We start from the raw sequence: 47,197 nt of genomic DNA on the forward strand, positions 1-47,197 counted from the left end.
GACAAGTCCTGGTCTGCCGAGCGTACTCACCGGCAATGAATTTGATCTGTTTATTGGTGAAACCCCGGTAAACATAACCGGCTCGCCGCGAACAGCCATGACTATCAATGGATCATTGCCAGGACCTTTGCTGCGTTGGCGCGAAGGAGAGACGGTCACTCTGCGTGTAAAAAACCGCCTGGACCAAGACACCTCAATCCATTGGCACGGGATCATCCTGCCGGCCAATATGGACGGTGTACCTGGCTTGAGTTTCCATGGCATTGCACCCGACGGCATGTACGAGTACAAGTTCAAGGTTCATCAGAATGGTACGTACTGGTACCACAGCCACTCGGGCTTACAGGAGCAGGCAGGGGTTTACGGACCAATCGTTATCGACTCGAAAGAGCCTGAACCTTTTCAATACAACCGCGACTATGTGGTGATGTTGACTGACTGGACCGATGAAGATCCTAGTCGTGTCATGGCCAAGCTTAAGAAACAGTCGGGCTACTACAACCACCATAAACGCACTGTTGGTGATTTCATCGACGATGTCAGTAAGCAAGGTTGGTCAGCAACAGTAGCTGACAGGAAGATGTGGGCTGAAATGAACATGAGCCCAACCGACCTTGGAGACGTCAGCGCAGATACTTACACCTATCTCATGAATGGCCAGGCGCCCAACGGTAACTGGACCGGTATTTTCAAGCCGGGTGAGAAGCTACGCCTACGCTTTATCAACGGCTCGGCGATGAGCTATTTCGACGTCCGCATTCCTGGTTTGAAAATGACCGTTGTGGCCGCCGACGGCCAACACGTGAACCCAGTGAGCGTTGACGAATTCCGCATCGCCGTAGCTGAAACGTATGACGTGATCGTAGAGCCTGCCAGTGAAGAGGCTTACACCATCTTCGCCCAGTCTATGGATCGGACGGGTTATGCACGCGGAACCCTCGCACTTCGTGAAGGGCTAGTTGCTCAGGTACCTGCTATAGATCCACGTCCAATCGTCACTATGGATGACATGGGGATGGGCGGTATGGCTGGTATGGACCATGGCAGCATGGCCGGTATGGGCGGCGCCGAGAAGAAGTCAGGTGAAATGTCGGGCATGGCTGGCATGGACCACAGCAAGATGACCGGTATGGACCAAAGCGACATGACCGGGATGACCGGCATGGACAGCGGTGACATGACTAACATGGCGGGTATGGATCACAGCAAGATGGCGGGCATGGACAAAGGCGACATGTCCAGCATGGCCGGGATGGACCACAGCAAGATGGCTGGAATGGGTAGTGGTGATATGTCAGGGATGGCTGGCATGGGCGGTATGGGTGGAGAAATGCAGACACACCCTGCCTCCGAAACCAACAACCCCCTGGTTGACATGCAAGCCATGAATCCAACGCCAAAACTAAACGATCCTGGAATAGGCTTGCGGAATAATGGTCGTCGAGTGCTCACTTACTCCGACTTGAAAAGCACTTTCCAAGACCCTGACGGCCGCGAGCCAAATCGTACCATCGAGCTTCATTTGACCGGTCACATGGAGAAGTTTTCGTGGTCGTTTAACGGCATAAAATTCTCTGACGCCGAGCCGCTTCGCCTGAAGTACGGTGAGCGGCTGCGCATCACCTTGGTGAACGACACCATGATGACCCACCCCATCCACCTTCACGGCATGTGGAGTGACCTCGAGGATGAGAACGGCAAGTTCATGGTGCGCAAGCACACGATCGATATGCCGCCAGGTACCAAACGCAGCTATCGAGTTACCGCTGATGCCTTAGGCCGTTGGGCCTATCACTGCCACCTGCTTTTCCATATGGAAATGGGCATGTTCCGTGAAGTACGGGTTGATGAGTAAAGGAGACGATCTGTGAGCACATACCTTAATCGTAATTCCCTGGTGGGTTGCCTCTTTGCCGTTGGCCTGCTGGGTGGACTCCCGCCCATGGTGCTGGCACAAGAAAATGGCAGCGATCATTCAACCAATGTTCCTGCTACAGCAACGGACAAGCCAGCAATGACGGCGAACGATTCGAAGCTAGATCACGGGGCAATGGACAATAGCAAGATGAGCCATGAGTCGATGGATCATGACCAAAAAACCAAAAAGGCAGATTGAGATCATGACCAGTAAATTTTTACGCCCAACGTTGATGGCACTTGCAGTCTCTACCAGTCCTGCATTTTTCTTCATGGCCCAAGCTGCTGAGGAGATGGATCCGTCGATGGCGATGCCATCAAGTGCGAACGCGAAGCCTTCAACTGCGCAGAAATCCAAACCAGCCAAAGCAAAAGATGGCGCAATGGATCACTCCAAGATGGACCACGGCTCAATGGGAACTATGGACCATAACAAGATGGGGGCCATGGATCACAGCAAGATGAGCATGGACGACGGGCAAATGGACGGTATGGAAAGCATGGCTGGAGGGGCTACGACCACAAGCCGAACCCCTGTCCCCGTACTTACCGACGCTGACCGTGCAGCCGCCTTTCCAGATGTGGCAGGTCATGGTGTACACGACAAAAAAATCAACTCGTTCATCCTTCTGGATAAGTTTGAGTACCAAGACGCTGACAACGGGAGTGCGTTGGCCTGGGATGCCAAAGGGTGGATCGGCGGTGACGTTGATCGCCTGTGGCTGCGTTCGGAAGGTGAACGTACCAATGGCGTGACGGAAAACGCCGAACTCCAAGCACTCTGGGGGCACGCCATCGGTCCATGGTGGGATGTCGTCACGGGCGTTCGGCAAGACTTCAAACCCGGGTCGCCTCAAACATGGGGAGCGCTCGGTATTCAGGGCATGGCCCTCTATAACTTTGAAGCTGAAGCGACTGCCTATATCGGTGAAAACGGTCAAACCGCTGCTCGATTTGAAGGCGATTACGACATCCTGCTGACAAATCGCCTGATCTTACAGCCGACAGTCGAAGTAAACATGTATGGAAAAAATGATCCCCAGCGCGGCATAGGATCTGGATTGGCCAACACCGAAGTAGGGTTCCGGTTGCGTTACGAGATTGTTCGCCAATTTGCCCCTTATGTCGGGGTTACCTGGAATCGCTCCTACGGCAAGACCGCCGACCTGGCCAGCGATGAAGGGGAAAAGACCAACGAGGCTCGATTTGTAGCCGGTATTCGGATGTGGTTCTGAGTGGTTTGAGCAAAAGCCCTACGATTTTTGAATAACAGGGGGGCGGCTCCCCGACTCAAATATAATACCTTCAACCAAACCTTTGCAGCGGCATTCATCTCGCCGCCGCCAAGGGAAAAGGAAATATCCATGACAGGTAGCTTCCGACTCTCAAGTCGATTTCTGCGTATCGCAACGTTCGCCGCACTGTTCATCGGTTCAACCGCTCAAGCAGCACAGGCGTTGGCCATCGATGTTCACCGAGATGCTAACTGCGGATGCTGTAAGAAGTGGATTCAGCATCTTGAGGCCAATGGCTTCACCGTCATAGATCATGTAGAGACCAACATGAGTGCTGTCAAACAAGATCTGGGGGTCGCTCCACGACTCTCGTCTTGCCACACTGCGATGATCAACGGAAAGTTTGTTGAAGGTCACGTGCCTGCCGAGCAAATAATTGCGATGAGCAAACGTGACGACCTTCTCGGAATCGCCGCCCCTGGTATGCCAGCAGGTTCTCCAGGAATGGAAGTCGACGGAGTGCATGAGGCTTACCAGATCATCGGCCGGAACAAAGCTGGCACAGATCAGGTCATTGCTGAATACCCCGAAAACTAACCCCCCCGATCCATCCCGTTACAGCATGGTCACCGTTCATGGCCATGCAGTGGGACTTGCTCTGTCGACATTATTCTCAAACAATTCGCCAAGGACGATCAGCAACAGTTGTACAGGCGCACTTAAACCACATCGGATAACCCCGCACCGCTGTCCTCAATAACAATTTTAGATGAGTTCAAGTAATTGGTGATGACGCCGTGACACGCACTGCGCAGCAGATTGCTGACCGCGATAGTGATCGGTTTGGAAATGGCGTTGCCCCTCAGCTTGCCCTCCCAAACCAGGACATCTGTCTCGGCTGAAAAAGTTGAAAATGTAAATGACGGTGGTTTAAGAGTTCTTTTTTTGCAGGCTTTTCAGGCGCAGGGTCGCCCGTTGTACAGAGGCCATTTTTTCTGGACGCTTCATTCGTTTCCATTTTTTGATGTCTTCCTTGGTGCGACCGCAGCTGACGCACAGTTCGCTGTTCAGCTGGCAAACAGAGATACAGGGATTTTCGATGTCCTTGGCCATTGTTCAATTTCTCGTCGAACTCTACGTGCTACGGGTTCATTGCGAAGCAAGCACGGCGAGCTGATCGGGTGAATCAGCGACCAACTTCGTGCGGTACTCAACTGTCAAATGAGTGATCTCATGAACCGTTGCAAGCCGTTCTCGTATGTTTTCCGCATTCACTGCTGGGCTGCCCAGAACACTCACAATCGCAGCGCGGGCTTGCGGCCCCACCTGCCAGACATGAAGATCAATGATCGAAGCATCTCCCGGTTGCTCAACCAGTTCACGAATCTCTTCAGCGACATGATCATCTGTCTGATCGAGCAATACACCCGCAGTCACCCGCATCAACGACCAAGCCCAGCGCGCAATGACAACTGCACCCACAATCCCCATTGCAGGATCGAGCCATACCCAGCCAAGGTATCGACCAGCAAGCAGTGCTGCGATGGCCAGAACCGAAGTCAGTGCATCTGCAATGACGTGAACGTAAGCAGAGCGCAAATTATTGTCGTGACCATGCGCATGGTGAGATTCATCGTGGCCGTGGTCATGCCCATGGTGATGATCATGACCACCAGACAGCAAAAGCGCGCTCACCACATTCACTGCTAATCCTACAATTGCGATAAAAGTCGCTGTTCCGAATTGCACTTGAGTCGGTTGAAAGAGACGAAATAGCGACTCTCCGGCAATTCCCAAGGAGACCAGTCCCAAAATCAGAGCAGAGGCGAAGCCACCCAGGTCTCCCACCTTGCCAGTTCCAAAACTGTAGCGCGCACTTGAGGCATGTCTTTTTGCGTAACCGTAAGCAGCTGCGGCTATGCCAAGTGCTCCGGCGTGCGTTGCCATGTGAAAACCATCTGCCAGCAATGCCATTGAGCCAGTGAGATAACCGGCAGTGATTTCAGCAACCATCATTACGACGGTCAGAGCCACTACCCACAAGGTTCGCTTTGCGTTTTCTTCATGTGATTTCCCAAGGAACATATGGTCGTGGGAAAAGTCGATGTACGCATTACTCATTTGGGTAAATCCTATTTGGAATAGCGGCGAATGGCTTCGAGAAGCTCATCGACGCCTTTCGCTCTTTCTTCGTTGCTGAGTGTGGGATTCGCGACGTGTTCACGAGCGTGATCTTCGATGATTTCATCCATCAGCCCATTAATAGCGCCACGGGTCGAAGCGACCAAAAGCAAGGTTTTGGAGCAGTCATCATCAGAGTCGAGTGCTCGCTCAATCGCCTGGATCTGCCCAGCGATGCGCTTCACGCGTTTAAGAAGATTGTCTTTGCTTGATCTCAAATGACCCATACCATACCCCCCCTGCCTATATTGAGTGCATCATCACATGCTCCAACGAACCATACAAGCGTGCCGTGGAAGCCTTCCGACCGGCAGCGTTGCTGCAATAAAATCTGCAATCGAAACAATATCGTTTTGCTGGGCAAAACCAATAAAGTCGAGGAGCAGATACGCCCCTCAGTCACGCTTAGATGGCGGGTGTCTGTAGGATTATCTGAATGCCCTAGCCTTGGATCGCGCAGAACCCCGTACAACTCAGGGATAGGCTATGAGGCCTCTCAAGCAAGACGTCATCTTCCGCAAAAGCGACTCAGTACAGTAGTTGGCCCCATAGTGCGAACACTGGAACGACGGCTAAGACAAATAAACTGTAACGACAGTCCACAAAAAAAGGCGCCACTAGGGCGCCTAAGCCGTCTCCAAAACCAAAGGAGAAACAAAGAGACGGGGTGTATCTGGTAATCGGACACCTGATGCCGAGGGCTAGCGCCCGTTAAAGGAGTTGCAGTGGATATTCGACAATCAGTCGGACCTCGTCCAAATCAGATTCGAAATCGGTGGCTCGTGTCGTTGCCTGGCGAACACGCAAAGACATATCCTTCAGAGAACCTGACTGGATGACGTACTTAGCCTCAATGTCTCGCTCCCAACGCTTTTGGTCCTGTAATGGGGCACCATCCGCTCCGCGACGCATGTACACGCTGTTCGCGTTGGAATAGTCCGCGTCCCAACCCTTCGCGTAACGAGTCATGAAGCTAAGACCGGGGATGCCGAAAGCCTGCATATCTAGATCATAGCGTAGCTGCAAAGATTGCTCTTTCGGGGAGTTGAAGTCGCTGTACTGAATAGAGTTATCCAAGAAAATCGAATCTGATTGACGTAGGTAGTCAAAGTCGTCGTTGCCATTGTTACGCTGATACCCGACGGTCACCGTATGAGCTCCGAATTTGACCCCGGTCTTGCCGCTCCAGATGTTGTTATCGAAGCTCCCCAGAAGTTTTTTTCCCTCATCAACGGCTCGGTAATAATTAAAGCCACCGATCAGCGATACGCTGTCTGAGAGTGGATAGCTCAATGTGGTGCCCGCGTAATACTGGTTCCAAACATCCTTGAATTGGCTGGTGTAAAGACTTACACCTACGTGCTCATTGACGGTGTAATCGCCCCCTAGATAAGCAATCCACGGAGCATCAACCGCCCCGGCGTAGAAAGTCGAAAAGCCATCACGCATGCCACTGGAGTTGGGTTGGCTCATCGCATGCAGCCGACCACCCTGAAGGGTCAGGTCTTTGATGCTGGTGTTGGTAAACGTTGCACCACGGAAACTTTCCGGGAGGAGTCGGGAATCCCCATACGCCACGACAGGAGTCGACGGAAAGACATCCCCTACCTTGACGACTGTATCCAGGAAACGGACCTTTGCGGCGCCGCCTACTTTTGAATAGGAGTCTTCAGGTTGGCCTTTACTGTTGTGCGGCAAGACATCGACTGAACTTCGAGCTCCCGAGCGACCATCGCCTGAGTCAAGCTTGAGGCCTTCCATTGCAAACGCATCGATGCCGAACCCGACGGCGCCTTGTGTAAAACCAGACTCAAAACGACCGATAATGCCATGAGCCCACTCTGCTGAGTAGCCATTGCCCGTAGGACTTGACTGGCCTTTTCGATAATCTCGATTGAAATAAAGATTTCGATTGAGAATACTAAAGGTGCTCCCCTCAATGAACCCTTCAGGCTTTTGTTCAACGCCCACTGCAACTTGCCCCATGCTCATGCCAAGGGCAATGAGAGAAAGACTGTAAAAGCTTTTATTGTTCATTTAACACTCCAGGCTTTAGCTTGGCAGAGTTTCTTTGTGAAATATTTTTATCATTATAAAAGCCACCGGCACGTGAGGGTTTCCTCTACGCGCCGGCAGACATAATTTCATACAATAGATAACTCCAGCGTGACCTGAAAATTACTTCTATGTCAGCGAACAGTAAGCATGCCTAAAAATATATCGAGTAGTCTGGTGCAGACATCGCTTATCTCTACTAGCTTCCGTGCGGGCAGTTTGTGCCCATGACCATGTACTCCAAGGTGTTGATCTTGCCCGCCGAATCTTCATAAGTCATGCGCGAAGGGGCTACGCCGCAGGTTTTATTGGCCTGAGTGGTACTGATTACCTTCTGGACATCAAGGTTCATTCCATATTCATAATGAACAACTTCAGGTATCGCCTTTCCGTTTTCTAAGGCGTACTGCTCCATTGCCTGTTGGTTCTCTTGCATCATCCGACCATACACACGGTCACCGCCTCCTTCAGCCATGGCTAATGAAGATAAGGTCAAAATCGAAGCGGCGCAAAACGCTTTCATTGCTGTCATTGCTTTCATGATTTTCTCCTAAAGCTCAATTTTCTGAGTTAAAGAGTAACAAGTGAAAGCTTTCAGAAAGCTGCCGCGAAGGTTACTAATGTGAAAGGTGGACCCTACTCCGCGTTTACGCTTTCAAGCCAGATGGCATTTTTGTTATCACCAAAGGTTGGCAGAAGCTAACGGAACACAGATGCCCTCAAAAGCTTATTGAAACCGGTGGTCCCTCCCAATCCCTTGATACGCCGGTAGATCTGAGCAAGGCCTCTGCGTCGACCCCTGTTCTGGCCAGGCTTTCCAGATCCCACTCGAAGAAACTGGAAAAAACCAGGAAAACCTTGCTTGATACCGCTGAGGTCAATCTTACCGTCGAGTAATTCACGGGGAGCTTCATCCTGATGAGTTCAGAGACAGTCCACACCAAAGTTCTTAGACGGAAATGCCATACTGACTCCTGATGAATCTTGATCTGTTGATAAGTAAGGGGGAACCTCTGCTTGCGTAGATCCAGCTCATGAGGTAACGAACCTGGGAGTAGCGATTGCAAATTCCGAATGTTCACTCTCTTCGGATCTTTCGTAACTTTATACAGCTCATCTACGCCCGCTTCGATAAGGGCTGCATAGGCGCCGTCTCTTGAGTCGACGGACTTTTCGACCGTAACTGTAGGTTTTTTAGGTGCATGGAGTTTTGCCATTAACCATGCGTTATCATTTTCTAGAATCCATTGCGTAGGTTTGTACGCCTTCTTCCAGAGGTACTCGACATCGGCGTCGGTACGCAGCGCTAAAAGCAACTCAATTTTTTGGCGATATCTAGTTTTTTGGTTAGGAAGCGATTGTTCGCCTTTGGGAACTCGCGTAGAAACAGAGGCACTCAGCAGGATAGACTCATTCTTCAGAGCCTCTTCAAAGTTATCTGCACTGGAAAACAAATGAAGAGCAATGATCAAATGCCGCGCGAGCGGCATATTTAGCTGACCTTTATCTGATTTGAGCCGGATCCATTGCTCATGCTTTCCGTTGTTGTAGGCTGGATCAATCTGCGCCAAAAGTTCATCGCCGTAAGCGCTTTGGATGCTGTCGAATAGTTTCGCAATGCCCGCATTTTTTCCGAAAATGAATCCGCGCTTCTTGCATTGGCGGACGTAGCACGAACTCAATACCGTGCTGCCTATCGGAGGAATATTGCGTTGCAAGATATCGTGTGCGAACAGAGCGACTTTCTGTTCCATCTTTGAACCCTTGTGTATTGCTGCGCTGTTTAACGGGCTCCAGCCGCATGCGCATGGCTCAGTCAGATTGGGAAGCAGTTTCAATTTACGGTAGAACGGGCGAGAGCACTCGGGGCAGGCATGGATCAATGCGTCGCCATGACGCCAACAGACGGCAACACCGGGTATCTGGTGAGATCGATGCCAGTAGGCAGAACCCCGCTCAATCAAATCTTCCTGAACGCAGGTAGGACAAAGCTTAGCCTTGCCATGGGTGGACTCTTCTCTGCGGGGCACCCGTACCACCCCGTCATAACCCAGCGGTCCTTCGTTGTTCTCCGGCCCCTGCTTAACCCCAAGAAACGGCCGGTAAGCAGGAAAAGTAGTATTGCTACTGATCAGCTCTGCGAGATTGCTCTCCGATTGCCCCGGCAGCCTGTGCGCGAGCCTCTCGATCTGCTTGGGTACGATGCCACCAATGCAAAAGGGTTTCGATGCGAACAAATCGCGGTAGGTTTCTGCCGCGGTTCTATTGCCTGACAGATAGTGATAGCGGGTGACACGAGAGTGCAGCATTTCATCCGGCATCGACACGGGAAAAAATAATAGATCAGACATCATTTACCAATTAAAGGTAGGGGTCGAAGAGAACGTGCATCCGGGGGCAGTATATATGCAACCCGTAAAATTCTGTATCCGGTCTGGATTTGGAAATTACACAGCCGCTCAACTTTGAATCGTAGTAAATTCATCTAAACCCCGCCGCGCCCGTACTGCTTGAAATACAGAACACGTATCGATAACCCGTGTAGGTCAGCCAATGGCGATTGCAAAACTATTTCGGGTGATCGCGGGTTAATACGTTTTAGATGATGATTGTGATTGTAGGTTCACAGAAAAGCTGCACGCTTTCACAAATAGATGACCGGCCGGGCTTCAACCATGGCCCCTGTCGGTCACCATCAAGCCCGCCTTCGCGGGCTTTTTTTTGCCTGGAATTCCTGCCGGGGCGCCCTACTCCGCTCATTGGAAAATGATGCAGATGGGGGGATTTGAGGAAGTGATTTGATGGGGCGCTGGAAGTGCTGAGAGGGTCGGCGGGCGGATCTGAGCAGCAGAGAGATTGAGAGGACTTTAAAACTAATATTTGAACACCTTAATAGTTAATTAAGCGTACGTGTTAAGTATTAATTTGAACAATTTAGTATGGAAATGGAATTTGGTGGAAGTTGCCATTTTGGATTTTTTGTAGATTTCGAAGGGATGTTGGAATAAGATCTATGACCAACTTTTCCGCTTTGCACTGAAGATTTTCAGCCAAATCAGCTGTTTGAAGCGAGAGCTTCAGACCTGATCCAAATTGCTCCAGCGATCACGAAGTGGCCGTTTAGAAATAAAGAGAGCAAGCCGATTGCTTTAGATTCTGATCAGTCATGAGAGTCATGACCAATGAGAGAAAAGGAGACCTGAAAATGTAGAAAAACGCGATCAATCCCGAGAGGACTGACCGCGCTTAGCGAAGCAGACTTGCGTCCTCAGAACCCGCAATGTCTGCTTTTTCGAAGCGACTGTCAATCCTCTCCCATTTTTTCGACCTTAGCGAGGTTACTCGACGGCACAGTGTTGCCTGTCGAAAGGCCTCACTTCGCCCGCCCTGCGCCTTGATTTTTTGGCGCAGCGTCGGCGCTCGTTTCGAGATTTTCGGAGGTGTTTCATGACAGTACGAAAGGTGGTCACGCGGCGGTCCAACCATTACCGCGGCTACTTCCCATCGCTCAAAAATAAAAAGCCTGTGCCCTGGGAGTCCCAGCTCGAAGGCGCTCTTTTTCGGCTTCTTGAGCTGTCTCCTGCGGTCATCGGCTACGTCCCGCAGCCCAGTGAGGAACGTGTTCCATCGCTCCAGGGCTACTTCAAATATTACCCAGACGTACAGGTTTTCCTCGCGGATGGGCGCGAGTGGTGGTTTGAAGTGAAGCCTCACGACCGACTGAAGATTGCCAGCGTCAGGCAGCGACTGGATGCCGCTGAGCGCTACTTCAACGCCACTGCCCGTAACTTTTCGGTGATCACTGAAAAGTTAATTGAAGCTGAACCCCTGGCTACCAATCTTAGAAGGCTGATGTATCACCGGCGCGGTCCAGAGCTTTCGCATCAGGCGTTGGAGGAGGTAATGGCGACCTTCAACGAATGGCCGCCTATGACCGTTGCAGATCTGCTCTACGTGGTTGGTGAGGGGAAAGCCTGGCGCTTGTTAGGCCTTGGGGTGGTGGGCATTGACCTTGATAGGTCAATTGACACTGACTCCCCGGTCTTCCTGCAAGGGGGGCACCGTCATGCAAACCTTTTCCCTTAGGGTGAAATTGGTCGTCATCGTTCGTGGCGTACTGATGGTGCTTGAGAAGAGGCTTATTGACCGGAAGCTGCTCTTTTTCGATGAGCTTGGTGAGCCCACGAAGCTATCCGAGAAGGAGTTCTATGAGGCCTACGAGAAGCGCGAGATCGAGATCTCCGCTGATCAGCCATACCTTGGGAAGGTTCCGTATGTGCGGAACGTCCCTCCAGATATTTCATGCTTCCCCAAAAAACATGGAGATGAGGCATTGCGTCGACGCAAGTATCTGGACGACCTAACTAAGCGCGGTAAATACAAGCTACCGGGTGACGAAGACATGATCAAGAAACTTAGAGATATCGCCAAAAAGATTGGGGATGCGTGCGCACCCTCGGTTTCCACTATTCGACGTTGGGCAGCCAAATACATTGGCCAGAACGTAGTAAAGCTTATCCCTCAGCATGCCAAAAAGGGTCGGGCTGCCGCGATACAGGGAGAGCTCGAAGTTATTCTTGAAGGGGTGATTAATAAAACCTACCTGCAGGATACGATTCCAGCGGTCAGCGTGGTCGTTTCAGAATTCGAAGATCAGATAAAAGAGAGGAACAAAAGTCGTTTGCCTTCGGATCAGCTCAAGATCCCAAGCGGAATGACTGTCCGAAGGTACATCGCCAAGCTGGATCCGTACCTTGTGGATAAGGAGAGGCTCGGAAAACACGCAGCAGACAAGAAGCACCGTGTTGCGGCGGGTGTCCTACGTGTCCATGAGATTTTGGAACGTTGGGAAATTGATCACACCTTGTTGGACGTCCAGCTTGTGGATGAAACCTCGGGGCTGTGCATTGGGCGCCCCTATCTGACGATCGTCCTCGACCGCTTCTCTCGAATGGTGATGGGATATTTGCTCCACCTGTCGGCGCCAAATACGGAAACCGTGCTTCGTGTGATCGAACGCTCAATCCGTCCAAAAGCCGAATTGCTGAAGCGCTTTCCGAAAGTGAGAAATGAATGGTGGGCACGTGGGCTGCCGGCTCGAATAGTCCCAGACAACGCAGCGGAATTTCACGCGGGCGATCTCATCATGGGATTCAACGAGTTGGGTATCGAGATCATGTATCCCGCTTCAAGGGCCCCTCAAAGGAAAGGTGCCGTCGAACGCTTTTTCAGCACACAGAACCTGGGGCTTATCCACAACCTCCCGGGTACCACCTTCTCGAATATCCAGCAGCGTGGCGATTACGACTCGGAGAAGAATGCATGTTTCACGCTCCCTCAATTGGAGGCGGTGGTAGTGAAATGGATCGTCGATGGTTACCACCAGACTCCTCATCGGGGGCTGGACAACAGAACACCGGCTCAAGTCTGGGGGACTAGCGAGGCGAACCATGTCATCAGCCTTCCCGTCGACCTGGACTCGTTGGAGTGCATTCTGGCCAAGCGGGCCTCGGTGAAGGTTCACCATTACGGCATCGAGGTTGCCAAAGTGGGCTACCACTCTACGGAACTTGCTGAGCTCCGTATGCGTTTGGCAGACGGAGAAAAGGTAAACGTCCGCTATCGAGACGAAGCCGGGCACGTTTGGGTTCACGACCGCTTCAGAAACTTGTTCTTCAAAGTGCCCGCCAAAGATGAGCGAATGGCCGGTAAGAGCAGGGAGGTGTGGAAGGCTGCCGAGAAAGCGCTGCGAGAAAAATATAATGAGCAGCCTAGCTTCGAGGCTACGCACAGGTGCTACCAGGAAATTATGGAAGATGCAGACGAGGCCCGCCGTTCGCAGACGCTCAGAAAACGACGCGCAGCTGCCATAGCGAAAATCGACAAGGAGGGTCGAGTGACCGAAAGCACGCCTCCACCCAAGGTACTCGCTGAAGTGGAATGGACCGGTGACTCTATTCCTAACATTCCGCCAGCAGCCTTCAAGGTCTCGGTTCGTCGCCCTGCTGGGAGTTCTAAGCCATGAACGCCATCAATCTGTACGAATGCTACGAGCATGGTGAATACAGCTTTACGCTCCGCGATCGTTTTATTCACAGCCCTCAAGTCGAGCGAGCGTTGACGCGACTAGGCGATATCCACGGCGATAGTCGGCGTACCAGAGCAAGTAAAGGGTTGCTGATCCAAGGTCCAAGCGGAGTGGGCAAGAGCACATTGGTCAAGGAGTACATTCGGTCATTGGAGGAATTGGAGAGCCATGACCCACAGAAGCGGACAGTTCTGTTCGTCGAGATGCCTTCGTCTCCAACCAAAAAGAACCTGGCAGCAGCCATTTTGGCAGAGCTGAAGGATCCCTTCGCAGAGGCACGAGGACATTCGGCAGAGGTTAAATTTGCGCGAGTAGTCCTGCTGCTGAAGAACCTTGGCGTGGAGATGTTGGTCCTCGATGAGGCGCAGCACCTGGTCGATTATCGTCGTAATGGTGCGTATGAGGCAGCAGACTGGATCAAGAGTCTGATGAATGAAACCAGTATCGCGTTTGTTCTGATTGGGCTGAAGCGCACCGAAAATCTCCTGCTAGCAAACGAGCAACTGCGACGCAGGTTTTCGGCCACGGTGGCATACGATCGCTTCACCTTCTCCGCTAATACGTCTCTTCATTTCGTGATGTTGTTGCAGGCAATCGAGGGCGAACTGCCTGTTCAAACCATCAGTTTTGTAGAGCCAGCGATGATTAAACGCTTCTACCTGGCTTCCTATGGATTGATCGACTACCTCATCAAGATTGTGGACAGGGCTGTTTGGCTGGTTCAAGTCCAGGACCTTGTCGGGATTGAACTTCCTGTGCTGGCCCAGGCTTTTGAAGACGAGGTTTGGAGCTACGCCACCGAGGATCGAAACCCCTTCAGTGCGAGCTTCAATTTCCAGCCTCTGTTCGGGAAGCGGGAGCCGTTTGAGACGTTCGAAGAGAGCAGTACCTGACGGCCAAGGGCCGGGCTTATCGGCCCGGCTCTACTCCCCTGATTTTTATGTCTTCGATTTCATGGATGTGTAGGAATGTTTGGTCTTTTAATCAACCCACGACCACACCAAGACGAAAGTCTTTTGGGGTACCTGCAGCGCCTGGCGAAAGCCAACGGATTACCCAGAAAGGAACTGCTCACCGCCTTTGCACGAGCCGACGAGACCGATGTTGCGGACTGGCTGCAGATGATGGAAGGACCACTGAGCTGGCCTGCGGTATCTGCTGAGTTTCGTGATCCAAGGCCCAAGGGGGTCAAGTTATGGACGACTCATCACGCTCGTTACTGTCCGATCTGTTTGGGCGAAGCCGGTTATTGGAGAGAAAGCTGGGGCTTGACCCTGGTTACGACGTGTTCTGTCCACGGCACTGAACTCCACGGGCGGTGCCCCAACTGTCTGAAGGAAACCGATCCAAGCGCAATGAGTGCGAATAGTTGCCAAGCGTGTGGCACCTCATTGAGTGGGACCAATTTTGAGATCGCGCCGGCGAGTGATACGGCCGCCTGGCTCACCTCTGGCTTTGAAGATAGGTTTTACGCCGACTCGTTGCCAGCTGACGCGGGATTGGCGGCCCTCACCTACGAACAGTTTCACGAGTTGTCATCGCGTCTCGCTGTCAGAAGTTTGCCTACGGAAAGAACCCAGCCGCTGAAGGTTGCTGATTCGGGTTCGCTAGAGATATCGCGGCTTATGGCAAACGCGGCGGGCGTGGTTCTCATGAACTGGCCTCTCGCATTCAGAGAACTGCTGAGTGGCCTCAAGGCAGTCCATTCCGATAACGAACATTGGACGCTCAGCAGATCGTTCGGCCCGATATACCACGACATCCACCGTGATCTGGATGACTCTTGTTTTGACTTTCTTCGTCGAGAGTTCGAATCATTTCTGCAGCATGCGTGGGAAGCACCGTTAGCGAAGCGAAATCGCAATTTGAGTGAGGAGACGATTGAGAGACATCGTTGGGTGTCGTTCGATTCTGCTGCTGAAGCTTGTGGTCTCGGGGTATCAGTCATAAAACGCCTTCATCAGGAGGGACAAATCGCCTATCGGGAGAAGGTCCATGAAGATCGAGTCTTTACGGTCGTGGACCTGGATCATTTGAAGGCAATCTCGCAGCATCTCCAGGGCGTGGCTGATATGAAAGAAACCTCGACTTTGCTAAGCCTCTGTCGCAATCGGGTTAGGCAGCTGCTAGCTGGTGGTACCCTCCAGTTCTTTGGTGGAGAACCGCGCCCAGGCGAAAGGTGGCTGATTGACTGCCGCTCGATCAACGAATTGATTGATGAGAAGCTGCCTACCAGCTCTGACCAGAGCCTGGTGTCGATCAACTACTTGGCCAAGCATTCTCTGCCCAAGGGGGGTGGGTTGGTCGAGTTGGTTCAGGCAATACGTGCAGGTGAACTTCGCGCTTACGGCCCAGCTGAGAATGGCTCGGTTGCGGTAGGGGCGTGGTTACTCAAGCCGCAAGATTTTGCAGCGTGGCAACAAGCCCGAGCTGAGAACAAGAGTCCGGTCTTTCCCGGCCTGTCGGTAGTCAAGGCTGCTGCGCTGTTAGGCGTCAAAGAACAATGCGCATACGCGTTCGTTCGACTGGGTCTGCTATGGAGCACTGCTGTCGAACGAGGCCGGCGTACGCAATTGATGGTTAAGCCTCAAGCCATCGACAGATTCAGGCGTGGCTATATCTTGGGACCGGAGATTGCGGTGTATTTGGGGAAGTCGACCAGGGAGGCGTTCAAGCACCTTTGGGAGGCCAGGTTTCGCCCCGTTGCGGGGCCATCCATTCCAAACGCGGCTTGCCGGCAGTACGTTTGGGTAAGAAGCAAAAAGCTGATCGATTACCTCGCAAGTGAAGCCGCCCAGATCGACGATCCTGAAGCCATCACGTTTTTATCCACACCGATCGCTCAGCCTCGTGATTGCCGATTCAGGCATGTGGGATCAAGATAGTTAGCACGCTTTCTTTCTTGATTGCTAAAATCATCGAACCCATTTTGGAGAATCTTATGTCCCGTCTCGCTGAATTCCGCCTGCTCGAACAACAGCTCGCAGCCCAACTGGCGGAGCTGGAAGCGCTGAAAAATGACTCTGCCCTGAAGCAGGAAATGGAATTTGAAACGAAGCTGCGCAGTTTGCTCAACGAGTATGGCTACGGCCTGCGCCAAGTGGTGCTGATCCTCGATCCGCAAGCGGTGGCTTCCACTGATATGGCCCCAAAAACCTCTCGGAAACCACGCGAAGTAAAGGTCTACAAGAATCCACACAGCGGAGAGGTTGTTGAGACCAAGGGTGGTAATCAGCGTACGCTTAAGGCCTGGAAAAACGAGTATGGCGCTGAGGTAGTCGAGTCTTGGCTCGCCAATTGATTGCACTGCAGGCGGCTTCTGGCACGAGATGAATCGTGGTGCGCCCCGAATGCAAATTCCCATTCTGGGGCGTGACGAAATTTTCTGCGGGTGGTGGTGACACACAGTTTATGCGCATTAAATAGAGGTCCACTTCAAAAAATGGACTCTCCAAAATGCGGAATGCTCTCGTCTCAATCTCAGTGAACACCATCGCAAGCCTCCTGACTGCGCTTGTGCTTCACTGGATCACCCGTCCTCTTTCCGACCTCTCCATTCAGCCAATCACGGCCTCAAACTCTGGATCCAAGAGCTCTTCGTGCTCTTCGTAGATGAGAAATCTGGACCAGACAGCACGTTTCTGAACCACCCCATCAGAGCAAGCGTTCCCCTGGATTGAGCTATCTGGTGACGATTCGTTGAGTTTCTTCTCACTGCTAGGAAGAGCTCTGATTAAAAATTCGTGCTTCCTCAGAGGCTTAGCGATGGTGTCTGTAGAGGCTTTTCTGGAATGACGAGTAAGCTCCTGATGGAGGCGTTTTCTGCACTCCATCCCTCACGGGGACCGCTTGTCAAATCGAAAGGCCCTGCTATACAGTTCTTGTCAAAGGATTTGTCAAATGATGTAGAATCCGGTCCCTCGTTGGGCGCGGTGGAGGAGTTAACATGTCAGAACGCGAAGGGGTCTTAGCAAGGGCGCCGCTTATCTATGCGTTGAGCGTAATCAGATTTGCCCCGATTCTTAAGCTGCCAAAGCTGATCCCAGACATTCAGCACACGATCCGTCAGAGCCTCCCGGGCTTCTTCCAGATGGTCAAGGGCGTGCCGCCTGGGGTGATGCACAGCGGAGAACCGAATTCTTGGGCGTTCCTTAATCGGGATGCTGACTACGCGTGCGTGCTGGCCATGGATCACATGATCCTGCAAAGCACAAATTATCTTCATTTTGATAACCACTTAGCGCTTTTCCGTGAGTGCATTGAGGCGCTGGTAGGGCAAGCAGGTGCATTGGATATCACCGCTATCGGGATGCGGTACGTCGATAAAATTGAACCAGCTGAAGGTGAGACCCTAGCCGACTACCTTCCGGAAGCCATGCTCCCACTTAAATGCGATGAGCTAGCGGCGCATGGGAAAGTCCCCAAGGAGCAGCTTGGAATCTCTACTACCACCTACCATCTAGATCCGGAGTATCTGCACATCAGATGCTGGCGGCAGACTGGTATGTGGATACCGGAAGATTTGGTCGAGCCGGCCATGGTTTTCGAAATTGCTAAGCAATCGAGGAATTCATCCAAGCATGGTGCTCCTCTGCAAGGTGCATTTGTGCCTGTTAGCGAAAATGGTGCTCTTCTCGATACGGATGCGCATTGGCCGCTGCAGTTAGCCGAACGACTGGGAACCGAGGAGATCTGCACGAGACTCGACGGTTTGCATAAGACTGCTAACTTTGCTTTTAGGACAGTCGCGAAAGATCATGCCTTTGAGGTTTGGGGGAAGGCGAAATGACTACAGCAATGAATGGGCAATGGATTGATCCTACCGGGGCTGCTGTAAGCAGATCTTCTACTTGGGAAAACCCTGAAATTGCTCCGCGTGTAGGTAGCACGACAGCAAACCCTGTATTGGCGATTGCTTTCACAGCGATGCTGGCCGTTTCGGTAGTAGTCGCTCCTGGGACTGCCTCCCTGCCCTATCCACAACTTATCGGCTCAGCAGGCATGAGCTTTCATGGCGTGCATGCTGGTGCCTGGACCGAGGTGGACACCAGCCAGGATGCCAATGTTACCGAAGACGTAGCGCCGGCCTTAATCGAGGAGCTTAGGAGCGACTTCAAGTTGTCAGATAGCTCCATCGCGCAGATCTTCAACGTGTCTCGTCAGACCGTGTACAATTGGCGGACTGGAAAAACCGCCACTGGTTTTCCCGAGAGGCTTGCGGCTTTAACTGAGGCGTTGCGCCAAGTTAACGCCGAAGAAGCGCAGTATCTGCATCGGGTGCTTTTCTATCCAACCGCCGATGGCCGCCTGATTCAGGATGCGCTTTCGGATGAAGCGTGGAATCGAAATGGCGCTAAAGGTGTGTACGGAATGGTTGCGGAGTTGGCTGGCAAGGCGCAGCAGCTACGTGATAGGGACCTCAAAACCATCGCCAGGTTAGAAAAATCGGGCGGTTCGAATTTGGTTTGATTATGGCTGATACACCTGAGCAAGAGATCGTAAGTGCCATTAGCGCTGCTGGTTGGCTGCAAGGAGATACCGTCTCAGGTGACGCCTTGATTGAACACATATCCGAGGAGGTCCTGAAAGGCCAATTCGAGGGGGTGGCTCCAGCTTATTGGATGTTGGCCTCCCATTCCTGCACGGTGCATGCACGCAACCTTTGTGATGCGCCGTGGATAGAGTGGATTGCCGTTAAGGTAAAGAAAAAGGCCTTTGATAAGCAGCTGCACGCCCTCAATCCACGTACGCTGCACCTGCAGCACGCGGAAAAGCAGGTTTTGGAGCTCAAGATTCACAAGCGTGTGTGGACCAAGAGAGCCGTGCTTCCGACGCTCCACCGAAATCCGGTAATCACGCTGAGCGAAGAAAACGGTCAGTATTTCTCATACTGGATGTCCCACCATTACAACCGTATTGCGATGCCGGACGAGTTGGTCAACCCCCTGAAGGCAGACCAAGGTGACGACGGCATGAAGGGCATCGCCGTGCTTGTCGACGATTTCCTCCATCAGAACAACCAATTTTTCGCTAGTGCTTGGGTTTCCTTCAACCCCAAGGGCGAGATTCGCGACCCGGCTGAGCCCTACGAGGTGGTGTTCCGGTTTTTGACCAAACGAGAGCACGCCAGGCGCGCAAATGAGCTGCACGACCAGCTGAATGAATTGCTCGGGGTGGCCAGAAATCTCAACGATGGGCTGTACTTCGGTGGAGCAGACGTCACGGTGCTCCAAGACTTTACCATGCTCGATGCGGAAGACTTCGTGCGGTACAACCTTCACGACTGGCTCAGTGTTGGGGATACCGATGAAGATGAAGAAGGTGCCGATGATGCTGACTGAGCTGCTATCGGCCTCCCCTTTAGGATCTGGGTTTGACCTTAGCTGACCGGCTGCTCTACAAACCAATTGATTTTCTCCGGAGCCGGTGTCACTGTCGCTCCAAGAATAGCCCCCACGCCTCGGGCAGGTCCCAGACCTGTACTGCGCACCAGGGGGTTAGTTGTTTCTAGGGCCCGCCCAGGTCGATCAGGCATGCTTTGGGCGGGCCTCAAACCAGTGGGTGACCACCAAAAGGGTCAGTTAGGCCTACTGCTGCCTATCCTCGCTCGTTACCATCCAGAGACCCTCTATTGATACGGTTTCAGCAAAGATGGATGTCTATAAGGTCCGCATCGAAGACACAGAAAGCAAGATCATCGACAAGGAAGGTTTCGAGGCCGAGACCTTCCGCAGAGATCCATGGTACCAGCCTGGAAGTGCCGGCAAGCTAGCTCAGTTTGCTGTATGCCCGGCATGCGACAACCCTGTCCAGCTGGTTGGGCTGTATGAGCTACCGCCTAACGTGAAGAACCCATTCGGGAAACATGCTACTAAGAGCATTCGCGGCATCGCTCCATTTGATAGTGAGGCCCGTAACGATTGCCCGTACTTCCAGCCTCGCCAGCACAAGAAAACAGAACGAAAAACCAGGTTTGACGGCGTCCCACGGAAGATTCTCAAGCTATTGATCGAACAGTTCGATCGCGTGGTTTACATCCTGGAGAAAGAGACCCAACTGGTCCTTTCCGAGAACGCGTTGAGAGGCATGCTGCAGCGTTACAAGGGAGAGCGTGGCTACCTCTATACCGGCGCGACGCTTCGCAATGTGCCATGGATCTTTGCTTACATGTCGGACGCCACCCGCCTGTTTGGCCAGAAGGTCATTGGAAATGCTGAGCTGGTGAAAGCTATTGCCGCTGAGGTGCCAGGGGCGGAAATCAGCAGCACTGGTCGGCTGGAATCGAAGAAGGTGCCTGGTTCGAAGGCGGCATATTTTGATCTCAAAATGAGTTTCATCCGCCATCGAATCGTCAAAGACAGTGAAGCGTCCGGCTTGGTTGAAAGCATGGAGTTTGTAGTGTCACAGCCTCGCGGAGGTGAGCTTGAGCACATTCACAAGGAAGTCATCAAATTCGATTCGGCTTGGTTCGAATCCCTTATCCGGATGCCGGTTGATCATCCTTATCGCAGAATGGATAGAGTGAAGATGGCCCGGGAGGAACTGGGCGATCTGCTGGAGCTGACTCAGGCCTGAGGAGGCCTGTTGTAAACCACTTTTTTTCACTGTAACCACAGTGGTTTACAGTGAAAAAAAGTGGTTTACAACGTAGCTACGACACGCGCCCTGGCCACTCCCCAGGCCAGCGCGCTCCTCATTGATTCGTTCAGTCGGGCGTCGAACACCTATGCTGCTCGGGGCCTTGCCACGCCGCGGTGTCCTATAATTCATCTTCAGCTGAATGGAGCAAAATGTTGTGAAGCGCACATTCATTGGAATGGTCGAGGCTGGTGAGCCACTGATGAGGCAAGCGCTTGAAGCTATCCGACAGGCCCACGAAGCGGAGGCTGCTGGATTGCCAGACCTTGAGGTACAGCGTCTTCACCCATTGGCAGATTCGCTCTATCAGGCGGTCATTGATTTTCAGCTCCTCAAAGCAGGTAAACCACCGTCGACTATCCAGTGAGGACCTGCCGCTACATGACGAAAAAGATGCCAGCTCTTCTCCCCGACCACCCCATGTATACCGACGCAGTGGATGCGATGAAGCAATACCACGAGGCGCAGGCTTCTGGCTCATCTGCCGAAGAGGTTGAGCGCCTGCGTCAAATCGCAGAATCACAATTTCGGGCTGTCAGCGAGTATCAGCTCAACGCTCTGGGATATCAGTCTCGTCGTCCGCACTGAAGGGATAACCGATCCGGAGGTAGCTTCAGAATCCATCAAGCCAAGCGGAAGACTCACGACGCGGTCCGATTGATCAGCGAGACGGTCGGGAGGGTTTGCACACAGCCCCAAAAAAAAAGCAGCTCCCGAGAGCTGCTTTTTTCTTACTCCCCCTTTTTGTGCTTGTGGGGTTTCAGGTCCGGATGGTCCTTCTGCTTTTCAGGGGTGACTCGCTGCCTTTTGTCCGGAGTGCCATCTTCATTGGTGCGCTTTGGGCCTGGCTTGATGCTCATGCAAAACTTCCTTTTCCGCTTGGGTTGTTGAATGCAGCTATGTAATTAGTCCAGCTTCTCTCAGCTGTCAAAGCAGGCTGGTGCAGAACCGCCTGGCCGATGATCCGGTCCACATCGAACATTCAGAGGCCAGAATAAGAGCCTCCGACAAAGGGCTTACAAGGGGCAGTGAAATCCAGCGCTGAGCGATACGAAGACGTCTGGACGTTCATCATGCCGAGCACGGTGTGGAACAGGTTGTCGTGGCTCAGCGGTGACGTGGTTTGAGCTTTCAAACAACCCACGTTGACCTTTTCGCTCTTCGCGAGCGAGTCAGACATCCAAAGTACCAACGGCACCTTTGTTTGCTCGTCAGGAGCCATCGCGTAAGGCAGCCCGTGTAGATAGAGCCCACCCTCCCCCAGCGATTCGCCGTGGTCCGAAACGTACATCAGCGCAGTGTCGAACTTGGTGTTGGCCGCCAGGATATCGATGAGATTTGCAGTCACATAATCGGTGTAGAGGATTGAGTTGTCGTAGGCATTGACCACCTCCTCCTGCTTACATTTGTCGAGCTCGTTGGTCTCGCACACCGGTGCGAATTTCTTGAATTGCGAGGGGTAGCGCTTGTAGTAGGCCGGGCCGTGACTGCCTTTGTAGTGGAGCACCAGGACAGCATCGCCTTCCTGGCGCTTGATGAAGTCTTGCATCTCCGTGAGCAGCACCCCGTCCTTACACTCCTCGCTGGTGCACAGTTGGGAATCCGCGTGAGAGGCAGCCTTGTGGTTGGGAACCCTGTCGCAGACCCCTTTGCACCCCGAGTTGTTGTCAGTCCACATGACACTGATGCCAGCGCGTTGAAGCACGTCGAGCAGCCCTTCTCGGCTCTTGGCCAAGCCATCTTTGTACTGGGCCTTACCCACGTCCAGGAACATGCATGGCAGCGAGACCGCGGTAGCGGTACCGCAGGAGCTCACGTTCGTGAAGCTAATGACATTTCGCTTTTCTAGTTCCGGATTCGTTTCACGGGAGTAGCCGTTGAGGGAGAAGTTGGCGGAGCGAGCGGTCTCTCCTACTGCCAGTACCAGCAGCCTGGGTTTACGAGCCGCACCCTGTCGATTAACTACCGCATCAGTACCAATGGCCGTCAGCGTTTTAGGTGAGGCCAGCTGACGCTTCAGGTACCCATGGCCAGCCGCAAACAAGTTGGTAGGTACCAGAATCAGCCGGATCTCCCGATTGTTGCGCAGCAAGGAGGCATACGACTGGTACTGACTCAACGCGATGCCAGATAAGGTCAACAGAGCGAGCGACAGAGCAATGAACCTGCTGACCAAAGCTTTGGCCCAAGGCTTGCGCCGGAGGGGAACCCGGGCAATCAGGTAGACGGGCAACACCCCAACCATTGCGACCCAAAGACCGAGCTTCCAATTCAGCAGCTCGGTTGCCTCAGCGACGTCGGTCTCCACAACGTTGGTGAACATTGTGTAATCGATCACGATGCCGTAGGCATTCATGAAGTAACTCGCAAAAGACGCGCTGATCAGTACCAGGCACAGTATGGGTTTGGCCAGCCGCCCCCATGACAGCAAGCTCAGAACGGTAAACACCCATGCGAATACTATGACTGGGAGGCTAGCCGCTAGCTGCCAGTTCACTTCATCGGTTTTGAATACCAGCTTCCAGAGCACGTTCCAGAGCTCAGCGTTCGCGAATAGCAGTAACCAAAAAGTCACCAGGCCGATTAGCAAATTAGTACTGATGCCTTTCTGCCGCGCATTGCGAATAGCAAAGATCCATTTGCTTAACAGGGTGTGAACAATGGATTTGGAAGGTGTCATTATCAAACTCTGGAAGCTGCTTATCCATGGCGGTAGCTATGGAGTTAGCGGGAGCTACAAGGCAAACCGTCGACAGATGCTGAGCGATTGCGCAATGTGCGGAGCGTCAGAGGCCTTAGGCCCCTAGGCGTTGGGGACGCTTAGTATGTGTGAGGCATAGGGATAAAAAGAGAAATGAATCTCGCTGAGCGCATTATTTCCGGGACCTGATAACGACACGATGACCTCGGGATTACAATGCTGACAGAAATCCAATTACTGCTGTTTTGATTGTCATTGATCACGCTATGATCAAAATTAGGGGAATACTACCCACCAAAAGCAATGCTCCGCTCAGCTAGATAAATTTAATTTCACAAACAAAACGGTTTCGTTTTGTCGTAGGCTAATTTTGAACTTTCAATTCAACTTACAAGTCTTTCTCGCGAGCAGAACATAATTTTCAACTTTTGCTCGTTAATATGTCACCCATCAATGAGGGGCGAATACCATGAGCTTTTTCAAAAACATCCTGGGCGGGCACCATGGCCGTGGAAACCACGGTGGAGGCAAGCACCACAGCGGGGGACATGGGGCCGAGCAATATGATCGCCATGGCCGGCAGCAGGGCTGCGACGGCGGTAATCAGGTGTATGACGGCGGGCGCCCTCCCACTCCTGCCCCCATCAAAGATCTGCAGGGCTGCAGGCAGTGCCGGACGGCCAACGATCCGTCAGCACGCTTTTGTCTAAACTGCGGAACACCGCTATCGAGTGGTTGCACCGCCTGCGGCTCGCTGCTGAGTGCAGGAGCAAGATTTTGCAGTCAGTGTGGCCAAGCGACGCTCTAAGGCTAGGTAGACAGGAAGGCCAACGAGACCACAACCCTGCGCAAGGAGAAATACGTGGGTTCAAATCATGACCATGGCAGCGCTGCAGTACGCGAGGGGCATCAGAAGAAGCTAATCATGGCGCTCGGCTTGACTGGCAGCTTCATGATTGCAGAAGTGATCGGTGCGTGGATTACCGGCAGCCTGGCGCTGCTGTCGGACGCATCTCACATGTTCACAGATACTGCCGCCTTGGCGATCTCACTGATTGCACTTCAGATAGCCAAGCGGCCGGCGGATCAGAAAAGAACCTTCGGCTATGCGCGCCTGGAAATTCTGGCTTCGACGTTCAACGCCGTGCTGCTCTTCCTGGTGGCGATGTACATCTTGTATGAGGCCTACCAGCGCTTCTTCATGCCGGCGGAGATCGCTACCGGAGCGATGATGTGGATCGCAATCGCCGGCCTGATCATCAACCTAATTTCGATGCGCCTTCTGGCATCTGCGAGCAACGAAAGCCTCAACGTCAAAGGAGCCTACCTCGAAGTTTGGAGCGACATGCTCGGCTCGCTTGGCGTAATCATCGCGGCACTTATCATCCGCTTCACCGGCTGGACCTGGGTCGACACGATTGTCGCTGTGGCGATCGGCCTTTGGGTTCTGCCGCGGACGTGGCAGTTGCTTCGCGAAAGCCTGGGGATCCTCATGGAGGGTGTCCCGAGGGGGCTCGACGTTACGGCAATCGAGGCCACCATCCTCGGAGTAGATGGCGTGACGGACGTTCATGACTTGCACGTGTGGGCTGTCAGCAGTGGCAGTAACGTGATGACGTCGCACGTAGTGGTTCGGGATTCTGCAGATGGGGATGCTGTGTTGGCGGCCGTCGTGGATGCTGTCAGCGATGCATTCGAAATCCATCACTGCACCATCCAGATCGAGCGGGCAGCTTTCCACGAGAGCGTTCCCTCACCCTCGCACTGACCGATCGGTAAACACCATGCAAACACATCACCCTCCTGGCTGAGGGTGATGTTGCAAAAAAAATGCGGTGAGGGATGCCGTAAACGGCAGGAGCGCTTCAAGGGGGTTGGTGAATGGCTTCGCCTGCCCTCGTCAACAACCTCCAGAAGGCTCAGCGATGGCCTGGATCATCACGAAGTACCTACTCACTGCCGGTATAGTGATTCTCGTGTCAGAGCTGGCGAAACGCAGCGACAAGCTGGGCGGCTTGGTCGCCGCCCTACCCTTGGTCACGGTCGTGACGTTGGTCTGGCTCTATTTAGAGAACCAGAGCATGGAGAAGATCTCCAACCATGCTTGGTACACGTTCTGGTACGTGCTTCCGACCCTGCCGATGTTTATTGCTTTTCCATTGCTGCTACCTAAGCTCGGCTTTTGGCCGACACTGATCAGCAGCATCCTCATCACAATGGCCAGCTTCGGAGGCTTCGCCATACTGCTGCGCCGGTTCGGCATTGAGCTTCTATGATCCGGTGGCCGCAGGGATCATCTTGATGAGTCTTAACGGCTATTAACACACTCGCCCTTCACCAGGTAGCGAACCATGTGCAGTTCGCCTTTCGAGTCTTCGTAGGTCATCATGCTTCTTACATTACCGCAGTACCGCACATTGGGTGATACATACACCAACTTACCAACGTCCAGGTCCATGCCATAGGCGTAGTCTTCTAGTTGAGGCATGGGCTTTTTTACGCGTTGAGCATAATCCGCTGTAGCCTCTCTAGCAGTACGCTCGATGTGTTTATTGATCTCCATACCGCTTTGGGCATTGGCTGTTAGTGATGTAAAGAGCATAAACACGGCGATCGCTGATACAGTAGTGTTCATAAGAAGTCCCTTAATAAAAAAGCGCCCGTAGGGGGGCGCTAAAATTCACCTACCAAAGGAGCGTATGGTTTACAGGTGAATGCACTGGCGCGAACAACTGCTCGGTGCTCTTGCCAAGCTGCTTTGAAATGAGACAATTTCCAAAGCAGCGATGCCTCTTCCGCTGCCCTTAAACTAGCAAAGGAGGCTAACACCAAGATGATCGTGCAATTACAATTTGGACATGTAATAGATTGTAAGATAATTATTCGAGAGAATATCGAGCCGCCACGTGAACTAATTTGCAGAAAGGCGCTGCGGTTTGCGGCCGTGCATGGGGTCTGCCTGCGTGGCGCCCTCGATCCAAGGCCAGTACCAGTCCTTGCAAGCTAACGACCGAAATGCTGCCTGTCCTGGCCGATTCCACCTGCCAGGCGAATCTGTCATACACCGCCGCAGGCCCCAGAATCCGCTATGCTTAGGGGTGGAGCCTGCATGACTGTCAGAAATCTTGCGGCTACATTACAAATTTGTAGGATTTCGCCGCGGCCAGCTTCTTCGCGTTAAGATTCAAGCGTCCTCAGGTGACCCGGCGTATGGACAGAGGTAGCGACTACCACATGCCATACCCTCAGCCAAACTTTCGAACAGCCTGCAACCATAATCTTGGCGGATTAGGCCAACTCCTTCCTCACACCTTGAGATAAGTTATGCGCGTTCTAGTTGTGGAAGACGAAATTAAAACTGCCGAATATCTTCAGCAGGGCCTATCCGAAAGCGGGTATGTCGTAGATATCGTGCACAACGGTGTAGATGCTCTGCACTTGTTCAACACTAATGTCTATTCGTTGGTCCTCCTGGACGTGAACCTCCCGGGTATCGACGGCTGGGACCTGCTGGAAACCATCCGTAAGACCAGCCGGGTCCGCATCATCATGCTGACCGCCCGCGGACGCATCAATGACAAGCTCAAGGGCTTGGACGGCGGCGCGGATGACTACCTTGTGAAGCCATTCGAATTCCCTGAGCTGCTTGCTCGCATCCGTTCGCTGCAACGCCGTGGTGATGAGTTAGTCGAGAAGAGCTCGCTGAAAATTGCCGATCTGGAACTCGACTCCGTCCGCCATCGCGTCTTCCGCGGTGGCACACGCATCGATCTCACCACCAAGGAATTTGCGCTTCTGCACCTGCTCATGAGCCGAACGGGCGAAGCGCTGACTCGCTCTCAGATCATCTCGTTGGTCTGGGATATGAATTTCGATTGCGACACCAATGTCATCGATGTAGCCATCCGGCGCTTGCGCTCGAAGATCGATGACCCGTTTGAAACCAAGCTCATTCACACGCTTCGTGGCGTTGGGTACGTTTTTGAGGAACGCGCATGAGGCCATTCAGCCTGGCTGCAAAGCTGGGGTTAAAAGTTGGGTTGATGAGCGCAGCGTTGCTGCTTCTGTTCGCCACCTTTGGCTATCTGATGGTAGGCAAGGCTCTGGAAAGAAATGCCAGAGCAGACCTGGAAGTAAAGATGGCGGGGATGGCTCACAACCTGTCCACCATCCCGGACATCTCCGGCGTCAACGCGGATGCGCATCAGCTTGTCGATTTGGTCATGGGCCACAACAACCTGTATGTGAGCATATTCGATACCTCACAGAATCAGACTCCCCTGCTCTCGATTGGCTCGAAACAGGTCAATCTGGAGGTGCACAAGTTTCAGCCGGCGGCCCAGCCCAAAGAGCACGAATGGCGTGATACGCAGGACCGTCCTCTGCTGAGTGCTTCTCGAATCATGCGTTTGGGCGATGGAACAGAGGTCAGCGTCTATATGACCATGGACCAGTCATCCAGTGAGGCGCTGCTCGATGCGTTGCTGACCTGGGCCTTGATGATGTCCCCCGTCATCCTCGCACTGATCTTGGCCATTGGCTGGTGGACTGTGCGCAGAGGCCTGCTACCACTGACCAAGTTCCTCAAGATCGCCTCGAAAATCTCAACCGAGAGCCTCGACCATCGCCTTCCAACTGATGGGATGCCGGCAGAACTCAAAATGCTCGCCGACGGCATCAACATCATGCTGGCTCGCCTGGATGATGGGGTTCAGCAGCTCTCGCAGTTTTCTGACGACCTTGCTCACGAACTTCGAGCACCGCTTTCCAACCTGATGGGCAAGGCCCAGGTTGCCTTGACCAGAGAACGATCGCTTTCCGAGTACCGGGAGGTTCTGGAGTCGTGCACAGAAGAGCTGGACCGCATGAGCCGCATGGTTTCCGACATGCTGTTCTTGGCCCAGGTCAGTCATCCAGCATCAATGGTGGAGTTCGAATCCGTCTCCTTGGTCGACGAGGTTCAGCGAGTGTGCGATCTCTTCAGCATTTCAGCAGAAGAAGGCGAGATTCAGCTGCAGATCTCCGGCAGTGATGACGTGGTGCGCGGGAATCGCCTGATGGTTCAACGTGCCGTCTCGAATCTGGTCTCGAACGCGATCCGTTACTGCCCTCGCGGCCGCACGGTCTACGTTAAGGTGCAGCATAGTGCGAGCGGTACGACGTTGAGTGTCGGCAACCCCGGCCGTGGTATTGCCAAGGAACACCACGCGCACTTGTTTGAGCGGTTCTACCGTGTGGACAAGAGCCGAGCACGGAGCGAAGGCGGTACCGGTCTTGGCTTGGCCATTGTGCAGTCGATCATGAGTCTGCACCAGGGATCGGCGAGCGTGGAGGTGACCGAAGAAAACTTCACCTGGTTCCACCTTCACTTTCCGGAAGCCCAGCAAATGCAGCCGGCAATGACCGCCGCTTAAATTGCGCAGACACGATTAGGCCCGTCAATCGACGGGCCTTTTGTTTGCCTCAATGCATCAGTGCCGAAGGACCACAGGGTCCATGGGCGACCGCAGAATCACCGACTTAATAATCTTCTGTTCGTCAGGATTGGCGTTTTTCCACAGGTGTGAGAAGTACTGAGCATTCACTTTCTCTTGAGCACTTACGCTGCCGGCGGCATCGATCAGGCGCATGGTCGAGTAGACACAGATCAGCGCCAGAATGAAGAACGCCGTGGCGACCACCATCACATAACGCTTGGCCAGCACCGGTGCCCGCTTGAGCTCCTGGATAGAGGCGTCCGCCGCCTTTGTCGCTGCTGTAAGCTCCGAGATCAGTGGCTGGATGGCGGTGTCGACTCCGCGGCATGCAGCTGAATACGCTGATGCAGCGGCGCGCAAGGCAACCTCCTCCGCGTTCGACCAAGCCTTCTCCGCCTTTCGCACCTCCTCCTGAATCTGCCGGCCGACAGCGTCCACCTGCTCCACCAGTTCGTTCGACCTCTCCAGAACAGCGCTGGAGGTGCGCGTCTGCGAGGTCAGCTCATCGAGCTGGACAGTGAGTTTTTCAGTGCAGCGGCGAAAGTCACCGATAGCAACTGCCCAGGGCTCTATGTCATTCATGGCTATCTCCTAGGGCGGCCAACAACGCCGCGCTGAATTAACGCGCTAGATATCAAAATTGTAATTTAAGAGAAAATTCGAAGTCGCCCTCGACAGTGCCGAGATAGACATGATCCTTCCAGATTTGAAGATTTAACGCATCCTATCTGCAGCCAAAATTACGGAATTGTAATTATTGACTCACCTTGTCGTTAGCTTCGCGTTCCTAAACTACAAACCAACAAAGGCCGCTAATCAGGTTGGCCTAGTATGAACCGAGGTTCACAATGAAATTTGTCAAATCTATCGCTATTGGCAGCCTGCTGCTGGGTCTCATGGGTACCGCTTACGCTGAAGGCGGCTTCGAGCGAACGAAACAGTTCAACGAGAACTTCCGAACCGAACAGGCTCGCCTATGGAGCGATGACTCTTCGGACCAGAACAAACAACAAGTCGCTCAAGAGCAAAAGAAAGAAAGCAAGGATGGTAAGGAACAAGCCGACAATTAATCGGCGGTTAAATAGGACTTCAAATGACGAAAGAAATCGACAAAAAAGCCAGGGTAAAACCTGGCTTTTTTGTGCTTGGAATTTAGCCTTCGTTCTTGCGAGGCGTTTCCGCATTGCTTTCTCCGGCCAGACCCTCGGCACCTTGTGCGGGGCGTTTCCAATGGCACAGCAGGAGCTGGCTGGCGTTCGCTTCGGTGATCGATGTGCAAGCTAGATCAGCGGGCAGACCATCCTTGCTGTCTCGCAAGCGCCTGGACAGATAGAACGAGCCATCCCGCGGCCACTTGGCAGGATCCTTGATGTTCTCGGACTTCCCGCTGCTGTAAAACTCCGACGAGTATGAGCGGCGGCCAGGATAGATCAGGGGAGCGGAATGAGCAGACTGCACATTGAGCCAGGCTTGAACCACATCCCGCTGATTCTGAGGGCGCTCCTCTAGTACCCCGGCGTAGATGATGCCCGCACCGATGATTGGCAACACCAATGCGCTCGCAGCGGCAGCCCAGGTGGTCTTCGGGCCAACTTCGCTGACCCGTGCAGACAGCAGCAATGCCCACGCTGGCAGCGCGGGTAGCAGGTAGGTCCACAGAATGTTGCCTGCAAATGTGAAGAAGACCGGTGTCGCCAAGGCCCACAGCCAGAGGTAGGCTTTGAAGCGCTGCATCGATCCACGCTTGCGGATCAACAGTGGTAGAAACAAGGCCCATGGCAGTAGCGACAATCCGAGCTGGATCCAGATGCTGCCGTACGGCTTGGCATGAGCACTACCATAGAGGTCCCCTGCCCAGTTACTGACGACGTAGCGGCTCCAGTGCTCACCAACGAAGAAGTACTCCATGAAGCCGGGCGTTTTCATCTCGGCCGCGACATACCATGGCACGGATATACCGAACATGAGTACAAGGCCGCTAATCCAGGGAAGCCTCAGTACCCGTCCCCATTCCTTGTAGATAACGAACCAGGCGAATGCCGGCGCCCCCATAAGCACCAGGGTCAGCGGCCCTTTGGCAAGCAAGCCCAGCCCGAGACCTGCGAACATCAGGTAGGCATCCGCCTTGCTGGCGCACTTCATCCAACGCCAGAAACCGTAGCTGGCCAGCAGAATCGAGAACGACAAAACAGGGTCAGTCAGCACAACACCGCTGGAGACCAGGCCAAGTGTGGTGCTGGAAAAAATAATGGCAGCCCAGATGCCGGCGTTACGAGAAATCTGCTGCGTGCCGAGTTTGATGATGATGAAACAGCTTGCCAGGTGGAGTAGCCACGCTGGGAAGCGCGCAGCGAACTCGTTAACGCCGAAGACCGTCATGCTCGCGGCCTGGGTCCAGAAGGACAACGGAGGCTTGCCCCAGAACGGTACCCCGTAGTCGAACATGGGCGTGATCCAGTCATTCAACTCGACCATCTTGCGAGCCATTTCAGCGTAACGGGCCTCAGATGTGTCCATCAGCGGGTAGATGCCCAGCCCCACCAAACGCAATAGCAAAATCGAACCCAGGACCCACCACAGCGTCCTCTCGTTCTTCAGGTTCAGCATTTCTTACCCTCGATCGAAGCCATCGAAGGGTGGAGTGACACGGGATCTGCCTTGTTGCTGTGCTTCAGGAAATAGAGAGGCCGGCGCTTCACTTCCGCGAGTGTCACGCCCAGGTACTCCCCCACCATGGCGACACCGACGCACATGAATGAAGCCATTCCGACGATCAGGTGATGGATGTCGAAACTGCCTGCCACAAGCGACGCAAGCATGTAGCAGATGCTGGAGACGAAAAGACCGAAACTGATGAGGCTGAAAATGCGCAGTGGTTTGCGAGAGAAGCTGACGATGCTCTCGATGGCCAGATTGAACAGGCCAGCTGCATTCCATTTGGTGCTCCCGGCATGGCGAACAGTGCGATTGTAGGGCAGTTCGATGGTACGAAAGCCTACCCAGCCGATCATGCCTTTGAGAATCCTGGAGCGTTCATCCAGGGCCCGCAGGGCTGCCAGCGGCGCAGGCCCAATCAATCGGAAATCGCTGACATCGGCCGGCATGTCCACCTTCTCCACCAGGCGCTGCATGACCCAGTAGTAAGCCCGGGCACTCATGCGCTTGAACCACGAATCACCGATTCTCAGGTTGCGCTGCATGTTCACCACGTCGTAGCCGCGTTGCCAGTAGTCCACCATGGCCGCGATGAGCTCTGGTGGATCCTGCAGGTCGACATCAATGAAGATCAGCGCACTGCCACGGGCATGGTCTATCCCGGCGCTCAGTGCAGCCTCTTTGCCGAAGTTGCGACTCAGGGACAGGCAACGTACAGATGACCCATCCTGATAGTGGCGAAGAATGTCGGCCGTCCGGTCATTACTGCCGTCGTCGACATAGAGGATTTCGCAGGAGACGGGTAAGCGCTTCACCACGCGGGTGATTCGCTGGTGGAACTCGGGGATGGTTTCCTCTTCCTGGAAGCAAGGGACCACGATGGTTAACAAGGGATCAGGGCGCTCGGGAAAGCGATGTAATGTCTGCATGATTGAATGTCCAAAAACGATGTGCAATGAATCCAAGTGCAGTGAGGCTTAAGGTCACTACGACTTGGGAGATGAGCGGTGACAGATTCGACTTGATGAGGAACCACATACCCACGCCATTGCCGAAGTTTGTGGTTAACGCGACCAGTGCAAACCTGACAGGCTGAAACTTACGAGAGCCATCTGCCACAAAACAGAGCGCCCTATTTCCAATGAAGCTCGCGATTGCGCCAACCATGCCGCCACAGATACTGGCCAGTAACGGAGTAACGAATTCTGTCGTAACCAGCAATAGGAACACCGCATAATGGACTCCCGTTGCTATGAAGCCGATCCCCAGATAACGAATCAGTAAGGTAGTAAGAGGTGGGGTTTGATTTTCCATGCCCAAAGCCTATGGAGGCAAAGGTGAAAAAATAGTGAACTAAATGTAAATGCGTAATTAGCCGAATCTATATATGGTAAGTAACAAGTCGGCGCACTAGGCTAGCACGCTACAATATCAGAGGGATTGCCTGAAAATTACGCTTTCGAAATAAAAGCCTTCCGATAACGCATGCATGACCCGTGGATTACAATGTTGACAAGATAAGGAAACACCGGGTGGCATTGAGATAGATTCCCCGAATTAAGGGGGGCCTAATGGTTACACAAAATGAAACATATACAAGCACCGTTGTTCCTTACAGCCCTGACATATTGGATGATTTGCCAATTGATGATCAGCTGGCCGTAGAGTTTTTCGCAACAGCACGTTGTGCCAGTTTCAAACAGGCTGCCCGAGGGCTCAATGTGCCAGTGGTAGGCCTGCGGAAACGCTTGGAGAAACTGGAAGAGCACATTGGTGCTCCCGTGTTTGTCTACAAACACAACAAGCTTGCCCTGACCCGCACAGGCGAGAGGGTCAGCCATTACCTGTGCCAGCTCTTCGGCCCAGACGGCCTTGGCAAGTCCGGTGAAAAGGAAGTCCCCAGGCTTACCATCGCGATCACAGAGCCAGTGCTGAACGACATCGTAAACCGCGATCTAGTCGCCTACGTGCGTGATCATGCCGAAATGCAGCTGAAATCCATTCAGAATGCACAACGCAGATGCTTTCTGAGTGTGAAGTCGATGTGGGTATCGCTTTGGTGAGCCCAGATGATAAAGGCGCGCTTGATCGCCATCCTACGTATAGGTTTGAACGGCTTGGCCGGATTGGGCACGCCCTGTTCATTTCCAGCCGCTATTCAAGAAGCGTCACCCTTCCAGTGGAGAGCTTGGATTTGCACAACTTCATGCTCGTTGTCCCTTGGGATGAAGAGATCTTGGCGGGCTCACGAAAGTGGGCATCGATAATGGCTGAGCATCAGGGCGGTACCACTCGGGTCAAGAGCTACAACCTATCACGAGGCCTTGTCGTTGGCGGTGCGTGTATTGGAGTGCTGCCCGACTACAGCCGAAAACTGGAGAGAAATATCCTACCCGTGCCGGGTTTCCTGGACGACCTGGAGGAGAAAGATGTCTATCTTGTTATCAAAACGAAGCTTGTCCGCAATCCGCAGGTTTTGGAAATTCGAAGATTGATCAAGAAGAGCTTCTTTGATAAGAAGGACTGGCTTGTTCGGTAACAGTTTTGTTAGGTTTGAAACTCCTCCGTTAACACTACAGAAACACAACTGTCATATTCGCTTGCAACCTAGTCAGAGTGCTTAGAACAAAGGCATCTTGTTACAGCAGGTGACAACCGTGGCCTGCTCCCATCTGCAAGATAAATTTAGGCCGGCGCAGGGCGAAATATAACGTCGGTAGCTAAGCACTTAACATACGAGAGGCAAGCAATGATCCGTTCTTCGAACATGCGGGAAAAGCTGTTGGCTGCCGCAATAATAGGCACATTTTCCTCGCAAGCATTCTCCGGAACAGTAACCACTGACGGAGCTGACATCGTTCTGAAGACCAAGGGCGGTCTTGAAGTATCGACTTCTGACAAGGAATTCAGTTTCAAACTGGGCGGCCGAGTTCAGGCCGACTACGGCCGTTTCGATGGTGTCTTCACCAAGAATGGCGATACCGCTGACGCAGGCTACTTCCGTCGCGCCTACCTTGAGCTCGGTGGCGTGCTGTACCGCGACTGGAAGTATCAGCTCAACTACGACCTTTCCCGCAACACGGGCAACGACTCCGACGGCTACTTCGACGAAGCCAGCCTGACCTACACGGGTTTCAAGCCGGTGCAACTGCGCTTTGGCCGTTTCTACACCGACTTCGGTCTTGAGAAAGCCACCAGTTCGAAGTGGACCACCGCCATGGAGCGGAACCTCTCGTACGACCTGGCGGACTGGATCAACGACAACGCCGGCATGGGTGTTCAAGCCACCAGCACCATCGCTGACATGGCTTATGTTTCCGGTAGCGTTTTCAGCGAAACCAATAACAACTCGGATGGCGACAGCACCAAGCGCTACAACGTACGTGGCGTGTTCGCACCGCTGCACAGTGATGGCAACGTCCTGCACGTCGGTGCTCAGTACGCTTACCGCGACCTCAAAAACAGTGCGGTCGATACCCGGATTCGTTCGCGTCTGGGCGTCCGCGGTGTAGATACCAATGGCGGCGGCGATGCCGGCACCAACGGCAACCGCATGCTGTTTGGCGGTGCTGCTGCACAAGATGGCCTGTGGAAGGACGACTCGGTCTGGGGTCTCGAAGGTGCCTGGGCCACCGGCCCGTTCTCGGTTCAAGCGGAATACCTTCGCCGCAAGCTGAAAGCTGACCAGGCCAACAACGACATGAAGGCCTCCGGTTACTACGCCCAGATGGCTTACACCCTGACCGGCGAGCCGCGTATCTACAAGCTCGATGGTGCCAAGTTCGACACTATCAAACCAGAGAACAAGGAACTGGGGGCCTGGGAAGTCTTCTACCGCTTTGACGATATCAAGGTCGAAGACGGCAACCTGGTCACCGCGGCGGACCAATCGAACGAGCGCAAGGCCAAGAGCCACACGGTGGGTGTGAACTGGTACGTCAACGAGGCGGTGAAAGTCAGTGCCAACTACATCAACGTGCGCACCGACAACAACGAGAACACCGTGGGCGACGACAGCGGCAATGCCATCGTGACCCGCCTGCAATACGTCTTCTGATCCCTCTCATCAGTCTGACGTGAGAAAGCCGGAAGCGCTCAACGTGCTTCCGGCTTTCCTGTTTCTGGAGGTGATCAAGCATGGAGCGCCCTCCTCCTACCTGCTTTCGCTTACCGATGACCGCTCTTGCCAAAGCTCGGCGAATCTGATGTGATTGCCGCGTCGGGCTTTGCATGGTGGCCGTGCAAGCAAATCAAACCTGACTCCTATTCATGATTGAACCTGATTCGACGTCCAGCTTCGCGTCTAACGGCCCTACAAGCGCAGCTACCCCAACGTCGCTCATTAGGGGATAGTCATGCCTGCAAAAAAGCTGCTTCAACCTCTCGCTGCTCAGCTGCACGCCTCGTTCTCGGCTTCTGGCCGCCCGTACTCTCATCTGCACCTCCACCAGCTGTTCCACGCGGCCATCGGCTCCGTTGCACCGCAAGTTGCCATCCAAGACAAGCTGCCAATTCAGGTCTGTCGTGACAACGAGACACGGCAGTACAACCTCTACGCGGCGGTCGAGCGGGCGAAAACGTGCTTAGGATTGACCGATCTTCAAGCAGTCGGTGTGGCTGAAGAAGTCATTGAGGTGCTACGAACTGCGGGAATCGGCGTGAACCAGGTTCGCCTGCTCCTTGACCCCTCCTTCAGCTCGAAGACTCGCAAAAAGGCCTTCAAGGCTCTCTGCAAGAACCTGGATCTGAACGAGCTAGGCGATCGCTTCGTCCCCAAGACTGCCACGTTGGCCATCGCTGCTGGTATTGCGCCGCCTCCCAAAATGTCGTGGAAGGATCGCTTCGCCCTGGCTGCAAATTCCCCCATGCGGGGGCCAAGCGAGCTCATCAGCATGGTCAACCGGGATGAGTGTTATCTGTGGGTATTCCCACCGACTGACCATCATGCGACGGCTCCAGCGACGCATGACCGTTTCTTTGGTGAAAAGACCCACCCGAGCGCAGAAATGGGCATGGGGTTCAGCATCATCGATTCCGGCTGGACCCGCCCCAAGTACCCGCTATCCAGGCAGTCACAAGAGACCTTCATCCAGTATTCGCTTTCTGCGCCGATGTGGTCCTGGCGCGCACAAAGTGACACCTGGCGCCTGGGAAACATCCTGCGTTCAAGAATCCTTGACGGGGCTCCTTGGCATAACGAGCCTCTGAGTGACGTGCTTCCGAGCGGCCTTAAATCCCTGCCCCGGATCTATGGGTGCGAAACCTGCCGAACGCTGTTCATTGAGAATCACAGCGACTACCCGGATGTACCCACTCAGTGCCAATGCGGTGAGGCGAGCAGCACGGGTGACCAAAACGAGTCATCTGCTCTCAATAGCTGATTTTCCTTACGGTGGGGGGCTGAGCCCCCCGTTAGGGATTGGCTATGGGAGCGGGATTCGCTCACCCCAAACCTGAAGGCGCCGCCACCTAACCGAGCGATATGAGCTGAATGCTCGCGGAGTAGATATGCAAAAGAGTAAAAACAAACAGGACACCCTGGCGGCGATCAATGCGCTTGTCGAGATTGCGTATGATCAGGGATTTGCGGACGGACACGGAGTCGGCAATCAAGTCGGTTTCGTAGCCGGTGTCATGAGCCTCAAAGCTGCATTGGCCTGCGGCTTACGGCATGGCTCACCTGAGTGCGGAAAGGCCCTTGAAAGCCTCAAGCGCATCGGGATCGACGAGTGAGAGAAAAGTACGGGTCGTGCGCTGATCGCGCACGACCCGTACTTCTACTTCAGGTCATTTCCCTGCTTAGCTTCATGATTGAAGCTCAGGGATCAGGTGCTTCTGCGGTAGGCCAACAGGCGCAAGGCGTTGAAGACGACCAACAGTGTGGAGCCCTCATGGATCGCAACAGCGGCACCAATGCTCAAGCCCATGATGGTGGACGGAACCAGGATGGCCACAATCCCCAAGCTGACGAACAGATTCTGGTGGATGATCGATCGCGTGTGACGGCTCAGCCCCACCGCAAATGGGAGTTGCCTGATGTCGTCAGCCATAAGCGCGATATCAGCCGTTTCCAGGGCAACATCAGATCCAGCAGCCCCCATTGCGATACCAACGCTCGAACTGGCCATGGCAGGGGCATCATTGACGCCGTCACCCACCATGGCCACCTTGGCGCTAAGGCGCAGGTTTTTGATGGCCTTGACCTTGTCTTCCGGCATCAGGTCTCCCCACGCTTCATCTAAGCCAACTTGTTTGGCTACAGCCTCTGCAACGCGGTTGTGGTCTCCAGAAATCATGACCATGCGTTCGATGCCCATCTCTCTAAGCTTCTGGAGTGCCTCTTTGGCCCCCTCCCGGGGTGTGTCCAATAGCCCGATAGCGCCCAGATCCTTGTCAGCACGCCGTACCACCATGGTGGTACGGCCTGACTGACGTAGACGCTCCGCAGCCTCCAGGGCTGCCTTGCTGAGTGCGGGAATACCATTGGTACCGAACATCTCGACCTTGCCAATCCAGACGAACTGCCCATCAAGCTCAGCACGCACGCCGCGGCCAATCATGTTGCTCATGTTCTTGGCTTGGAATCGGCGCCGTGTGCCAATCATCTCTTCACCGTCACGCACAATTGCCGCAGCCAGCGGATGGTCGCTCATCGACTCCACAGCGATGGCGACGTTTAGCAGATCCTCGATCTGCGTGCCGCCTATGGGTATTACATCGGTGATACGTGGGCGCCCTTCGGTCAGGGTACCGGTCTTGTCGAATGCCATGGCATTCAATGATCCAAGCTCTTCAAGTGGCGCACCGCCCTTGATCAGCACGCCACCTCGGGCTGCCCTGGCGATGCCAGAGAGAATGGCGCTTGGTGTAGCGATCGCGAGCGCGCAGGGGCTGGCTGCAACCAGTACGGCCATCGCCCGGTAGAACGAGTCACGGAACGGCTCGTCAAGGAAAATGCCGGCAAATAGCAGCCCGACTACCAGCAGTAAAACCAACGGGACGAATATGCGTTGGAAGCGGTCCGTGAATCGCTGGGTCGGTGACTTCCTGACTTCGGCTTCACTGACCATCTTGATGACCCGCGCCAAGGTACTCTCCGTAGAGCGCCGGGTTACCTCAACCTCGATGAGCGTTTCGCCATTGATGGTACCGGCGAAGACTTTCGAGGCTGCATCCACTGCATCTGGCTTGCTGCGTGCGAGTTCGGCATCAGGAACAGGTTGCTTGTCCACGGGGACGCTCTCACCGGTTACTGGCGCCTGGTTGATACTTGAGGAGCCTACGACTACAAAACCATCGGCCGGCAGGCGGTCATTGGGGCGCACGATGACAACGTCACCGGGAACCAGCAGCTCCACGGGCATCTCCACCGTGCCATTTGCTCTGCGTACGATCGCGGTGGCTGGTGCGAGCTTGGACAGTGCCTCAATCGCTTTCTTGGCCCGCCCCATCGCGTAGCTTTCAAGGGAATGCCCCAGACTGAACAGGAACAGCAGCAGAGCCCCCTCCGCCCAGGCGCCGATGCTCGCGGCACCGACTGCGGCGAGAAGCATCAGCGAGTCGATCTCGAAGCGTTTCTGACGGATGTTGGTAACCGCTTCCTTAGTGGTGAACCATCCACCGAACACGTAGGCCGACACGTACAGAATCAGAGGCAGACGATCAATCAGGCCAAGTTTTCCTGCGAGAGCTCCGGCACCCAGGAGAGCACCACAGATCAGCGCGAAAATCAGCTCTGTGTTCATTCCAAAAATGCCGCCATGCTCATGGCTATGACCTTCATGCCCGGCTTGGTCATCAGGGCGTTCAAGCAAACTCTTCATAACTCGTCCCTTCTGGGGTCAAGGCTTCCAATTGCCCTCTGCAGTTGGGGAGCCGTCTCTGTTGGTTGGCTAAGATCTATTGCACGGTTTGCCCGAGCCCAGGCGTTAACATTTCGAAGCTATGGGGTATCGGGCGTAATAAAAAATGCCAGGCACTGCCTGGCATTTATGAATTCTCTAATTGTTCTGTTCAAATCGTTTACTACTTGTTGTTGATGCATTGCGAATACATCGAGTAACGAACAGTCTTGAGCGTGCCCTGGGAGTCCTCGAAGGTCATCAACCGTGGATAGACCTGGCAGGTACGGGGGTCCTGCGACTGACGTACGAATTTCGCAACGTCTATCTTCATGCCATATTTGTAATCCTGAATCTCTGGCATTGGCTTGCCATTTTTCTCCGCGTACTTGGCCACTGCGGTCTGGTGTTCCTTGGTGTATTGAAGCTGCTTGCTCTCGGAGAAAGTGTTGGCCTGCGAAGCCACCGAGAAAACAACAAGTGCAGCAGCGATAATTAGCTTTTTCATAAAACCCTCTCAATTTCAAAACTTCTCGGGCGTAACCTTAGCAATGCATAGGCATCACCGGCATGACGAGAAACTTACAATTTTGAAAGGTAAGTGCATCTACTTCACTTTAAACAAAAAAGCCCACAACACGTGTTGTGGGCTTCTCTTTAGCGGAGGCTGTTAGCTAACCACTTCGGCCTCGTCGCCGTCTTCATCCTTGCGGTGTGCCCAGTGATACAGGGCAGGCAGTACCAGCAAGGTCAGTGCGGTGGAGGACAGGATCCCGCCAATCACCACCGTCGCCAATGGCCGCTGAACTTCGGCACCGGTGCCGGTGGCCAAAGCCATCGGGATGAAGCCCAGGGACGCTACCAAGGCTGTCATCAGAACAGGTCGCAGACGGGTCAATGCACCTTCATCGACTGCCTGTCTGAGCGTTCGTCCCTCCTCCCTTAGCCCGCGGATGAAGGCAATCATCACCAGGCCGTTCAGTACTGCAACGCCGGACAGTGCAATGAAGCCGACACCTGCCGAGATCGACAGTGGGATGTCCCGCAGCCACAACGCCACAACACCACCGGTGAGTGCGAATGGAATACCGGTGAAGACCAGCATGCCGTCCTTCAGGTTGTTGAACATCAGGAACAACAAGGTCATGACCAGCAGCAAGGCGACTGGAACAACGATCTGCAGGCGTTTGGCAGCCGACTGCAGCTGCTCGAACTGGCCCCCCCAAGTCGTCCAGTAGCCCGCAGGGATTTGCACCTTCTTGTCCAGCGATGCGGTCGCCTCCTCAACGAAGGACCCCAGATCGCGGCCTCGAACGTTGGCGCTGACGATAACCAGACGTTTGCCGTTCTCGCGGCTGATTTGGTTCGGGCCCAGTTGCAGGTCCAGATTGGCGACCTGGGACAGCGGGATGAAGCCGATCTGATTGGCACCCTGTGCCGCATTGGCAGGTACCGGGATCAGCAAGCTGGACATACCCGCTACGTCGGTGCGAACGGTCTCTGGTAGGCGTACTACCATGTCGAACCGACGGTCGCCCTCATACAGCGTGCCGGCCTGACGGCCACCCACGGCGATAGCGATCGAGTTCTGAACATCCGCGATGTTCAGGCCGTAGCGTGCTGCTTTTTCGCGGTCAATGTTGATGGTCAGCACCGGCAGGCCGGATGTCTGCTCAACTTTCACTTCCGATGAGCCCGGGACCGCTTTGAGCGCTGCCGCGATCTTGTTGGCGGTGTTGTTGAGCACGTCCATGTCATCGCCGAAGACTTTCACAGCGACGTCACTACGCACGCCCGAAATCAGCTCGTTGAAACGCAGTTGGATTGGCTGCGACAACTCGTAGTTGCTTCCTGGAACACCCGCTGCGGCCTTCTGCACTTCAGCAATCAGCTCATCACGAGGCTTCTTCGGGTTAGGCCACTGATCCTGAGGCTTGAGCATGATGTAGGCGTCAGAGGCGTTCGGCGGCATCGGGTCAGATGCAATTTCTGCGGTACCCGAGCGTGCGAACATCCGCTCAACTTCAGGCACCTGCGCAATCACCGCTTTCTCCAGACGCTGCTGCATCTCGACAGATTGAGTGAGGCTCGTTCCAGGCACACGCATGGCCTGCATCGCAAAGTCACCCTCACTGAGGCTTGGGATGAACTCGCTACCCATACGACTTGCCAGCAAACCACTGAGCACGACCAAGGCTACTGCGGCCGAGAAAGCGATGTTCCGATGTCCCAGCACCCATTGCAGAACCGGTTCATAGCGCAGTCGAGCTGTGCGCATGACCACGCCTTCCTCTTCCTTCACCTTGCCAGTGACGAACATGGCAATAGCTGCAGGAACAAAGGTAACGGACAGGACCATTGCACCCAGCAGCGCCATCACAACGGTGAAGGCCATCGGGTGGAACATTTTGCCTTCGACGCCGGTGAGGGCGAAGATCGGCAGGTACACCACCATGATGATCAGCTGACCGAAGATCAGCGGCCGGCGAGCTTCTCGCGCCGCGGCAAAGACCTCGTGGAAGCGTTCGGTTTTGGTGAGCATGCGGCCATGCTTATGTTGCGCATGAGCCAGTCGACGGATCGCGTTTTCTACAATAACCACGGCACCGTCGACGATGATGCCGAAGTCGAGTGCCCCCAAACTCATTAAGTTGGCACTGACCTTGTTGTTGAACATGCCTGTGAAGGTGAACAGCATGGACAGCGGAATCACCATCGCGGTGATCAGAGCCGCACGGATGTTGCCGAGGAACAGGAACAGAATGGCGATAACCAGGATCGCGCCTTCCACCAGGTTCTTCTTCACCGTCGCGATGGCTTTTTCAACCAGGTTGGTACGGTCGTAAACAGTCACAGCCACCACGCCCTTTGGCAGGGTGCGGTTGATGTCCGCCAATTTGGCGGCGACAGCTTGAGATACGGTGCGGCTGTTTTCACCAATCAGCATGAACACGGTACCGAGCACGACTTCGCGGCCGTTCTCAGTAGCAGCACCTGTACGGAGCTCTTTACCGATGCTGACGTCAGCAACGCTGCTGATGCGAATCGGTGCACCATCCACACTGGTGATCACGATGTTGGCGATGTCTTCGATATTGCCTACCTGACCCGGTGCACGGATGAGCAACTGTTCACCATTACGCTCGATGTAGCCGGCACCGACGTTGGCGTTGTTACTTTCCAACGCTGCGACCAGGTCATTGAGTGTCAGCTTGTAGGTAGCCAGGCGCTTTGGATCCGGCGCAACCAGGAACTGCTTGGCATAACCGCCGATGGTATTGATCTCGGCCACACCCGGGACGTTACGCAGCTGAGGCTTGATGATCCAGTCCTGGATCACGCGCAGGTCGGTCGGGGTGTACGGCGTACCGTCCTCTTTGACCGCGCCATCTTCGGCTTCAACAGTCCACAGGAAGATCTCGCCGAGGCCGGTAGATACCGGACCCATGACGGCCTCTACACCTTCTGGCAGCTGTTCCTTCGCAACCTGCAGCCGCTCGTTGATCAACTGGCGGGCAAAGAAGATGTCAGTGCCATCCTTGAAGATCACGGTGACCTGAGACAGGCCAGAGCGAGACAGGGAACGGGTCTGCTGAAGGCCCGGGAGACCGGCCATGGCCGTTTCAACTGGAAACGTGATCCGTTGTTCGGTTTCCAAGGGCGAGTAACCAGGCGCTGCAGTGTTGATCTGCACCTGGACGTTGGTGATATCGGGTACCGCATCGATGGGCAGCTTTTGATAGCTGTAGATACCGATACCCGCCATGATCAGAACGGCGATCATTACTACGATGCGCTGCTCGATGGCGAATCTGATGATACGTTCAAACATGAGAAATCATCCTGTCAGTTCGCATCAGTGACCGTGTTCGGCAGAAGCTTTGCCGAGCTCGGACTTGAGTGTGAAGCTGCCACTGGTTGCTACCTGGGCGCCGGCTTCAATACCGTCGATGATTTCCACGTACCCATTGTCGCGGCGACCCAGTTTTACCGGGCGGGTGTCAAAGCCATCTGGGGTGCGTACGAATACCGAAGGTTTGTCTTCAACGGTCTGCACAGCGTGCTCAGGGACCGCTACGGCAACTCGATCGGTCTGGGAGGTGACCGCAATGTTTACGAACAGGCCTGGACGCCAGGCGCCGTTGGGGTTGGTCAAGGTGACGCGGACAGTAGCTGCACGGTTTTGCTCGCCCAGCAGGCTGCCGACATAACCCACCTTCCCTTCGACCTCGACGTTCATGTCAGGCGAAGAGACTTTCACTGCACGGCCAGTCGTGACCTTGCCCAGATCTGTCGGCGGAACTGCGAAGGTCGCCCAGACCTGATTCAGGTCGGAAAGGATGAAGGCGTTGGTCGCCTCGCTGACGACTTCGCCGACGGTCAGGTGTTTCTCCACTACCACGGCGTCGAAGGGAGCGCGGAGCTCGTAACGATTACCGCCAACGGAGTTAACCGAGGCACCGATTGCGCCGACCTTCTGCTTGGCGTTGGCCAAGGAGATCTCCGCTTCTTGCAGCGCTTGGCGTGCTTGGAGGTAGTCTTGCTCTGCAGAGATCTTGTCCTGCCACAGTTGCTTCTCACGTTCGAAGGTCACACGCGCCAGTTCGACGCGACGCTGTGCGGCCTGTTGTTCGCTGCGCAGGTCAGAGATCTGCTGGCTGGCGATTACCGCGAGGACTTGCCCTTTCTTGACCGTCTCGCCCAGGTTGGCCTGGACAGCCTCAACAACGCCAGGAACACGAGGAACCACGTGGGCAGTACGATCTTCGTCGAAGCGAATTTCGCCAGGGAAGCTCACGACGGTACCGAGGTCACGAGGCGCTGCAGCTTCCAGGGCAACACCAGCGGCCTTGATCTGTTCAGCGCTGAGCGTCAGCTTGCCCTCTTCTTCACCGCCCTCTTCGCTGTGGCCTTCTTCACCATGGCCCTCATCACCTTCCTCTTTGGCGGCAGATGCGGCTTTCTTTTCGTCGCCATGGCCATCGTTAGCGCCATGCTCGGCAGTACTGGCGGCCTGCTGTCCGGAACTGTTGTTCCAGGCAAGGCTGCCAAATCCGAGGGCTGCCACAGCGGCTACCGCGAGGGCGATCTTGCGTTTGTTATCCATTGCTACTCCTGCTGATCGTAGGCACCGGCTTGTTCAAGGCTGTGTGCCGAAGAAAATGTTTGGCCCGTTCAGCGAGTGCCGGCGGTTGAGCCGACTTCGCCATAAACCCTTTCCACCTGCGCACGCGCATTGGTCGCCGCTGCCAACGATTCGAGGTATTGGCCACGAGCGACGATCAAGGTGCGCTGGGCATCCAGCACTTCGATGAAACCGAATTTGCCCATCTCGAAGCCGCGGGTTGCGGTCTCTACGGCTTGTTGGGCTGAAGGCAGAATGGTCTTGTCGTAGGACTCGACCTCCTGCATGGCGGTGGACCATTGGTTCAACGCGGTTTGGGTTTCGGTGCGCAGGCGCAGCTCAACAGCATTGCGCTGGTCCCGGGCCTGATCTGCACGACGAGAAGCGGAAAGAATGTTGCCCTGGTTACGATCGAACAGCGGCAAAGGCATAGACAGGCCCACAGTGTTGACCCGCTCGCGCACAGAGCGGTCGTACTGGCTACCTACACTGACAGTAAGGTTCGGGATACGCTGAGCTTTCTCTGAGCCGAGCGAGGCATCGCTCTTGTCTATCTGCACCACGGCCTGACGCATTTCTGCTGTTTGGTCGAGCTTAGCCAGCAGATCTTCAGTGCGAGGTGGCAAGCCCGGGGAGAGGGTTGGCGATTCGAGTCGATCAAACACGGTGACTGAGCTCCCGGTAATTTGAGCGAGCTGTTGGTAAGCGGTCGCTTTTTCCGTTTCTGCACGTCGAACTTGCAGCTGGGCTTCGGCCAGTTGCACTTGAGCGCGGGTCGCCTCCACTGGGGACGACTTACCTGCGCGAACACGGCCATCGACGATGCGAAGACCGCGCTCAGTCAGTTCGAGAGATTGCTTGGCCAGGTCGAGACCTGTCTGGGCCCGCAACGCGGCGTAAAAGGCTTGGACGACATCTGCACGCAGGCCGTTAACGCGACGGTCTAACTCAAGCTGTGCGGCGGTCTGCCCGTATGTGGCGACGTCAACACGAGCCCCCCGCTTACCGCCCAGCTCAAGGGTCTGGCTGAGAGAGACAGTCGTCTGGCTGGTGTTACGACGGGTGTCTTCCACGTCATACGAGATTGTGGGGTTGGGGATAAGCCCGGCCTGCTTGCGAGCACCATCAGCGATCCCAATTTCTTGCCTGGCCGCGGCCAGGTCTGGGTTGGCATCCATGGCCGTCGAAAGCGCCTGGGGCAAGCTGATGCTTTGGGCAAGGGCTGCAGGCGCCATCAACCCAGAGATGACTGCACAGAGTGCAGCGATCTTCCAGGGCGAGACGGGGGTCTTGGGTAAGACATTGCGGTTATACCGGGGCACTTTGATGGTCCTCGTGCACAAACTTCGATAAAGCTTGGCGAGAACGCCGAAACAGCTGCCAAGCCCCACTTGATTAGGTGATGGCACTCTAATGAGCGGTAGCTATCAGAGGGGTGGCTAGAAAATTACAATTTCGTAAGAAAGCTTTGTAATGCCCGTAAATACTGGGAAACCCAACCCGACACGATGATTTCGATACAAGCAACAGAGATGGCAAACACGCGGTGCGAAGGTGCCGAATAACAGGTAGATGACGAAATTGTAATTGTCCTATCACCCTCCCGTTATCTTCGGCCTGCAAATATGAGCTCGCGCTACGCTAGGCGCGCCGCCGGGTCAGAACAACTAACGACACCCGCGCCGGTAAACATAATAAAAACTGCCGTGAATCAAAGGAGCATCGGATGAAAATCAAAGTACCACTGTATTTGGCGGCAGTTTCTGCGCTGTCTGGAAGCTATGCTATTTCGGCACAAGCTGAAGACAAGCCAGAAGGCTTCATTGAAGGCAGCAGCCTTACAGTGTTGAACCGTAACTTCTACTTCAACCGTGATAACCGCGACAGCACCGCCCCCACTTACAACAGTGGCAAGGGCAATACGAACGGCTACTCCGAAGCCTGGGCGCACGCGATCATCAGCAAATTCAACTCCGGGTTTACCCAAGGTACCGTTGGCTTTGGCGTTGATGCCTTTGCCATGATCGGCCTCAAGCTCGACACCGGTGATGGGCGCAACGGCGGCCGTAGCTCCTTCGACGTGCTGCCCGTTGATAACAAGGGTGAAGCTCGCGACGAATACACCAAGGTCGGCGGCGCAGCCAAAGTCCGCTTGTTGGGGATGTAAGCCGGAACCCCAGAAATTTCCGTCACCCTAGTTGGGTGGGCTCAACACTCGTGTCACCAGCTACCTTCTGGAGAATCGAGCTCGGCCATCCCTCCCTGGACGGGCATCGCTCGACGA

At 54.2% G+C, this 47,197-nt stretch carries 44 protein-coding genes and 1 pseudogene (1 of these 45 only partly in view); 27 read left to right on the top strand and 18 right to left on the bottom strand.

The window, feature by feature from the left end:
- The 4 genes from ABX75_RS16440 to ABX75_RS16450 form a co-directional block, all read left to right on the top strand.
- Positions 1-1,855, top strand: the 3' portion of a protein-coding gene (locus tag ABX75_RS16440; RefSeq protein ID WP_016963499.1) for a copper resistance system multicopper oxidase. Its footprint begins 98 nt before the window's first position; the window shows 1,855 of its 1,953 coding nt (coding positions 99-1,953); the start codon falls outside the window, past its left edge; the stop codon is at positions 1,853-1,855.
- A 12-nt stretch (positions 1,856-1,867) separates the two neighbouring features.
- Entirely contained in the window at positions 1,868-2,116 is a 249-nt protein-coding gene (locus ABX75_RS29055; protein ID WP_130926104.1) for a hypothetical protein, read from the top strand.
- Positions 2,088-3,152, top strand: coding sequence for a copper resistance protein B (locus ABX75_RS16445; protein WP_017848904.1), 1,065 nt, complete (start codon positions 2,088-2,090; stop codon positions 3,150-3,152). The genes ABX75_RS29055 and ABX75_RS16445 overlap by 29 nt, the downstream gene beginning before the upstream one ends.
- 129 nt (positions 3,153-3,281) lie before the next feature.
- Positions 3,282-3,749: a DUF411 domain-containing protein gene (locus ABX75_RS16450; RefSeq protein WP_010565099.1), complete on the top strand. Its 468-nt coding sequence runs from the start codon at positions 3,282-3,284 to the stop codon at positions 3,747-3,749.
- 333 nt (positions 3,750-4,082) lie between these two features.
- Here the strand turns inward: ABX75_RS16450 and ABX75_RS16455 are convergent, their stop codons facing one another.
- The 6 genes from ABX75_RS16455 to ABX75_RS28495 all read right to left on the bottom strand — a co-directional run bounded on the left by ABX75_RS16455 (position 4,083) and on the right by ABX75_RS28495 (position 9,739).
- Positions 4,083-4,265 carry a DUF1289 domain-containing protein gene (locus ABX75_RS16455; protein WP_010565098.1) on the bottom strand — a complete coding sequence of 61 codons (183 nt, stop codon included), beginning with the start codon at positions 4,263-4,265 and terminating at the stop codon, positions 4,083-4,085.
- A 36-nt stretch (positions 4,266-4,301) separates the two neighbouring features.
- Positions 4,302-5,273, bottom strand: a complete 972-nt coding sequence (dmeF, locus tag ABX75_RS16460) for a CDF family Co(II)/Ni(II) efflux transporter DmeF (RefSeq protein WP_010565097.1) — start codon at positions 5,271-5,273, stop codon at positions 4,302-4,304.
- An 11-nt stretch (positions 5,274-5,284) separates the two neighbouring features.
- Positions 5,285-5,560, bottom strand: coding sequence for a metal/formaldehyde-sensitive transcriptional repressor (locus tag ABX75_RS16465; protein ID WP_010565096.1), 276 nt, complete (start codon positions 5,558-5,560; stop codon positions 5,285-5,287).
- A gap of 484 nt (positions 5,561-6,044) precedes the next feature.
- Positions 6,045-7,370 (bottom strand): OprD family porin, encoded by a 1,326-nt coding sequence (locus ABX75_RS16470; RefSeq protein WP_010565095.1) that lies wholly within the window; start codon positions 7,368-7,370, stop codon positions 6,045-6,047.
- Positions 7,371-7,587: 217 nt separating this feature from the next.
- Positions 7,588-7,920: a DUF2790 domain-containing protein gene (locus ABX75_RS16475; RefSeq protein WP_034101776.1), complete on the bottom strand. Its 333-nt coding sequence runs from the start codon at positions 7,918-7,920 to the stop codon at positions 7,588-7,590.
- Between the two features lie 187 nt (positions 7,921-8,107).
- Positions 8,108-9,739: a TniQ family protein gene (locus ABX75_RS28495; RefSeq protein ID WP_232591053.1), complete on the bottom strand. Its 1,632-nt coding sequence runs from the start codon at positions 9,737-9,739 to the stop codon at positions 8,108-8,110.
- A 1,096-nt stretch (positions 9,740-10,835) separates the two neighbouring features.
- Here ABX75_RS28495 and ABX75_RS16485 point away from each other — a divergent pair.
- The 11 genes from ABX75_RS16485 to ABX75_RS16540 all read left to right on the top strand — a co-directional run bounded on the left by ABX75_RS16485 (position 10,836) and on the right by ABX75_RS16540 (position 21,702).
- Positions 10,836-11,474, top strand: coding sequence for a TnsA endonuclease N-terminal domain-containing protein (locus ABX75_RS16485; RefSeq protein WP_011953077.1), 639 nt, complete (start codon positions 10,836-10,838; stop codon positions 11,472-11,474).
- Positions 11,455-13,413, top strand: a complete 1,959-nt coding sequence (locus ABX75_RS16490) for a DDE-type integrase/transposase/recombinase (RefSeq protein ID WP_016497347.1) — start codon at positions 11,455-11,457, stop codon at positions 13,411-13,413. The genes ABX75_RS16485 and ABX75_RS16490 overlap by 20 nt, the downstream gene beginning before the upstream one ends.
- Complete coding sequence (locus ABX75_RS16495) at positions 13,410-14,369, top strand: TniB family NTP-binding protein (protein WP_010951429.1); 960 nt, start codon at positions 13,410-13,412, stop codon at positions 14,367-14,369. The genes ABX75_RS16490 and ABX75_RS16495 overlap by 4 nt, the downstream gene beginning before the upstream one ends.
- Before the next feature lie 75 nt (positions 14,370-14,444).
- The gene (locus ABX75_RS16500) at positions 14,445-16,361 is read left to right on the top strand and encodes a TniQ family protein (RefSeq protein ID WP_010951430.1); all 1,917 of its coding nucleotides are present in this window, start codon (positions 14,445-14,447) and stop codon (positions 16,359-16,361) included.
- Between the two features lie 56 nt (positions 16,362-16,417).
- Positions 16,418-16,777, top strand: a complete 360-nt coding sequence (locus ABX75_RS16505; protein WP_010951431.1) for a histone-like nucleoid-structuring protein, MvaT/MvaU family — start codon at positions 16,418-16,420, stop codon at positions 16,775-16,777.
- 645 nt (positions 16,778-17,422) lie between these two features.
- Positions 17,423-18,265, top strand: coding sequence for a TIGR04255 family protein (locus ABX75_RS16515; RefSeq protein WP_010951432.1), 843 nt, complete (start codon positions 17,423-17,425; stop codon positions 18,263-18,265).
- Positions 18,262-18,945, top strand: a complete 684-nt coding sequence (locus ABX75_RS16520; RefSeq protein ID WP_126404318.1) for a transcriptional regulator — start codon at positions 18,262-18,264, stop codon at positions 18,943-18,945. The genes ABX75_RS16515 and ABX75_RS16520 overlap by 4 nt, the downstream gene beginning before the upstream one ends.
- A 2-nt stretch (positions 18,946-18,947) precedes the next feature.
- Positions 18,948-19,817 carry a hypothetical protein gene (locus tag ABX75_RS29435; protein WP_177329688.1) on the top strand — a complete coding sequence of 290 codons (870 nt, stop codon included), beginning with the start codon at positions 18,948-18,950 and terminating at the stop codon, positions 19,815-19,817.
- A gap of 310 nt (positions 19,818-20,127) precedes the next feature.
- Positions 20,128-21,051 carry a hypothetical protein gene (locus ABX75_RS16530; RefSeq protein ID WP_010951435.1) on the top strand — a complete coding sequence of 308 codons (924 nt, stop codon included), beginning with the start codon at positions 20,128-20,130 and terminating at the stop codon, positions 21,049-21,051.
- A 220-nt stretch (positions 21,052-21,271) separates the two neighbouring features.
- Positions 21,272-21,481, top strand: a complete 210-nt coding sequence (locus ABX75_RS16535; RefSeq protein WP_003298409.1) for a hypothetical protein — start codon at positions 21,272-21,274, stop codon at positions 21,479-21,481.
- 14 nt (positions 21,482-21,495) lie between these two features.
- Complete coding sequence (locus ABX75_RS16540) at positions 21,496-21,702, top strand: hypothetical protein (protein WP_003298411.1); 207 nt, start codon at positions 21,496-21,498, stop codon at positions 21,700-21,702.
- Between the two features lie 143 nt (positions 21,703-21,845).
- Here the strand turns inward: ABX75_RS16540 and ABX75_RS29730 are convergent, their stop codons facing one another.
- Complete coding sequence (locus ABX75_RS29730; protein WP_003253468.1) at positions 21,846-21,974, bottom strand: hypothetical protein; 129 nt, start codon at positions 21,972-21,974, stop codon at positions 21,846-21,848.
- Positions 21,975-22,096: 122 nt separating this feature from the next.
- The gene (locus tag ABX75_RS16545; protein ID WP_003298414.1) at positions 22,097-23,794 is read right to left on the bottom strand and encodes a phosphoethanolamine transferase; all 1,698 of its coding nucleotides are present in this window, start codon (positions 23,792-23,794) and stop codon (positions 22,097-22,099) included.
- 490 nt (positions 23,795-24,284) lie between these two features.
- On the opposite strand from ABX75_RS16545, the gene ABX75_RS28500 reads away from it, so the two are divergent.
- The 3 genes from ABX75_RS28500 to ABX75_RS16560 all read left to right on the top strand — a co-directional run bounded on the left by ABX75_RS28500 (position 24,285) and on the right by ABX75_RS16560 (position 26,091).
- Positions 24,285-24,623 (top strand): zinc ribbon domain-containing protein, encoded by a 339-nt coding sequence (locus tag ABX75_RS28500; protein WP_079732563.1) that lies wholly within the window; start codon positions 24,285-24,287, stop codon positions 24,621-24,623.
- Between the two features lie 54 nt (positions 24,624-24,677).
- Positions 24,678-25,583: a cation diffusion facilitator family transporter gene (locus ABX75_RS16555; protein WP_010951438.1), complete on the top strand. Its 906-nt coding sequence runs from the start codon at positions 24,678-24,680 to the stop codon at positions 25,581-25,583.
- 157 nt (positions 25,584-25,740) lie between these two features.
- Positions 25,741-26,091 carry a DUF3147 family protein gene (locus ABX75_RS16560; RefSeq protein ID WP_011953105.1) on the top strand — a complete coding sequence of 117 codons (351 nt, stop codon included), beginning with the start codon at positions 25,741-25,743 and terminating at the stop codon, positions 26,089-26,091.
- Between the two features lie 32 nt (positions 26,092-26,123).
- Here ABX75_RS16560 and ABX75_RS16565 read toward each other — a convergent pair whose 3' ends face one another.
- Positions 26,124-26,450, bottom strand: a complete 327-nt coding sequence (locus tag ABX75_RS16565; protein ID WP_010951440.1) for a DUF2790 domain-containing protein — start codon at positions 26,448-26,450, stop codon at positions 26,124-26,126.
- Positions 26,451-27,139: 689 nt separating this feature from the next.
- On the opposite strand from ABX75_RS16565, the gene ABX75_RS16570 reads away from it, so the two are divergent.
- Positions 27,140-27,814 carry a heavy metal response regulator transcription factor gene (locus ABX75_RS16570; protein WP_003253457.1) on the top strand — a complete coding sequence of 225 codons (675 nt, stop codon included), beginning with the start codon at positions 27,140-27,142 and terminating at the stop codon, positions 27,812-27,814.
- On the top strand, positions 27,811-29,229 hold the full coding sequence (locus tag ABX75_RS16575; protein ID WP_010951441.1) for a heavy metal sensor histidine kinase: 1,419 nt from the start codon (positions 27,811-27,813) through the stop codon (positions 29,227-29,229). The genes ABX75_RS16570 and ABX75_RS16575 overlap by 4 nt, the downstream gene beginning before the upstream one ends.
- Positions 29,230-29,286: 57 nt before the next feature.
- Here the strand turns inward: ABX75_RS16575 and ABX75_RS16580 are convergent, their stop codons facing one another.
- Positions 29,287-29,874, bottom strand: coding sequence for a hypothetical protein (locus ABX75_RS16580; protein WP_010951442.1), 588 nt, complete (start codon positions 29,872-29,874; stop codon positions 29,287-29,289).
- A gap of 266 nt (positions 29,875-30,140) precedes the next feature.
- Between ABX75_RS16580 and ABX75_RS16585 the strand changes: the two genes are divergently transcribed.
- The gene (locus tag ABX75_RS16585) at positions 30,141-30,362 is read left to right on the top strand and encodes a hypothetical protein (protein WP_010951443.1); all 222 of its coding nucleotides are present in this window, start codon (positions 30,141-30,143) and stop codon (positions 30,360-30,362) included.
- Between the two features lie 82 nt (positions 30,363-30,444).
- Here ABX75_RS16585 and ABX75_RS16590 read toward each other — a convergent pair whose 3' ends face one another.
- The 3 genes from ABX75_RS16590 to ABX75_RS28505 are packed head-to-tail and all read right to left on the bottom strand — an operon-like array spanning position 30,445 to position 33,261.
- Complete coding sequence (locus tag ABX75_RS16590; RefSeq protein WP_010951444.1) at positions 30,445-31,899, bottom strand: phospholipid carrier-dependent glycosyltransferase; 1,455 nt, start codon at positions 31,897-31,899, stop codon at positions 30,445-30,447.
- Positions 31,893-32,876, bottom strand: a complete 984-nt coding sequence (locus ABX75_RS16595) for a glycosyltransferase family 2 protein (protein WP_010951445.1) — start codon at positions 32,874-32,876, stop codon at positions 31,893-31,895. The genes ABX75_RS16590 and ABX75_RS16595 overlap by 7 nt, the downstream gene beginning before the upstream one ends.
- The gene (locus ABX75_RS28505) at positions 32,842-33,261 is read right to left on the bottom strand and encodes a GtrA family protein (protein WP_010951446.1); all 420 of its coding nucleotides are present in this window, start codon (positions 33,259-33,261) and stop codon (positions 32,842-32,844) included. The genes ABX75_RS16595 and ABX75_RS28505 overlap by 35 nt, the downstream gene beginning before the upstream one ends.
- Before the next feature lie 257 nt (positions 33,262-33,518).
- Between ABX75_RS28505 and ABX75_RS29440 the strand changes: the two genes are divergently transcribed.
- The 5 genes from ABX75_RS29440 (at position 33,519) to ABX75_RS16615 (ending at position 37,680) form a co-directional block, all read left to right on the top strand.
- Positions 33,519-34,010, top strand: coding sequence for a LysR family transcriptional regulator (locus ABX75_RS29440; protein WP_177329690.1), 492 nt, complete (start codon positions 33,519-33,521; stop codon positions 34,008-34,010).
- Positions 33,992-34,486 (top strand): hypothetical protein, encoded by a 495-nt coding sequence (locus ABX75_RS29445; RefSeq protein ID WP_177329691.1) that lies wholly within the window; start codon positions 33,992-33,994, stop codon positions 34,484-34,486. The genes ABX75_RS29440 and ABX75_RS29445 overlap by 19 nt, the downstream gene beginning before the upstream one ends.
- Positions 34,487-34,696: 210 nt before the next feature.
- Positions 34,697-36,004 (top strand): OprO/OprP family phosphate-selective porin, encoded by a 1,308-nt coding sequence (locus tag ABX75_RS16605; protein WP_009395904.1) that lies wholly within the window; start codon positions 34,697-34,699, stop codon positions 36,002-36,004.
- 298 nt (positions 36,005-36,302) lie between these two features.
- Positions 36,303-37,328 carry a hypothetical protein gene (locus ABX75_RS16610; protein ID WP_010951450.1) on the top strand — a complete coding sequence of 342 codons (1,026 nt, stop codon included), beginning with the start codon at positions 36,303-36,305 and terminating at the stop codon, positions 37,326-37,328.
- Between the two features lie 127 nt (positions 37,329-37,455).
- Positions 37,456-37,680: a hypothetical protein gene (locus tag ABX75_RS16615; RefSeq protein WP_010951451.1), complete on the top strand. Its 225-nt coding sequence runs from the start codon at positions 37,456-37,458 to the stop codon at positions 37,678-37,680.
- 92 nt (positions 37,681-37,772) lie between these two features.
- On the opposite strand, the gene ABX75_RS16620 is transcribed toward ABX75_RS16615, so the two are convergent.
- The 5 genes from ABX75_RS16620 to ABX75_RS16640 all read right to left on the bottom strand — a co-directional run bounded on the left by ABX75_RS16620 (position 37,773) and on the right by ABX75_RS16640 (position 46,235).
- Positions 37,773-39,770 carry a heavy metal translocating P-type ATPase gene (locus ABX75_RS16620; RefSeq protein WP_010951452.1) on the bottom strand — a complete coding sequence of 666 codons (1,998 nt, stop codon included), beginning with the start codon at positions 39,768-39,770 and terminating at the stop codon, positions 37,773-37,775.
- A gap of 202 nt (positions 39,771-39,972) precedes the next feature.
- On the bottom strand, positions 39,973-40,296 hold the full coding sequence (locus tag ABX75_RS16625) for a DUF2790 domain-containing protein (protein WP_003253432.1): 324 nt from the start codon (positions 40,294-40,296) through the stop codon (positions 39,973-39,975).
- Between the two features lie 162 nt (positions 40,297-40,458).
- Positions 40,459-43,620 carry a CusA/CzcA family heavy metal efflux RND transporter gene (locus ABX75_RS16630; RefSeq protein ID WP_010951454.1) on the bottom strand — a complete coding sequence of 1,054 codons (3,162 nt, stop codon included), beginning with the start codon at positions 43,618-43,620 and terminating at the stop codon, positions 40,459-40,461.
- 24 nt (positions 43,621-43,644) lie between these two features.
- Entirely contained in the window at positions 43,645-44,895 is a 1,251-nt protein-coding gene (locus tag ABX75_RS16635) for an efflux RND transporter periplasmic adaptor subunit (RefSeq protein ID WP_010951455.1), read from the bottom strand.
- A gap of 68 nt (positions 44,896-44,963) precedes the next feature.
- Entirely contained in the window at positions 44,964-46,235 is a 1,272-nt protein-coding gene (locus tag ABX75_RS16640; protein ID WP_010951456.1) for a TolC family protein, read from the bottom strand.
- Positions 46,236-46,639: 404 nt separating this feature from the next.
- Between ABX75_RS16640 and ABX75_RS16645 the strand changes: the two are divergent.
- A pseudogene (locus ABX75_RS16645) lies at positions 46,640-47,068 on the top strand (OprD family outer membrane porin); the annotation flags it as partial.
- Positions 47,069-47,197: the final 129 nt, after the last annotated feature.

Source organism: Pseudomonas sp. ARP3 (assembly GCF_001029595.1).
Classification (GTDB): domain Bacteria; phylum Pseudomonadota; class Gammaproteobacteria; order Pseudomonadales; family Pseudomonadaceae; genus Aquipseudomonas; species Aquipseudomonas rhodesiae.

Excerpts from the sequence above, each read along its gene's own strand:
- ABX75_RS16490 (WP_016497347.1), top strand. The coding sequence starts at position 11,455 with ATGCAAACCTTTTCCCTTAGGGTGAAATTGGTCGTCATCGTTCGTGGC.
- dmeF (WP_010565097.1), bottom strand. The coding sequence starts at position 5,273 with ATGAGTAATGCGTACATCGACTTTTCCCACGACCATATGTTCCTTGGG.
- ABX75_RS29435 (WP_177329688.1), top strand. The coding sequence starts at position 18,948 with ATGGCTGATACACCTGAGCAAGAGATCGTAAGTGCCATTAGCGCTGCT.
- ABX75_RS16545 (WP_003298414.1), bottom strand. The coding sequence starts at position 23,794 with ATGACACCTTCCAAATCCATTGTTCACACCCTGTTAAGCAAATGGATC.
- ABX75_RS16445 (WP_017848904.1), top strand. The coding sequence starts at position 2,088 with ATGACCAAAAAACCAAAAAGGCAGATTGAGATCATGACCAGTAAATTT.
- ABX75_RS16500 (WP_010951430.1), top strand. The coding sequence starts at position 14,445 with ATGTTTGGTCTTTTAATCAACCCACGACCACACCAAGACGAAAGTCTT.
- ABX75_RS16465 (WP_010565096.1), bottom strand. The coding sequence starts at position 5,560 with ATGGGTCATTTGAGATCAAGCAAAGACAATCTTCTTAAACGCGTGAAG.
- ABX75_RS28495 (WP_232591053.1), bottom strand. The coding sequence starts at position 9,739 with ATGTCTGATCTATTATTTTTTCCCGTGTCGATGCCGGATGAAATGCTG.
- ABX75_RS28505 (WP_010951446.1), bottom strand. The coding sequence starts at position 33,261 with ATGGAAAATCAAACCCCACCTCTTACTACCTTACTGATTCGTTATCTG.
- ABX75_RS16620 (WP_010951452.1), bottom strand. The coding sequence starts at position 39,770 with ATGAAGAGTTTGCTTGAACGCCCTGATGACCAAGCCGGGCATGAAGGT.
- ABX75_RS16475 (WP_034101776.1), bottom strand. The coding sequence starts at position 7,920 with ATGACAGCAATGAAAGCGTTTTGCGCCGCTTCGATTTTGACCTTATCT.
- ABX75_RS16565 (WP_010951440.1), bottom strand. The coding sequence starts at position 26,450 with ATGAACACTACTGTATCAGCGATCGCCGTGTTTATGCTCTTTACATCA.
- ABX75_RS16540 (WP_003298411.1), top strand. The coding sequence starts at position 21,496 with ATGACGAAAAAGATGCCAGCTCTTCTCCCCGACCACCCCATGTATACC.
- ABX75_RS28500 (WP_079732563.1), top strand. The coding sequence starts at position 24,285 with ATGAGCTTTTTCAAAAACATCCTGGGCGGGCACCATGGCCGTGGAAAC.
- ABX75_RS16560 (WP_011953105.1), top strand. The coding sequence starts at position 25,741 with ATGGCCTGGATCATCACGAAGTACCTACTCACTGCCGGTATAGTGATT.
- ABX75_RS16470 (WP_010565095.1), bottom strand. The coding sequence starts at position 7,370 with ATGAACAATAAAAGCTTTTACAGTCTTTCTCTCATTGCCCTTGGCATG.
- ABX75_RS16635 (WP_010951455.1), bottom strand. The coding sequence starts at position 44,895 with ATGGATAACAAACGCAAGATCGCCCTCGCGGTAGCCGCTGTGGCAGCC.
- ABX75_RS16595 (WP_010951445.1), bottom strand. The coding sequence starts at position 32,876 with ATGCAGACATTACATCGCTTTCCCGAGCGCCCTGATCCCTTGTTAACC.
- ABX75_RS16505 (WP_010951431.1), top strand. The coding sequence starts at position 16,418 with ATGTCCCGTCTCGCTGAATTCCGCCTGCTCGAACAACAGCTCGCAGCC.
- ABX75_RS16520 (WP_126404318.1), top strand. The coding sequence starts at position 18,262 with ATGACTACAGCAATGAATGGGCAATGGATTGATCCTACCGGGGCTGCT.
- ABX75_RS16575 (WP_010951441.1), top strand. The coding sequence starts at position 27,811 with ATGAGGCCATTCAGCCTGGCTGCAAAGCTGGGGTTAAAAGTTGGGTTG.
- ABX75_RS16605 (WP_009395904.1), top strand. The coding sequence starts at position 34,697 with ATGATCCGTTCTTCGAACATGCGGGAAAAGCTGTTGGCTGCCGCAATA.
- ABX75_RS16530 (WP_010951435.1), top strand. The coding sequence starts at position 20,128 with ATGGATGTCTATAAGGTCCGCATCGAAGACACAGAAAGCAAGATCATC.
- ABX75_RS16615 (WP_010951451.1), top strand. The coding sequence starts at position 37,456 with ATGCAAAAGAGTAAAAACAAACAGGACACCCTGGCGGCGATCAATGCG.
- ABX75_RS16580 (WP_010951442.1), bottom strand. The coding sequence starts at position 29,874 with ATGAATGACATAGAGCCCTGGGCAGTTGCTATCGGTGACTTTCGCCGC.
- ABX75_RS16585 (WP_010951443.1), top strand. The coding sequence starts at position 30,141 with ATGAAATTTGTCAAATCTATCGCTATTGGCAGCCTGCTGCTGGGTCTC.
- ABX75_RS16570 (WP_003253457.1), top strand. The coding sequence starts at position 27,140 with ATGCGCGTTCTAGTTGTGGAAGACGAAATTAAAACTGCCGAATATCTT.
- ABX75_RS16590 (WP_010951444.1), bottom strand. The coding sequence starts at position 31,899 with ATGCTGAACCTGAAGAACGAGAGGACGCTGTGGTGGGTCCTGGGTTCG.
- ABX75_RS16450 (WP_010565099.1), top strand. The coding sequence starts at position 3,282 with ATGACAGGTAGCTTCCGACTCTCAAGTCGATTTCTGCGTATCGCAACG.
- ABX75_RS16495 (WP_010951429.1), top strand. The coding sequence starts at position 13,410 with ATGAACGCCATCAATCTGTACGAATGCTACGAGCATGGTGAATACAGC.
- ABX75_RS16515 (WP_010951432.1), top strand. The coding sequence starts at position 17,423 with ATGTCAGAACGCGAAGGGGTCTTAGCAAGGGCGCCGCTTATCTATGCG.
- ABX75_RS29730 (WP_003253468.1), bottom strand. The coding sequence starts at position 21,974 with ATGAGCATCAAGCCAGGCCCAAAGCGCACCAATGAAGATGGCACTCCG.
- ABX75_RS16485 (WP_011953077.1), top strand. The coding sequence starts at position 10,836 with ATGACAGTACGAAAGGTGGTCACGCGGCGGTCCAACCATTACCGCGGC.
- ABX75_RS16625 (WP_003253432.1), bottom strand. The coding sequence starts at position 40,296 with ATGAAAAAGCTAATTATCGCTGCTGCACTTGTTGTTTTCTCGGTGGCT.
- ABX75_RS16455 (WP_010565098.1), bottom strand. The coding sequence starts at position 4,265 with ATGGCCAAGGACATCGAAAATCCCTGTATCTCTGTTTGCCAGCTGAAC.
- ABX75_RS16610 (WP_010951450.1), top strand. The coding sequence starts at position 36,303 with ATGCCTGCAAAAAAGCTGCTTCAACCTCTCGCTGCTCAGCTGCACGCC.
- ABX75_RS16630 (WP_010951454.1), bottom strand. The coding sequence starts at position 43,620 with ATGTTTGAACGTATCATCAGATTCGCCATCGAGCAGCGCATCGTAGTA.
- ABX75_RS29440 (WP_177329690.1), top strand. The coding sequence starts at position 33,519 with ATGGTTACACAAAATGAAACATATACAAGCACCGTTGTTCCTTACAGC.